The organism is Acinetobacter sp. YH12128 (assembly GCF_013418655.1).
Lineage (GTDB): Bacteria > Pseudomonadota > Gammaproteobacteria > Pseudomonadales > Moraxellaceae > Acinetobacter > Acinetobacter amyesii.
The window spans coordinates 57,672-115,342 of record NZ_VPBO01000008.1 but is presented as its reverse complement, the minus strand read 5'-3'; the positions used below and the strand labels follow the sequence as shown (position 1 = coordinate 115,342).

Sequence of the window (57,671 nt, the reverse complement as noted above, 5' to 3'; positions counted from 1 at the left end):
ACCACTTTGGGATTCATAATTTGATAAACGTGATTTTCCCAACTGGCTTTGGGGTCTGCGGCACGTTTAAACCATTCCACTACATCATATAAAGCCAAATTTCCCACCAAGCGATCCAGATCACTCACCACTGGCAAACTCATCAAATTGACTTGTTTAAACTTTTCCAATGCTGACTGAATATCATCTTCTGCACGCAAGCTAATCACTTGCTGGCTCATGAGATCACGACAATGAAACTGGCTTAGACCACGACGACTAGCTAACTGCTGTGCTTCTAAAATGATTTTTTGTAGGTCGTATTCACTGATATCGAGTAACTGACTTTGCTGTTCTAAGACTTGCTGAATATCCGCAGGTTGAATCGACACTTTTTGTGTCGGTGTTGGATCTGTCGTCCGTGTATTAACTTGTGATTTTTGTGGATACTGCTTACCTAGTAATCGGTTATAAATAATAGCAACCACCATCAAGAGGACCGAATTTAAAAGGACTGGATAAAAAAGAAAGGCGTAGCCTAAATCATGGACAGCCTCGCCGCCCAATACCGCGGTAATCGCTACTGCCCCACTCGGTGGATGCAATGAGTCCGTGGTCATCATTAAGATAATCGCTAATGCAACTGCGATACTAAAAGCTTCGGTTAAATTAGGAATATACATCGCACAAGTCACGCCAATCAAAGCCGCAAGACTATTACCGACCACCATATTCCACGGCTGTGCCAAAGGACTAGCAGGTACAGCAAAGAGCAGCACAGACGATGCGCCCATCGGGGCGATATACCATGCATTTAAGTCACCTAGCGCTAACCAACTAATCAGCGAAGAAATACTCAAGCCAAGCAAAGCACCTACCCCACATAGGATGCGATCTTTTAATGGTAAAACTTTAAAGTTGGGTTTAAGTGTATTAAGCCAAGCTGATTTTGCGTGAAACACGAGATGCCTGATTGATTATTCGAACAGATGGGCGATTATAAAACGAAGTCTCTTATAAGATGTATTTATTTTATACCTTTATCTTATAAAATTTTCTACTGAACAATATCTAATCCAAATTAAAGCCGAAAGAACTGAATAATGCTCACGAGTCAGTCACCTGCTCATCTCTCTTATTTCATTAACGTTTTACAACAAAACCTAGACAGGCTAGCTGTTTAAAATTCCCTATAGTCAAAAGACCTATAAAAATATTTGAAAAAAGGATGTTCTGAATGAATAAAAATATCTTCGCAATGTGTGCCCTCTGTGTGCTTGGCTTGGGTTTATCGGCCTGCTCCAAAGAACCTCAACAAGCCAATCCGCCAGCCAATGATAATACACCTCAAGAAATGGCCCCAACTGAAACTGCAAAAAATGGGGATAATCTTATTCGAGAACCAGCACCACAAGTTGAAGCACCAGCGCCTCAACCTACTTTAGCTGAAATCCCCATGAGTAAAGGCACTTTAGGTTTACAAAGCGTCAAGGTGATTGGAAAAATTTTAACTGTAAAAGTGATAGCTCAACCTAACCCTGCCCCAAATGGAAACACTGAATTTATGAGCACATCCATCAATTTGGAACAAACCAATTATATTGATGATGACACAGCCAAAAAAGTAGGACTGCTGCAAGATGATGCTGGCATTTGGATGGCAGCACCTTTAAATGCAACAAATAAAGCTATCCAAAAAGCCAGTTATGAACCTATTTTACTCACCTTTAAATTCCCTGCGCCGCCTGAAAGCACCAAGACCATTAGCATCAATTTAGGTAATGCAGGTTCTTTTGACGGCATACCGGTTGAACGCTAATGAGAACATTACTGTATAGCGCAAGTTTGAGCTTATTGATTGCAGGATGTGCAGATTCCAAAACTGATCCACCGCCTACTCAGACTGAACAGAACGTCACGGAAATAGACAACTCTCAGACTGTGCCAGAACAGCAGCCGAAGTCATATGAACCAAGTCAACCTCAGGCAGAAGCCAGTAATTTATCGGCTGTCGGTTCAGATTTAAGTGCCAATCATAATGAATTTAATATTCAGGTGAATTTAAGTTCGGATGTGCTGTTTGATTTTGGCAAAGCCAATTTAAAACCCGAAGCTGAACCTGAGTTGCAGCAAGCAGCCCAGACCTTAAAAAGCAAAGGTAAAGGCATTATTGCCATTGTTGGCCATACCGATAATATTGGTTCAGATGCCGCCAACCAAAAACTGTCGTTACAGCGGGCTGAAGCGGTGCGTGATTATTTTAAAGCGCAAGGTATTGATTTAAATTATCAAATCAGCGGAATGGGAGAAAGTCAGCCGCTTAAACCGAATACCCTATCTAATGGTGAGGACAATCCTGAAGGTCGTCAGAAAAATCGACGGGTTGAAATTGTAATTAATAAAACCAAAAGCTTATCTGAGTCATAAAGCCTTGATAAAAAATGAGTCTAAATGGCTCATTTTTTATTTTACGACTAAATTTTTAGTGGTGAATTTTGATTCTTTTTTTGAGAATATCTCTAAACGATAGACGCGCCAAAGTCATATAGCAAACGTTCATTGAGCGGCGATATTTTTTATTCGATTTTCGTATGCTGTACCAAGCCACCTAAGTTGCAAAAGACGTTATAAAAGACCGATTACCCTGTTGGTTATTTGGGATTTTTTTGAAAATGACAGGCTGAATTTTCTTAAAGATATTAATTTTATCTATCAAATTTAATCGATTACGCATCCAATACTTAATACATAGCGTGAGCTGCCCTGCACTTCTGTAACCTCATGCCGATACAAATCCGGTCTAAATAATTTAACTCTTGGTAAATCAATGATGCTTCGCTCACATATAAATTCACCACCTGCTTTCGATTTTTTAATCACGATATTCAACCTAAAATGCTGCCCATATTGTACAGAGTCTTGACGTGGTGGAATCATTGAACCCACAGGAAAACGAAGAAAATAGGCATCACATTTAAGTCCTAAATGGTTTTGTAATAACAACATTTTATCTGAACCCGAATGCTGTCTTCCTTTTTTCAATGCAACCATTTAAAACCCATAAGTCTTTGAATAATTTTATTATTCCTAAATTTTATTGTATTTTTATAGCATGATCATCGTTAACAACAGTATCACTGATGAAGCTTTCTTATTGCTACCATTCTTACCAATAAATACTCAGCTTCATTTAAAACCCGCAGTGCCTTTATTCTATCTGGCATTAAAAGCCCACTTGTTCACGCGAAACCTTTGCCACACACCCCCAAAATCCTTATAATTGAGCACAATTTTTATCTAATTTTAAGTGGATGACCATGAGTCGCGCCATATCGCATATTGATACCTTCCAAGGCTTAATTCTTGCCTTACAAAACTACTGGGCTGAACAAGGCTGTGTAATTCTTCAACCATACGATATGGAAATGGGTGCGGGTACATTCCACACTGCAACTTTCCTACGTGCCTTAGGCCCTGAAACTTGGAATGCTGCTTATGTTCAGCCATCTCGCCGTCCGAAAGATGGCCGTTATGGTGAGAACCCAAACCGCCTACAACACTACTACCAATTCCAAGTGGTGCTGAAACCAAACCCAGACAACATCCAACAGTTGTACTTAGATTCATTAAAAGCCATTGGTATTGATACCCTTGTTCACGACATTCGTTTCGTGGAAGACAACTGGGAATCTCCAACACTTGGCGCATGGGGCTTAGGTTGGGAAGTTTGGTTAAACGGCATGGAAGTGACTCAGTTCACTTACTTCCAACAAGTCGGTGGTGTTGAGTGCTACCCTGTGACAGGTGAAATCACTTACGGTCTAGAACGTCTGGCGATGTACCTCCAAGGTGTAGACTCTGTTTATGATTTGGTTTGGACCAAAGGTCAGTTTGGTACTGTAACTTATGGCGACGTGTTCCACCAAAACGAAGTGGAACAATCAACCTATAACTTTGAATATGCCAACGTTGAAAAAATGTTTGAATTATTCGACTTCTATGAAGCTGAAGCGACTCGTTTAATGGAAGCTGAACTTCCACTACCTGCTTATGAGCAAGTAATTAAAGCATCGCATAGCTTTAACTTGCTTGATGCACGTGGCGCAATTTCAGTAACTGAACGTCAACGTTACATTTTACGTGTCCGTACATTGGCTCGTGCTATTGCACAAAGCTATGTCGCTGCGCGTGCGAAGCTTGGCTTCCCGATGGCAGAACCTGCTTTACGTGACGAAGTCCTTGCTCAACTCAAAGCTCAAGTTGAAGCGGAAGCAAAAGTAGAATCTAAGGAGAGCAAATAATGTCTAAACATACAGTATTGTTCGAATTAGGCTGCGAAGAACTTCCACCAAAAAGCTTAAAAAAATTACGTGATGCACTACATGCAGAAACGGTAAAAGGCTTAAAAGACGCAGGTCTAGCATTCGATTCAATTGAAGCTTATGCAGCACCACGCCGCCTTGCACTTAAAATTGTGAATGTTGATGCAGCGCAAGCCGACACACAAAAACGTTTTGATGGCCCTGCAAAACAAGCAGCATTTGATGCCGAAGGCAAACCGACTAAAGCACTTGAAGGCTTTATGCGCGGTCAAGGCATTACAGTTGATCAAGTATCAACTTTCCAAGCAGGTAAAGTTGAAAAAGTGTGCTACTTAAAAGATGTAAAAGGTCAAAGCCTTGATGTTTTACTTCCACAAATTTTACAAGCCGCTTTAGACAACTTACCAATTGCAAAGCGCATGCGTTCTGCTGCAAGCCGTACTGAGTTTGTACGTCCTGTAAAATGGGTTGTGTTGTTGAAAGACAGTGATGTGATTGAAGCAACGATTCAGGATCACCAAGCAGGTAACGTGACTTATGGTCACCGTTTCCATGCTCCTGAAGCAATTACACTTGCAAATGCCGATGCTTATCTTGATGCCCTGCGTACTGCAAAAGTGATTGCAAACTTTGAAGAGCGCCAAGCGATCATCGACCAACAAGTGAAAGCTTTGGCGGATGAAGTGAATGCCATTGCGATTGTCCCTAGCGACCTTCGTGACGAAGTAACTGCTTTGGTTGAATGGCCTGTTGCTCTTCGTGCAAGCTTCGAAGAACGTTTCCTTGCTGTTCCTCAAGAAGCACTCATCACGACGATGCAGGACAACCAAAAGTACTTCTGCTTAGTGAATAGCGACAATAAACTTCAACCTTACTTCATTACCGTGTCAAACATTGAGTCGAAAGATCCGTCTCAAATTATTGAAGGTAATGAAAAAGTTGTACGTCCGCGTTTGTCAGATGCTGAATTCTTCTTCTTACAAGACCAAAAGCAACCACTTGCATCTCGTAAAGAGAAACTTGCAAATATGGTATTCCAAGCTGAATTGGGTACCCTTTGGAACAAGTCTGAACGTATTGCTAAATTGGCTGTGGCTTTGTCGGCTATCACAGGTGCGAACCCTGCAGATGCTGAAAAAGCTGCACTCCTTGCAAAATGCGACTTAACTTCTGAACTTGTGGGTGAGTTCCCTGAGCTTCAAGGTATTGCGGGTACTTACTACGCACGTATTGAAGGCGAAAATGATGAAGTTGCTGAATCTTTAGGTGAACAATACTTACCTAAATTTGCAGGTGACGTTTTACCAAAAACCAAGACCGGTACAACGCTTGCGCTTGCTGACCGTTTAGATACATTGACAGGTATTTTTGGTATTGGTCAGGCGCCTACAGGTTCTAAAGACCCGTTTGCACTACGCCGTTCAGCCATTGGTATCTTGCGTCTTGTGACTGAAAATGATTTAGATGTTTCGATTGAAGATCTAATCAAACTTGCACTTGCTGCTTATGGCGATGTGATTAAAGATCACGATAAAACTTTGGCGGATGCAGTTGCATTCCTTGAAGGTCGTTACCGTGCGAAATACGAAGACCAAGGCGTGGCTGTAGATGTGATTCAAGCTGTTCAAGCACTTTCTCCAAAATCGCCACTTGATTTTGATAAACGTGTAAATGCGGTAAATCATTTCCGTGACTTACCTGAAGCTGCTGCGCTTGCTGCTGCAAACAAACGTGTTGCAAACATTCTTGCAAAAGAAGCTGCTCCTGAAGGAAATGTCGTTGAAGCAAACTTAGTTGAAGATGCTGAAAAAGCATTGTTCGCTGAACTTGCAAAAATCACACCTGTAGTTGAGCCATTATTTGCTGCGAAGGACTACACTGCTGCCCTTTCTGCACTTGCTGCACTTCGTGCGCCAGTCAATGCGTTCTTTGACGGTGTGATGGTGATGGCAGATGATGCAGACCTGAAAGCAAACCGTTTATGTATGCTTGCACAGTTGCGTGGCTTATTTACAGCAGTTGCGGATATTTCAGTGTTACAGCACTAATATGACAATCTATAGCGATTCTCCAATTGCTCTAGCAATTTTCGAGCTCTTCTCAGAGCTCGAAAATTGGATCCTAGAAAACCATTCTGATTTACCTCATGGTGCAGTCAAAGCATTTATTTTTGGTGGATGTGCTTTTCATATTCACACTAATGCTCGAGGTAGTAATGATATTGATGCACACATAGAAGCTATCAAAGAGTTAAAGAAAGATGAAATTTATTTATTCCTAGAAGGAAATGATATCGAATATTTAGATAACCATAATCTTGAAACCAATTTAGAATTTGACCGCGGATTCAATACTAGCTTAGCTTCTATTGATCCTGACTACGATGAACGTATAATTCCTCTCGTAACAGAACATGTGGTTGAGGTTTACTTAGTTTCTGGTCTAGACCTAGCCGTTTCCAAGTTAGCTCGTCTATCTGATCGCGATATAGAAGATATTAAAGAGCTATTTCTTAGAAATAAATTCACTCTTGAAGAATTTGAAAAATCAGCGAATAATGCTATGGATTACTATGCAACTCCGCAACAGTTAGAATCCAACATCAGATACATGATTTCGATCTTGTCAGAACTCAGAGATTAATTGTATGGATCAAGTAGAATTTGAAAATGCTTTGAAAAAACTATTAAAGCAGCCCCTAACCTCTGCCACATTTGAGGAGGTTCGACCTGTGGCTGAAGCATTACTGTATTCAGAATTTCTACCGTCCGTTACATTACATCTAAATAGACTAGAGAAACGCCGTCTTGTTTTCTTACTAGAAAAATTTAGACGCTATTCTTGTTCCAGCGTATCTAGAAGACAACAACTCAAATCCTTTTCGCAATCAATGAATGTTCAGCATACTTATAGAGTTCATGATGTCAGAACATTAGTTGATCCTTTAGCTAAAAAATATGGATTAAATGAGGATTTAAATCATCTAAAACCCCAATTGCTCAGCTTACAAACACGACATTATTCTCACGTTTAAATAAATCAATCAAAACCCTTTAAATAAAAATTACTCACTTAAGATTTGAAAATACAAAAACCTTTAGAGCAGTAAGCACAAAACAAGCTCAATATAAAAACAAAGAACCTCTCTCCGTCATCGAATACATCATGATTGCTATGCTCCCGCCAATCATAGCTGAATTTTTAATATTTTCAGGAGCTGAGCGCAACTTTTGATTTTATTTTTCTACCTATACAATCATCATTCTGGCATTACTATACATCCAATATAAAAAACAAAATCAGATAGATCTACCGATCCGTAAAATCGAATAGCATGAATATCTTAGACTAGAACCTTAAGCCTATAGCCAATAATTCACCAATTCCCTATACTCAATCCAACAACACTCAACAAGAATGAAACTTATGAAATTGAAAGCATTCCTTTTGACTGGTCTTGCGGGTCTAACACTTTCTGCATGTACATCTGCACCAACGATTCCACAACTTGAAACAGGTGTATTACAAGAGGTTCAAAACATTGATGTCTACCCAGATACCACAGATAACAAAGCAAAACTGACTAAATTTGTAGATAAATGCGTGATTGAATTTACAGGCAATTTAGAAGAAGCAAAATCGGTTGAACAATGGTCATTTAAAGGCTTAACCCTGATTTCAGGTGGTACAGCAACCTTTGCTAAAGACGGCACAAGTTCAGCACACAATTTTGATTTAAATGCTGCGGATGTACAAAAGAACTTCCTTGCATTACGCGGTCATTTTGCAAAAGATGCACTTACACAATGTGAATAAATGATAAAAACCATATCTCCAAATGGGGGTATGGTTTCATTTTTCCTTGAATCTTGAACTATAATCCGTTCAAACCCATTATTTTTTATGATGAAAATCGTAACTAGAACCACACCACAGCAACGCGCAAATCACATATAAGCCACTGTATTTTCATAAAATTACAATACTACGTTAACTTAACTAAGTTTCCACATTTCAAACTTCCGCGTATCTGAGCTGTTATCGCATTGTGTGACTTATCGCACAAAACCACTTTTTGCTTTTTTTTACTCTTAAGATGTCCTCTGCTCCAAAAGCGCAAATGCTGAGTGCAACAGCAGCGTTCAATAAAAGAGGACAAATGCAAAGATGAAACCTTTATTTAAAACAACACTGATCACCGCAGCATTATTCGCAACCACCCCACTATTTGCGAACACCGCAGTAGAAGCCAATGCGAAAGTTGAAACACAGCAACCGTCTGTACTGCAAAATCTAAAACAAGACATTAATCAGTCTGCGCATACAGCCGGTGACAAAATTGAAAAAGGCGTCGATAAGACCAAAACATTCACCCAAGAAAAATGGCAAGACACCAAAGAATTCAGTGCTGACAAAAAGCAAGATGCAAAAAATAAATGGGCTGACCTAAAACAGTCTAAAGATGAAAAGTCAGATGCAGCGAAAGCCAAGATCGATGCCAAGGCTGAGCAAAATAAAGCTAAGCTTGATGAGCGCAAAGCACAGCTCGATGAAAAAGCTGCAAAAGACAAAGCAAAACTTGATGAACGTAAAAGCAATGTCGACAACAAAGTTGATCAAACCAAGAGCTATTTAGGTGAAAAAGCTCAGGAAGGTCGCCAATTTTCCAGTGAAAAATGGCAACAAACCAAAGCGAATTTCCAAAAAGGTCAAGAAGCCAATGTGAGTGGCAGTAGCAATGTGCAGTTGCAAACGCCTGTGGCACAAGCTGAAGTACATAGCTCACACGAGGCCAGCTTAGGCGCTCACAAATAAGTAAACTGGCTTTCATACCCTCTCCTCCAGAGAGTAGGCTCACCCTTCGGTGGGCCTTTTTTTGCCTTCATCAAAATACAACCGTGTACAAAGCTGTCATTTGCTGTATTGATTTTGCTACGGCAAGTTTTTTTCGCTGCAATTTTTCCTATAATGCATTAAAACCATTCATCAGATAGAAAATCTATAAAATTCAGAGGTGAAGCTGTGAAGATTTCATTAAAAGCAACGTTATGCATAAGCTTAATATTCATGACACCCATGCTTTGGGCACAAGAAAAAACAGCAGCGCAAAGTACTGAGCAACAAGCGAAAAAGCCTGTGAGCCCTTATGGCGACAATCCAAATTTATTGCATGTGTGGGCCTATAAAGCCCAAGAAGGCGTGGTCGGTGCTGCTAAAAATATTGGTGAAATGACTGAACGTGGAATTTCTAAAATTAAGCCTTCGGTTGACCAAGCTTGGGACAATACGAAAACAGCTACACAAAATACAGTACAACAGGTTGATCAGGGCGCACAGCAAGCCACCCAAAACGTCAATGAAAAATTGAAGCAAACCCGTGAAAATATCACAGGCAAAACCAGCCAACCTGCGCCCATCAGCCAACAGTCGTTGAGTGAACCGTCTTCAGGCAACACGATTAATACGGCTCCAAGCAACAATGCGGGACAAAATAACAATCAATATCCACAAAGTAGTTATCCATCGAGTTCGACGTCTACGACGTATCCAGTGACTGATTTATAATTTAACACCACATTTAAAAGCTCAACTTTGGTTGGGCTTTTTTAAAACCAAAATTGAATGCTGTTGGTCTTTGACCTATGCCTATAAAAACAATGAATTAATGAGAAAAAAATGCGAATTTTATTTGGTATCTTGCTTGGTATTCTGCTCTGCGTTGGCTCTTTGATTGGCTTACAACGTTTTCCACAATTGTTAAAAAGTTATCCACAGTTGCAGGCCATTTTTCCCCAATTGTACAATTCTCACCAATATAACCATGATGCCGAAGGTAAATTATTACAAACCTTAGAGATGCTAGATGACGAAGAATACAAATCGACTGAAGGCAATGAAGCGACACTGTATCAACTCGATGGTCAATGCAAAATAAACCTCTATGTTTTTGGTGAATCCAATCAATCCCTAACAAGTTTCTATTTTCACAATGATCAGATTTTACGTGCCTATGAGACAAATTTGATCTACCCAAATGGTGGCTTTAATCCTGTACCCAATACCAAAGATCCTTTTAAACTCGAAAAAAGTTATTTACGAATCATGATGCCAAACAGTATCAAGACTGAACTTGAATTTGAGCGGATCAAACATCACTTCAATGCTAAATTTTTGAAAAAATGCTGAAATTTAACTATTAAATTAAGCATTAATGCATTAAGCAGTAGGCTTGAGATATCCCCTACGTACAAACGATGCTGTACAAATTTGAATAAGCATCAACAGGCAAAATGGATAGTCAACCCAGACTGATAAACGATCAATATGCGCAACCTCTCCAAAGACAGAAAAATAGACCTGTCCCACAATAATAGGCACTACAACAAGCCATAGCCCCCAATACCAATAGAGATTCAAAAAATCAATAAGCGCTAAGACGAAATGCGCAATAAAAAATACCGAAACCAGCACAACTTGTAAGGTCGGCATGAATTTATGAACTTCAAAATCAGGATTCTGGAATAAATAATTTTCACTGATATTTAGTACATAACTGCACCATGCCCAAGTGATGCATGCGGTAAAAAGAATCAGCATGCAAAATATTCTTAAACTTTTTTTATTGGCAAGATCGACCTGCATAGACATTCCTATTTATACGGAGCTTTGTTCAAAAATAATATTCCTTAAACTCGATTTTAATTGACCTGTCGAATAACCATCCCCGCTTTAAAGGCCTCTACATTTTCCACCAATTGCTGCACAATGCGTTGTCGCGCATCGACGCTTCCCCATGCACTATGTGGGGTAATGATTAAATTTGGAATACTTGGGTCGAGCAACACATTGCCCTGCTTTGGTGGCTCAACCGTCAAGACATCGGTTGCTGCGCCTGCGATCCTCCCTAATTTTAATGCCTCAGCTAATGCCGATTCATTGACAACACCACCTCGTGCACAATTGATCACAAAGGCCGATGCTTTCATTTGAGCCAAGCTTTCATGATTGAGTAAATCACGAGTTTCCTCGGTTAAAGGACAATGCAAACTCAGAAAATCGACCTGCGCTAGCATCTCAGAAAATACCACTCGCTCAGCCGCCATGGGGCGATTCGGTAGCGCACCAATCATAATTTTCATGCCAAAAGCTTTAGCCAAATGTGCCACGGCTTGCCCCAATTCGCCATAGCCGACAATCCCCAAAGTCTTACCAGCCAACTCAATAATTGGAAAATCCAGTAAGCAGAACTGATCCGCTTTTTGCCAATCTCCCTGTTGGACCGCCCGATCATACTGTCGAAATGATGTCGCCAAGTTCAACATTAACATCAAGGTATGCTGTGCGACCGCAGCGGTGCCATAAGCTTGGCAATTACACACCACGATGTCTTGTTGCTGTGCGTGTACAAGGTCAACATTATTGGTGCCAGTAGCAGAAATCAAGATCAGTTTTAATTGCGGATTGAGCTGCATGTGCTCAGTATTGATGTGTACTTTATTGCTGATAATCACATCAGCCCCTTGTATGCGCTGAGCAACCTCTGCAGCCGTTGTTGCGGGATAGAGTATCAATTCATCAAACTGTGCTTCTAGTCCGCTAAAATCTAAGTCCTGTTTATCTAGAGACTGATAATCTAGAAATACCGCTTTCATGGCTGCTTCCCTTCTGGCCGATTATAAAGATTTGATTGTGAGTGATTAAAACCTGTGATGCACCAAAGTACAATCGAACAGCATATAAAAAACCCGCTATTTCGCGGGTTTATCGAGATGATGTTGCAGTGAATTTCGAATTTTGAGTATGACATAAATGGTCAGTATCGTAAGTAACAACATACTGCTGCTAAAAATCAGTATGCTTGAACTAACCCCCTGTACATAGGCTGAACCCATGGTCAGCACTAAGATGAATAATACAGCAAGCATCTGTGTTGAATGCATACTGATACCCCTCATATTCCTTATGATGTTTTGGGCAGTATGATTGTTTTTTATACTGCCTTTCTCTCATCATAATCTCTTCCTACAAATTAGCAAGCTTTGGATTTTCAACCCAATGTCGAGCTTAAATTTGTTCGGGTTGCACCACGAACTGACAAGATGCATCGGCATTTTCCACAAAGAAGACTTGACCAAATTCATCACTACTCAAACGCAGTTCTTTATAGTTCAGCGTGTAATAGCCCACATATTTCTGCATTAAAATCGGATGCATACCAGTCGCAAGCTCATCTTGAGCTAAGACCAATTTCATTACCTGACGGTCATTCATCACCACCATGTAACGCTCATCTTGGACTTGTACGTATACCAGGCCTGTGCCCTTCGGCTGCAAAGGAATCAAAAACTTGTGATTCAGCGCAATCACACCGGCTGCATAGCTTTCAATTTTTTGGCTAATCACGTTAAACACTAAACCATGATCAAACTGGTCGAGTAACAGGCTACGATTTTCCTGAGGTAAAAAGGTCGTGATTCCCAACTTTTGCAGATCTTGCTCACTGACTTGTTTGTTATTAAACAATACCCGTAATAAGGTCTGTTTTTGTTTGGCATCAAAAAATTGTGGATCAAGCTGAAACGAATTGCTTTTTAAAATTTCACCCAAGGCATCTCGATGGCGAGTCAGTAAATTTTCGATAACTTTTCGATAATAAAATTTGCTGTTTTTCTTAACCCGACGCATTTTTTGATAAAAATACGGCGCATCAAAAGGATGTCTCAAGAAATCATTTAACAGTTCAGAACTCGCCAACACTGCAATGGCATCATGCCCTGTAAACGGCAGATGTAACACATGCACATGCGGAATTAAAGCCTGTAGTTTTTCAAAGTGAGCGCGATCTTCTGGACAATAAGGATCATACACCACGATATATTCACGTGTAGTCGATACGTCTTCAGCAAGCACCCGCATATTGGCATGCAGATTAGGTTGAAAGAACATGCCATAGCGTGTATCGACAATGTCTTCAGGGTCTATGGAGTACTGCGGCACCATACTGACCACACGATGGAATCCAAATAAATTGGCATACTTAATGGCAGCATAGCCGCCCATGGAACCACCATAGGCAATACGCATCTCAAATTGTTCGAGGATCGGCTTGATGGCTTGATACATCGGTTGCATTGACGATGCTGGAAACCACGATTTTTGTTTCGGCATCACACCGATCACATTAAAATCATATTTTTGCAAAGACTTCTCGGCATTGATGCTCAAACCCTTGGCACGGGTAATCAAATCACCGAAGGAGAAAATAAGCTCACGAGAATTGCCAGGCTGAAAAATGACACGAATTTGATCATCTTCAAAAATGATGTGCTTTTCCATTGTGCTTTGCTCCAGTCCTTGTTGCGTCACGCTTTTCCTTCCTTGTTGCATTCAAAGTTTATCTTGTTCCGAATATGCTATTTTATAGAGGCCATACAGATTAAAAAGTGCAGAATATGACACATTCAATACATCCTGCCGCACAACAAGGCTTTAGCTCTGCAGCTGAACTCTATCAACAAGCCCGTCCTGACTACCCGATTGAAATCAGTGCGTGGCTACAACAACATTTAGCTTTAGCCCCTCAAGCCCATCTGGTGGACTTAGGCTCAGGTACAGGCAAATTTCTCGAGTATATTCGCCCACTCAGTGAAAATATCACCGCGATCGAACCTGTGCATGAAATGCTGCAACAATTGCAGAAAAAACATCCGCATATTGCAACTTTAGCCGCCCAAAGTGATCAGATTCCACTGCATGATCATTCTGTGGCAGCGGTATTTTGTGCCCAATCTTTTCATTGGTTTGCCACCCCTGAAACCCTCAATGAAATCAGTCGTATCTTAGTTCCCAATGGGGATCTTGTATTGATTTGGAACCAACGTGATATTCAAGTCAATTGGGTCAAACAACTCGCTGATGTCTTGAGTGAGCTCGAAGGTGACACACCACGTTATCATAGTGGGCAATGGCAAAAAGTGTTTGCACAGCAGCAAACATTTAAATTAATTGCCGAAACCACCTTTCAACAATTGCATCATGGTACAGTGGAACACGTGGTTTCCAAACGATTATTGTCCACCAGTTTTATTGCAGCATTAAGCCCGGATGAACAACAAAAACTGAAACAACAATTTGAAAATATCGTGGCTGAATCAACCCAAAAGACTGCACAGGATTTCATTGATTTCCCCTATATCACGCATGTCTATATCTTTAGAAAAACATATTAGGACACGATTATGCTCTTGCCAATCTCTTTAAAGAAACTCAGTGTCATCTTCCTCATGGGTACGGTGCTAGGACTCACTGCATGTGAAAAATCATCAAAAACGGTGGAACAAAATAGTGAAATCAGTTCCGATGATCAAATCATGAAAGAGCTGAATAGTGATCCTATTAAAAACTTTGCCAAGACCCCAGATGATCTACACGACTTAACGCTACTGACACAATATGACGAGAGCTTTAGTCAAATTAGCGATGAGATGGAAGATGAGCTGATGAAACTGCGTGAGGAAGGAAAACTCACCGATGAATTTGCTACACAGCGTAAGCGTGACAACATCCAGTCGGCGCTGAATATGCTCAAAGAACTCGAAATGAAAACTGAGCAAGGCCGTTATATTCAAGGCTTGATGTATCAGTACTGGGACAATCAATCACAAATTTATCGTGAGAAAAATCAAGCAGCCGATGGCGAGTTAAAAAATCCTAGTGATAGTGTCAAAGGTCTCGGTCAGTTTATTCATGCTCAAGAACAATTGGGACATTGGCAGGAACAATATCCTGAACTACAAAAAACTCGACAGCCTTAATCTTCCAACCCTGTTGCAATCTATTCACCCAAATTCAACTTGGATGAATGAGAGAGCGATACGAGCTTATTACTTAACATCAAGGGTGCAAACCTGCCCTTGATGTGATTGCTCAATCTTGATTTTCGCTATGGTCGTTCAGCATATTGTGGTAAATCACCTGCGATATCATCCCATTCTGCTTTGGATGCGACAAAGATATGACAGGTTGGTTTCTGCGTCAGAGGTGTATCTAAGGTGCCTATACGTAAGCGGTAATAATCAGGCGTTTCAGCCTTTATACTGATGATCGGCGAACCACACTCACTACAAAAACAGCGCTGTGTGGTAGCGGTAGACGCATACTGTTTCAGAAACTGCTCACCGGCTACAATTTTAAAATCTGCTTTAGCAATCGGGGCATTGGTCGCAAATGCTGTACCATTGGCTTTGCGGCACCGAGAACAATGGCATTGCATGATCTCACCGACCGGACCATTGATCTCATAACAAACCGCTCCACACAAGCAGCTTCCGGTATATTGTTCTTGTACGCGCATAGTGGTCTTTCTTAGAAGAATTTCATCTCAAAATATCACAACTCCTCAGCAAGATTGTGACAATTTGAAGCGCTTAGTTCTGCAAAGAAACCAGATAGTTTTGAACCCCTTCACCCGCTGCTCGACCGGTTGCAAGGCAGGCTGTTAGTAAATAGCCTCCAGTAGGCGCATCCCAATCCAACATTTCACCGCAAGCAAATACTGCAGGATTGCTCTTCAATTGTAAGCCATCATTTAGGACTGAACGCTTCACACCACCTGCGCAGCTAATCGCCTCATCTATCGGGCGAAATCCGTCAAGTTGAATATCTAAATGTTTAATTTTCGCTGCTAGTAAGGCCGGCTCATGCCAAAAAGATTTATCCACCAGTTCACGGACCAGCGCAGCTTTCGCCGCATCTAAACCGGCTTTACGCCAAACATTGGTTAAAGACTGCTTTTTCGAAGGCTGTAGTTTCTTTGCCAATTGCTCAACACTTTGATCTGGCAATAAGTCCAAAGTCAGCTGCATGGGCTGAGCAGATTTCACCTGTTGACGCAGTGCTCGAACTTGTTTGTAGATCAATCCACTTTCCAGCCCATAGTGTGAAATGATGATATCGCCTTGGGTCGGCTCGGCTTGATCGACCCATGCATTGACTCGCTTTAAGGGCTGTCCAAACACAGGCTGCATAAACTTCGACCAAGCGCGTTCCACGCCAGCATTACTGGCTTGAAAAGTTTCAATGCTCTCAGGCTGCAGCCATTTTTGCCATGCGCCATCACTGCCTAAACGTGACCAAGACACTGCGCCACATGCCATAATAATCGCATCAAAGCCAAGCACTTGACTTGATTCATCAACAAGGTTTTGAATCGTTAGCTGATTGGACTGTAAGTCCAAAACTTGATGTCGATAATGAAACTGCACCCCGTCTAGACTAAGACGTTTTAACCAGGCTCGCAGCAAAGGCGCAGCTTTCATTTCAATAGGAAAGACCCGACCTGATGAACCAATATAGGTTTCAATGCCCAGCCCCATCATCCACTGTTGAATCCATGCTGCATCCCACTGCTTAACCCATGGGCTCAGCCATTCCACTTGATCATAGCGCTGCACAAATTGTTCAACGGGTTCTGCATGCGAAATATTCAGCCCCGTCTTGCCAGCCATTAAAAATTTACGGGCTGCCGATGGTTTTTGCTCATAAACATGAATGTCATAGTCAAATTGGCTAAGCACTTCCGCCGCCATCAATCCCGCAGGACCTGCCCCAATGATTGCAATACGCTGAGTCATGCCCAATTATTCCGCAGATGCTTCGGTGGGTTGCTTGCCTTGTAGCGGCTGAAAATCATCAAAACGTGTGGTATAGCCAGCGGGTTTAGTCACCAATAATTGTTGGCACAACTCACCACGTTCTAGATATTTAATCTCAAAGTGTGTACGTGCTGAAGTCTCTGCAATGCGTTCTTTGACAAAAGGTAGCTTCCAAACATCGATTAACTGCTGCTGCGCTTCCTCAATATATTCAGGAATATTACTGGCCAAGGTAATCTGACCACCCGGCTGCAAACGCGACAATAAAAATTCAAAAAACGGCATATTTAACCAGCGCTGTGCAGGATTATGCGGTTCAGGGTTTGGATACAAAATAAAGAATTGCTGTACTTGCGCAGGATGTAAGGCATGTACTACCCAAGGCAATGCATCAGCATGAATTGGAGCTAAATTGCTTTGCCCTTCAAGTTGATGCTGCTTTTGCATTGCCACAAATTTTTCACGTGTCCGCTCAACAGCAATCAATTGAAATTCAGGGTGATTGGCTGAAAACAATAATGCATGTTTACCTTTACCAGCCCCAATTTCCACACAAATCGGCGTGGAATCAATCGGCTGAAAATCACGGGGAGCTCGCATACGCTGCGCTTGAAATTGACGAATAGGCATAAACAGATCAAACTAAACAGAACGGCATAAGTCTAACAACTGCGACTGTATTTGCCTAATTGAATCATCCGTTTTTGCTGGAGTTAAGCATGCCCACCACCATGAATTGTCCACGCTGCGGCGCATTGACGACTTGGGAAAATAATGAATATCGCCCGTTTTGCTCAGATCGTTGTAAATTGATTGATCTCGGTGCATGGGCCAATGATGAATATCGTCTGCCGACACAAGATGCACCTCAGGCCGATGGTGGCCGTGAAGAAGACCAATTCTAAGGACTCAAGTGCATAACCCTATTATTTAGGTAAATAAAACAGGAATCCGTTTGGATTCCTGTTTTGTTAATTTAAGTTTCTCAATCTAGTTGCTTAACCCGCTTTACCAGCAACGAAAGGATTATGTTGTTTTTCATAACCAATGGTACTCATTGGACCATGCCCTGAAATAAACTGCGTGTCATCCGGCAAGCTAAAACATTCACGCTGAATGGAGTCGAGTAATTGTTGATGGTTACCGCGTGGAAAATCTGTCCGGCCTATCGAGCCTTTAAATAACACATCCCCCGTCCAAAGCACGGCATATTTTGCGTTATAGAACATGACATGACCTGGTGTATGCCCCGGTGCAAAACGAACTTCAAACTCTTCTGCACCCAGCTTCAAGGTTTCGCCGCCTTCCAACCATTGGGTCACATGGACATTGTCAGGGATCGGGAAACCGTATTTCGCAGAAACCTCCTGAATCATGTCCAACCAAAACGCATCTTCTTTATGCGGGCCAATCACTGGAACATTCCAAGCTTGGGTTAATGCCCCAACCGCACCTGCATGGTCTAAATGGCCATGCGTTAACCACAAGGCTTTGACCGTTAAACCGAGCGCTTCAACTTCGGCTTTTAATTTTTCAGGCTCTCCCCCTGCATCAATCAAGACCGCTTCTTTCGACTCAGAGTCCCAAACAATGGAACAGTTTTGTTGAAATGCCGTAACGGGCACGATTTTAACTTGCAACATAGGGCGAAAACCTCAAGGCGATGAATGGGCTAATGTTTGCTTTAAGGCATCAAGATTAGCTTGAAGTAATAAATTGAGCAATGCGACATGATCATCCCGCGCGTTTAATGCAGGAATATAACCATATTCACCACCGCCTGCAGCTTGGAAAATTTCAGCATTTTGCAGCGCCAACTCTTCTAGCGTTTCCAAACAATCCGCTGAAAATGCAGGGCTCATAACCTGTACCGATTTCACGCCTTGTTTGCCCCATGCGTCCAAAGTGGCATCAGTATAAGGTTTCACCCATTCTTGCTTACCAAAGCGAGATTGGAAACTGATTTCATATTGATCTTCAGTTAAACCAAGCGCTTGCGCGACTAAATGTCCTGTTACACGGCAACGGTCAGCATAGGGATCACCCTTGTCTGCATAAGGCTGTGGAATGCCATGAAAAGACATCAATAACTTATCCGCGACCCCATGCTCCGCTTGATAATCACGCACACTTTGCGCTAAAGCTTGAATAAATAGCGGGTGCTGATAGTAATCACGAATAATACTCAAGCCCGGCAAATTGCGTTGCTGCGGAATCCATTGTGCGATCGCATCATATAGCGGTGCAGTCGATGTTGCTGAATATTGTGGGAATAGTGGAAACAGGACGATGTGGTCTTGTGGCTGCTGTGCCAATTGATCTAAAGCTGCTTGAATGCCTGGATTGCCATAGGTCATGGCAGGAACCACCTTCAGTTCAAATTCTGGATACGCTTGAGTTAAATGTGCTTTTACAGCGTCAACTTGCGCCAACAATATTTCACGCATAGGCGAATCATTGCCCCAAACCATTTCATAGGCATGCGCCACACGCTTTGGTCGAAATGGCAAAATGAACAAACGCAAAATCAATTGCCAAATCGGTTTTGGAATTTCAATCACCCGCTGATCTGACAAAAACTGTTGCAGAAAACGACGCACTGCGGGCACAGTTGGCGCATCAGGCGTGCCTAAGTTCGCCAGAATAATGGTGACTTTAGCTTTTTCGGCAGACAACATTACACTTTTTCCATCAATTTGAATGACGCTAATGTAGCAGCTTTTTATCTATTTTATAAAACAGATTAATATACAGTTTTAAATTGGAAAACCCGATCATTATCCAACAAATTACTTTCCAGTAGTTTTTGACCTTTCGAGGTCACTTGCCACAACATGCGTTGACGGTCATCACGTCCATTTGGAATGATCCAATCATTTTGACGCATTTGACTCTTGATACTATGCAAAGCCCGAATATTCACCTGAGCACGAGCAACCGCATGCGCACGAGGCATTTCAACGCGGGCATCTTCCAAACCTGTTTCGTTTAGAAATTCATTCATGCGTTTAGAGAAGAATTCTTCAGGGGTCGGATTGACAAAAGTTGAACCTAAAATCGAAAGCAACTGTGCCCACGTCATTTTTTTCTGAACTTTCAGCTCTTTAAAATTGCCGTCTTGATAGGCATGCATGCGATATTCAAAAGAGAACACTTCATGCATAGACACTTTCGGTAAGCTCAGGAATGGGTCGACTTCTCGTTTTCCTGATTCTGTTTCGAGTTGAACTAACTGGGCTTTTAAGCGATCAATTTCATCATGCAAAGCTTGGGTATTTTGCGGACGAACCCAACCTGAAACAGGATAGCGCTCTAGCATTTGCGGCATGTTCAATCGCACTGCCATTTCTAAATCACGCAAGGTTCGATAGCTAAAGACTTGATCCACTTCATTTTGCAATAGCTTACGAAAGTCTTTGAATTTTTCACGTAGCTCAGGCTTTTCATCATGCAAAGAAAGATCACGTGAATTTGGATCTTCATGCATAAACACAATGACCGGCTTTTGTTTCGTCACTGCATAAATATATTCAAGGTGCATATAACCCACACCTGAAACAGACTGCTCGCCATACTGACTACCCAGTAAGATCACCACATAATCACAGTCATCAATTTGACGACGCGCAAAAGCCGTACTTAATGGTGTGCGCTGTTCCAACCCCCAAGAGAAAAAACCCATCCCTACAAGCGTCTGAGCCAAAATGATCCGTTCTGGCTGCATTTCACTGCCAGATGTGGAAATGAATACTTGATAACGCTTATCGAGCATTAGAGATCCTCTTCCCGTTGCACGCTATATCCAGCACTCAAAAAAGTGGTTGCTGAAACATACAGCATGACTACCCCAAATAGATTTAAATTGTTTTATCTAAAATCGTTCAATCACAATGATTAAAATTCTAAACTTGCCGCCTGAATATTGCAGATTTTCCAAGTGATTTGATCATCTTGAATTAAGCGTGCTACCACAGGTGTTAAGTTTTCCGCATTATTTCCACTGACATAACATTCGATACGCAGTGAATCTTGGCGGTTATGCTCAAATAATAACTCATTTTTAATCAAAATTTGGGCTGTTTGTCGTGCAACCGCAAATCCTGAGTCAATTAATGTCAGCTTCTGACCAAAAATATACTGAATTGCCGATTTTAGGAAGGGGTAATGCGTACATCCAAGCACTAAATAATCTGCACCTGCATCTACAACTGGCTGTAATATCTCAGTTAATGTCTGCAGGCAAGGCTCAGTCATTTGCGCCCCCGCTTCAACAAAGGGCACCAATTCCAAAGAAGTCACTGACAAAACTTGCACCCCTGCAGGTTCAGCAAATCGCTGCATGACATCTTTGATTAATTTACCCCGAAAAGTCGCAGGCGTTGCGAGGACAGCCACAGTTTTACTTTTGGTCTGTAATACCGCAGGTTTTAAGGCTGGAACCAAGCCAATAATCGGAAAATTTTCACCGTAGTGTTCACGCAAATAATCCAAACTAAATGCCGATGCCGTATTGCATGCCACCACCGCGACTTTACACCCCTGACGGTATAACCACTCAATCGCATGTGCAGTCAGTTCACGGATGTCCTGATCTTGACGCGGGCCATAAGGGACATGTGCCGTATCTGCAAAATAAACAATCCGTTCATTCGGTAAATAACGTGCAATTTCCAACGCAACAGACAAACCACCAATACCTGAGTCAAATACCCCAATAGGCGCATCAGCAGTCGCTTTTGGCATGGGTACATTTAAGGGGTAAATGGGATGAATGGCGGTCATAGGGTCACTTTAATTTAGATTCAGAATGACAAGGTGGAAAGCTTAAACCTCAGGTGCCTAATTGCAAGTGCAAATCACCACTTTGTAACACTAAAATGGACTCCCCTTGCTCATTTTCAAGCAGCTCACCCATCTCGACTAAATGAAAAAATGCAGCACGTTGAATTAAGGCATTTATACCAAAACGAACATGCACATAAGGACGTAGTTCACCCTGATATTCACGCATAAAAATCGGATGTTCCTGATCAACAATAATCAGGTCTTGGGTGGTTGTGGTGAATTGAATATAGTTTTTAGCGTCAATCTCAACGTGATCCACCTGATTGACAAATAAAGGCTCATCTTCCACCTGTATTTCAATTTGTTCCACAGGGGTTTTTAAATAGAATTTCCCATCTTCTTTCCAAAGCACGGTTGAGAACAGATCAATGAGTGCTTGCCGCTTGATCAATTGACCATCGTGCCACCATTCTCCATTGGCTAAAACCTTCAAATCCATTGCACCACAATGCTTTGGATGCCATTGATCTAATGGAGGGATTGACCTTTTGTGACCGGACTGTCCATCTTTTAAGTATTGTGCAATGTTCATTAAATTTCTATCATCCCTATTAATGAATTTTTTCGTCGGGTTTTCGTTCAATTGCTGCTTCATCCGCCTAATAAATACCTTAGTGACGGAAAAATAATATGATTCAGCCAATTGGCTAGAACTCGGTTTAAAACTATACTAGCCCACAATATCAAAGACACGATAGAAAAATTGTGTCTGGGCATTAAGAACACTCATGGCAGCACCATTTAAATGAATTGAATGGATGCCACCTTCCGAAATATGAGGAGTCCTACATGGAACACATCGAACGTGAATCGATGGAGTTTGACGTAGTTATCGTCGGTGCAGGTCCTGCCGGCCTATCTGCTGCGATTAAAATTCGTCAACTTGCAATTGAAAATAACCTAAACGATCTGTCCGTTTGTGTCGTGGAAAAGGGCTCCGAAGTGGGTGCGCATATTCTATCGGGTGCTGTGCTTGAACCCCGCGCGATGAATGAATTGTTCCCAGATTGGAAAGAACAAGGCGCACCGTTAAATGTGCCTGTGACTGAAGATAAAACCTTCTTCTTATTGTCTGATGAAAAATCACAAGAAGCACCGCATTGGATGGTGCCTAAAACCATGCATAACGATGGCAACTATGTTATTTCGTTAGGTAACGTTGTTCGTTGGTTGGGCGCTAAAGCTGAAGAATTAGAAGTGTCTATTTTCCCAGGTTTTGCCGCTTCTGAAATCCTTTACCATGAAGACGGGACTGTGAAAGGTATTCAGACTGGCGACATGGGTATTGGTAAAGATGGCGAACCAACGCACAACTTTACCCCTGGCTATGAACTTCATGCGAAATACACATTATTTGCTGAAGGCTGTCGTGGTCATTTAGGTAAACGTCTGATTGCTCAGTTCAACTTAGATAAAGATGCTGATCCGCAACATTACGGTATTGGTATTAAAGAACTTTGGGAAATCGATCCTGCTAAGCACAAACCAGGTTTGGTGATGCACGGTGCAGGTTGGCCTTTAAGCGAAACAGGTTCTTCAGGTGGTTGGTGGTTATACCACGCTGAAAACAACCAAGTGACGTTGGGTATGATTGTTGACTTGTCATACACAAATCCACACATGTATCCATTTATGGAAATGCAGCGTTGGAAAACACATCCACTGATCAAGCAATATCTTGAAGGTGGTAAACGTATTTCTTATGGCGCACGTGCGGTTGTAAAAGGTGGTTTCAACTCATTACCTAAATTCACTTTCCCTGGTGGTAGCTTAATTGGTGATGACGCAGGTTTCCTAAACTTTGCGAAAATCAAAGGCTCTCATACAGCAATGAAATCAGGTATGCTGTGCGGTGAAGCTGTATTTGAAGCGATTGCTGCGGGTGTGGAAAAAGGTGGTGACCTTGCCATTGCACGTGTGACTGAAGGTGAAGACTTCTTCACTAAAGAGTTAACTGCGTATACTGACAAGTTTAACAACAGTTGGTTGAAAGAAGAGTTATATAACTCTCGTAACTTCGGCCCTGCTATGCATAAGTTTGGTCAATGGATGGGTGGTGCGTTCAACTTTGTTGATCAAAACATCTTTAAAGTGCCATTTACACTACATGACTTACAGCCCGACTTCAGCGCTTTAAAAACTGTCGATGCTGCGAACTTCAAACCGAATTATCCAAAACCAGATGGTAAAATTACATTTGACCGTTTGTCTTCAGTATTCGTATCAAATACGGTACATGAAGAAAATCAGCCTGCGCATTTAAAACTGACAGATGCTTCTATTCCTGTAAATGTGAACTTACCAAAATGGGATGAGCCTGCTCAGCGCTACTGCCCTGCTGGTGTTTATGAAATTATGGAAGAAAACGACGGTTCTAAGCGTTTCCAAATTAACGCGGCAAACTGTGTTCACTGTAAGACGTGTGATATTAAAGATCCATCTCAAAACATTACTTGGGTAACACCTGAGGGTGGTGGTGGTCCTAATTATCCTAATATGTAATCTCTTTTGAGATTGAAATAAACCCGCTTAATGCGGGTTTATTTTTTAATATACAATCACACTCTTTAAATAAATATTATTACAAAAAAAATAATTCCTATAAAAAATTAATTTCATAATTAGTTTATTTTAAATAATTATCAATGTGTCATTTTATATTCATTAGATTTAGATATTTTATAAATAATTAAAAGAAATAATTTCACTAAGCCTAAAAGGCTTTGTTGCATAAATATGTAAGCATCTGATTTAAATAAATTTAATTTTGGATCAAAAAATAATCAAAACCTTTAAAATCATATAGTTATGAAATCTTTGTGCAACAAAGCCCATCTATATTTAAGTATTATTTTTTTAAAACAAGTAATTTAATTTCACCAAAAATTTAAAATGATAGCTTTAAACCCAATATCTTTATTTAATAAACTTATAAGCCTATAAAATATTGAGTTTGCTTGAGACAACAAACCCGCTTAGGCGGGTTAATTTTAAATTATTATAAAAAAATCAACTACCTTCTTATTTCAAACGCTTGAAAGTTATTAGGATGCTTCTGTTTTCTATATTGTTCAGATTTTACAATAAATATAACATCAAACAATCCCTCATAAGAATATATATACCTATAATTACTTAATCTTGAGTCAAAATCAATTTTCTTAAAATTTAAAGAATTATTATTTTCAAAAAAATTGTCATTAAAATTTGGGATAAATTTAGTATAAAATACATTTTTACTATGTAATTTAATAACACTCCATTCAGAATCACCAACATTTTTAATTAAATTAACTTGCAAGTCTGGAAAGTTCGGGATATTAAAATATACTCCTTGCTCCTTCTTAAAGTTATTATTTTTGTGGGCTAAAATTTCTAACTTACCAAGCATTAAATCTGATTTATTAAAATCTCCATTTTTTACACAAAAAATAATTCTTTCAATTAATAATTGGTAATTAATATTATTTTTTGAAATAAATTCATTATTCATATTCAATCCATTTATCGACTTATCATTAACACTATTATTTGCATAACAGCCGAAAAAACTAGTACTTACCCATACGATTACTAGTAAAAAAATACGCATTCCATATCCCTTACAAGTATGATTTGAAATTAATTTTCGTAATAGCCATTCTCAAACAAAGGATCAAGTTGACCATTTTCCAACTTCCACGATGATACACTGAAATCATGCTCACCATCAGCATCAAATAAATCGACACCTTTACCATCCTCGGGATATTCAGGATAAATGTAAGCATTATCTCCATATTTTTTATAAAATTGACTACACCACATATATGGATTTACCACCCTAAAAGGGGGAATTTTTCCATCAATTTCAATGTATCCTTTTCCATTTGGCAAGTCATCAATGACATCATCTAAAATATCTTCTGCTTCTTCAGCACAGGTATCATTCAAAATTACATTATAAGGTTTTCCTTTAAGCACTGCCGCTTCAACTTTTGCTACTTTTTGTTTAATTTTATGAAATTTTTTTTCCGTGATATTTATTTTAAATATTTGAACAACTTCATAAATTAAATAAGAAGTTGTACTTGGCCTTTTATTTACGTATCCATTTGCATAAATTTTTTCATTTCCGTCTATCTCTTCTTCACCTTTTTTATATTCTATATCTCCCAACTCTTCTGTTGGGCCAAAACTAAAAAAGGCCTCCACAACATTATTTTTGGTTATGTAAAAGAAAGCATGGCCATAATCACTACCCTCCCCTTGCAAAATTTGAACTTTTTCAACTTTATTTTTTAAAATACCTACTTTGCGTTCAACAAAAGCTATTTCTGCTAAATTTGCTTCAAATCCAACCAACAAAGAATAATTATCAATTTTAATTTCAGTTTCAGGCTTTCCTTCTTGTGTATCAACCATTTGACTCATTTAATTATTATCCTTTAAAAAATCTTCAGCATCTTGACCAACCAAAATTCTTAATTTTTCCTTCTGCTGAGTAAAAATACGTTTTGTCATTGCGTTAATGTCACTTATTCCAGCCAAGTATTCTCCATTTGGTTTTACAATCACATATTTTTCATTTGGCATTATTTTTTGAGTATGATCTATGACCTTAATTTGTTGACTGAAGCTTTTCAGTTCATTTGGCAAGGTTGTGATTGGAACATTTACTTGTTGAGGCCCCACAAACTGATGCTGCCCTGCCTTAACTTCAAACTTACCGCTAGTTGTCGGTAATACACCCGCACTACTAATTTCAATCTGACTACCACCAGCAACTAAAACAATTTTTTTGCTCGCTTTGATTTCAACTTTATCTTCCGTAGAAATAATTTGAATACCCTTTCGTGCAATCAGATCCGCCCCATCTCCTTGCGCTTGGATTTCAACTTTGCCTTTACCAGCATAAGCTCTTAAGCCTTCTTGTGCTGCAAATAGACTGATCTTGTTTTGTGCATGGGCAATCAAGGATTTTTGGCTACTGAGGTTGATGCTATCGCCTGCACTTTGGCTGATCTGCCCATCCGCTGAAAGATGAATATCTTCCTGACTACTCACAGCAATGGAGTTTGGTGCAGATAAAATCATTAAGGCTTGTTTAAAGGCATCAGCTTTTTCTTTACTGCCTTTTTCGATTTGGCCAAGGAAGTTTTTCAGATTATCTAAGACTTCAAGCGGGTCAGTTTGCTGGTTTTTCGCCACTTCACTTAAGGCTTTACTGCTGTTTAAGTTGGCTTCGATTTGTTCTTTCGCCGCTTGTGCGTCGAGGTGCATTGCTGCTGCTTGTTGTTGTGGGTGTGTACTAACAAGTAGCCCCTGTCCTGCACGCACTGCACCCCATTGGTCGGTTCTCAGTTCAAAGCCTTCGCCTCTTCCCTCACTTTCTGCGGTTTCTTTGGGATGACTGAGGTTCCCTAGGTTGAGCTGAGTGGCGCCATGGGTACTTTGTAATTGTGTTGAGATTTGTCCAGTCGTGTCATCAAAGCGAAGTTGTCCAAAGCCTTCACCTTGGACTTCCTTACTTTTTATTCCAGCCAGTTTTTTGGTCTCAGGTAGTTTGCCTTTACTATCAAATTGGGTTGGACTGCGCTTTGCTTCATGTATGCGCCCCACCACAAATGGTCGGTCGATATTGCCGTCAAAGAAATCGATGACCACGATTTCATTAATACGTGGTAAGAAACGTGCACCATAGCCTTCACCGGCCCATGGGGTAAGCACATCTACCCATGCAGAATCCGTATCATTGTCATTACTGCCTGCACCGCCATCATGGCTGTGGTCATCACCACGGGTAAATAAGAAGCGGACTTTGATACGCCCCCATTCATCGACATGTATTTCTTCACCGCTTGGCCCAACGACTTTGGCGCGTTGCGGATGGGTGCTTGGACGGTGTTCGAGTGGGTTATATTCAGGAACGGTCGCAATATTGCGGCGTTGCAATGTGAGCTGATTGGCCTGACGCTCGGCCTGTTCATGGATGGGTTTAATATTCCACTGGCTTTGTTCAATCAGTTGATTGACCTGTTCAGTGAGATCTTTGGGTAAGTTATTTTGGTTATAGAATTTCTTTTCTGTGATTAAAAATTGTTTGTCTGCACCACTGTGTTGATCAATTTCAGGGTGTTCATTCAGTTCAAACCAATAACCGACTTGTGTATCACGCACAGTCGATTGTGCATTGAATTTTTTCGATTGTAGCTCATGATAGCGCGTTAGGTTTTGATTCAATTTTTCAATTTGACTGTTGGATGAAGCGGTAGCTTGGTCTTCACCTTTTAAATCTTGCATCCATGCAGGGCTGATATGCCATGCTTGTTCGAGACTTAAGCTAGCATTGTCTTGGCTTTGGCTATGCTGATGTTTGCTTTGAACTGAACCTGCGCCTTCTTCTTGGCTGAGTCCATCGGCTTGCCAGCGCTGTACGTGTACCGCAGTCGGCTGAATGCTACGTTCACCAATCAAGCTGGTGATGCTGTCTTGTTTTTCAGTGGCGCTAGAACGATGAAAGCGGATACTACGACGGCTGAGTGCTTGATATTGGCTATTGTCATCAATCAGGCGGAGTTTTTGTTTTTCAATTGGCGCTGAGGAATGTGGTGCTTTCAGCTGCGCTTCATCGATGAGCCAATTGATGCCTTCACTGCGCCAAAGACGCGTTAAAAAGTCATAATCGCTTTCATTCGACTGCATGATGAAAGGTCGTACATCATAGTTCTGACTTAAACCGCTTAGATCTAGCGTTAGACTGGCAGCAAAGAGCGGACTTTTGCTTTGCCATTCTTTAAAGAGAGTTTCACTGACATCGCGAACAGATTTGTTCATAAACACACGGCTGTTCCTGCGTTTATGCCACAGCGATGTTGCATCTTCTAAAGTGAGTTTATACAGCGTGAGTGAACCGTCACTCTGGCCTTGGGTGGCTTCGGTAATAATACCCGTGGTGCGGAAGAGTTCGCCCTGATCGGTCACTTGATCAACGGCGACTTGTACGCCAATAAATTGTTTTAGTGGAATAAGTGCATTAGTAGATAGGCAAATCAAAGTCGCTTGCAGGCCTTGGTTTAAGACATGCTCCCCATCAATACGTTGAATAAAAAGCTCTTCATTCAACGCAGGATTGGAAAATTGCAAATGAATGGCACGTTTTTGGGCGGATAAGCCTAATTTTTCAAGTATAAGAGCAATCGAATTTAACATTTTAAAAGTCTGTTTTTTAAACTTTGTATAATTATGCTGCGAATGATATAGGCTAGCCATCAGACTTGACCAGCCTATTTTATTAATAAAAATGTAACATCTTAATAATTATTATTTTTTACAATCTCTTAAATTAACCTTTCTGAACCAAATAATGGAATTCTTTATTTCCATTTTCATCAAGACGTTCTTCTTGAAGCAAAAGCTCATGACCTAAATGCATACAAAATTTCGGAATATCCCAAGAGGTCGAATTATCTGTTGCAAAAACCTCAACAATATCACCCGATTTTGATTTACGAATGGCTTGATGCAACATCATCACAGGCTCAGGGCAACGTAAGCCACGGGTGTTTAATTGAATTGATGGGGGCACAGAAGGCTCAGACATTAGAAAACTCAGCATTAAAATCTAACGCTATTTTAGCATAATCCTAACGACCGAATGTTAGCTTGAAAAATGCAGATGATAACGTCTTAAAATGACTTGATCGCTCATCATCTAGATCAACATTAACAATAGACAACTGTATTTTCTACGGTATGATAAAATCATCATTTATTAGATATTAAGAGTCTTTAGGAAAGATCATGCAAGAGGAATCCGGCCCGTCGTGGGGCATGCGCGGCTTACGTAAATGGCTGGGCACTGCACCAGAAACCCGTGACGAACTGTTGAAATTGGTACAAGATTCACGTCGCTTCTTAGAACCCGATACAGTTGCCATGCTCGAAGGGGTACTCGACTTACCTGCAACTAAAATCCGCGAGGTCATGACCCCCCGTACTGCGATGATCAGCTTGCAAGAAGATGATGAGCTATTAGATATTTTGCATGTACTTGTTGAATCTGCACACTCACGTTTCCCAGTCTTTTCCTCAGACCAGCCAGACAATGTTGTCGGTATTTTGTTGGCCAAAGATTTGTTGCCATTTTTGACAGAACCGACCACCAAAGTCGATATTCGTGCATTAATGCGTCAACCCTTATTTGTACCCGAGAGCGCGCGTTCTGACCAAGTTTTACGTATGTTGAAAAATACCCAAACCCATATCGCTGTAGTGATTGATGAATATGGCACAACTTCAGGCTTAGTCACTTTAGAGGACATTCTTGAAGAAATTGTGGGTGAAATTGAAGATGAACACGACAAAGTCGATGAAGAAGCTCAATTTATCATTCCAGATGAAGACCCACTAAGTGCAAATACATGGTTGGTTCAAGCACTTACACCAATTGAACACTTTAACAATCTTTTAGATGCTGATTTTTCAGATGATGAAGTAGAAACTGTGGGCGGCTTACTGCTACAAGAAATGGGCTTGGTCAGTGATTTACAAGGTCAAGTGATTGAACTTGAAAACTGGGAGTTTACCATTTTGGAGGCAGATGCACGTACCATTCATCTGATCCGAGCTGTCCGTAAATGAGAACCTACTTTGATAAGCTGCTAAACCACTCACAACAAAAAAAACAGCTACCTTTCATCTATCCTTTGCTGATTGCATTATTTTCAGGTGCCATCTTCAGCTTGTCGCTGGCACCTTATCATTATTGGTGGTTGGCAATTTTATCTCCAGCCCTGTTGTATGCCTGCCTAAGTCAACGTGCACCTAAACAATCGTTTTTCATTGGTCTAGCTTATGGCTTCGGCTTATGGTTTGTCGGGGCTTTTTGGCTGTATACCTCGATCCATGTCTATGGTGATACCAATTCAGCACTCAGTGTTTTGATGATTGCCATTATGGCGATTGTGATGGGGCTGTTTACCGCAGTTCAGAGTTGGCTCTACCGCCGCTTCTTTCCAGAAACCCCACTGACCTTTGCGCCACTGTGGGTGTTTTTCGAGTGGAGTAAAACTTGGGTCTTTACCGGTTTTCCATGGCTTTTTGCAGGTTATGCATTTACTGAACGATTCCTCGATGGCTATGCGCCATTATTCGGGATCTTTGGGGTATCTTTTGCGGTCATTGTATTGGCCTGTGCCTTGGTTGAAATCCTGCGTAAACGCATCTTTTGGATTGTTCCCTCTGTCCTTGTTTTGCTCGGCGCATGGGGTGCAGCACAACTGCAATTTGTTCAGCCTAAAAATGAAAAACCGCTGAGTGTTTCCTTAATTCAAGGCAATATTCCACAAGATTTAAAATGGTTAACAGAATACCAAGCTCAAACCTTAATGAAATATGCATCATTAAGTCGGACAGAATGGGGCCGTGATGTCATTGTTTGGCCAGAATCCTCCATTCCAATGTTCCAAACCGATATTGAGCCGTTTTTGGATGCGATGAAAGTCCAAGCCAATAAAACAGGTACGGCTTGGGTGACAGGTATTCCCTATTGGGATTTGGCAGAATCACAGCAAAACCAACACCCTATGTATTACAACACCATCATGGCAACTGGTGATGAGTCTTTTGGCCTATACAAGAAGCAACGTCTAGTTCCCTTTGGTGAATACATTCCGCTTTCAGGGATGCTAAGTTGGGTACTGCCTGCCCTACAAAATGACCCGTCGATGAGTGGCTTTTCACGTGGTGCAAACAACCAAAAACCTTTGAATGTTAAAGGTCATGATTTAGGTGCGGCGATTTGCTATGAAGTGGCTTATCCCAACTTAACCCGTCGTAATGCCAGTCAAAGTGACTACTTAGTGACTATTTCCAATGATGCATGGTTTACTGGAACAGCGAGCCCGCATCAGCACCTACAAATGGTTCAAATGCGTGCCAAAGAAAATGGCCGTTGGTTTATTCGTGCAACCAATACGGGGATTACCGCCTTTATTGATCATAATGGTCACATTGTGAAACAGGCACCGATGGATAAAGATGCAGTACTGCGTGGTGATTTACCTGCCATGCAAGGCGAAACGCTTTACACTCGCTTAAGTGATTGGCCTGTGTTGATTTTCTCATTCTTGCTATTGGTTCTCGGTTGGATTTATCGCCCGCGTAAAGTTGATATTTCTTTTAAATCACGCCGTTAATTCTGCTACAAAAGATCAAAAAACCGAGCTTTGGCTCGGTTTTTTATTGATAAACGTTCAACGTGCCAGCTCATCTTACTTTTTCAAAGCAACTTAGTGCCGAGGGGAATCTCTGCATCAGGCACACAAAGAGCAACATGCCCCTCTGCATTATGAAAACCTGTGACCAAACACTCTGACTGGATCGGCCCAATTTGTTTTTTTGGAAAATTCACGACGGCAACGACCAATTTTCCCACTAGATTTTCCGGCTGATACAGCTGTGTAATTTGTGCACTGGACTTTTTAATGCCCAGTTCCTCTCCAAAATCCACATGGAGAATGTACGCGGGTTTACGTGCTTGCTCAAAGACTTCAGCCTGCACAATTTTCCCTACACGTAATTCAACTTTCATAAAATCTTGCCAATCGATCTGTTGCATTTTTCCCTCTTTCTTTTCTTTGTTGTACTTCATCTGGCTATCTATGCATTATAAAAATTTCATTCAGGCTGACGATATGTGAAACAGACATTCGATGCGTCTAAACGGACAAAGTAAGGTCATCTTAGAACACGTATCACATTAATGTACGCTTTGATGTAGGCTAACTATTCATTAGCATGAGACATAAAAAAACTGGAGCAAGCTCCAGTTTGGAAGGTTAATTTTGGGGTTATAACTGCGTAACTAAATAGGAAAGCATGGCAGCTAAAGATACCATTGGAATATATCGATAAAGACGAACAACCATATGTTCGATGGCAGATGCATGTTCTTGTTTTAAATTTGCCACAGTCGCTTTTAATGCAGACCAAAAACTTAAAGCCAGTAATGAACTCATTAAGCTCATGGCAAAGAAGCCCACCATAATTTGGCTACTGCCCTCAGTGCTTTGCCATAAATACACAATGCCTTGACTGATCGGCAGAATACTTAAAATCAAAAGAACAGATTTCAGCATAGACCAATGAAATTGGTTAATTTCATCCGTTAATAATAATGCTTTCATGCTATCCTCCATGGCTAAAAAAGTACCATAAAAGATATTATGCGCGGTTTTATTTAAATGAAAAGCCTATATTTATTCATATTTTGCGATTATTGTAATCAATAAAATTGGGAATAATTCTTATTATAAATATCACATATTTTGCATTATGTAATTTAAATTAAATTCAATAACTTAATATTAATTTTATAATTAAGATTTATTATCACTTCACTCAATATTGAAACACCCTATTAAGTGAAGTGATTAATTCCATTAAAACTGAATTTATAATTATTCTCAGTTAGTGTTTATAGTAAATATCAGCATCATTTTCTTCACCACCAGACTGACCGTCCGCACCAAATGAATAAAGATCATAAGGACGGCCTTCAGAACCGGGAATCACATATTGAATGTCATTGTCCCAACTGTCTTTTGGATAGCCACCTTTGATGTAGCCACCTGGCAACCAGTTTTTAGCAGACTCAGGTTTAGTGACCAAAGCATTTAATCCGCCGTCTTGCATTGAAGGGAATTTACCATTGTCCATTTTGTATTGATCTAATGAGCCAGCGACACTTTTTAAAGTAATCGCCGTAGTATCGACTTTGGCTTTTTCACCACGGCCCATCACGTTCGGTACAATCAGCGCTGCCAAAACACCTAAAATGACAATGACCACCATCACTTCAATTAAAGTAAAACCTTGTTGCTTCATATTTTTTGTCTTCACTTGCATGTTACAAATCTCTGTTCACATCATTGTTCGAATGTCTTAAATCATATTATTCATATTCACGATTGGCAGCATCACAGCAATCACGATCACCAGTACAATGCTCGCCATAAATACCAACATCAGCGGTTCAAGCAACGCCAATAAAGTTGAAATTAAAGTCGTCACTTCTCGGTCTTGCATCGTCGACGCACGTTCGAGCATCCGATCTAATTCGCCTGAACTTTCACCACTTTTGATCATTTGTACCATCATCGGTGGGAAATAACCACTTCGCTCAAGCTGTGTTGCTAAATTACCACCTTCTGTTACTTTCTCTGCCGCAAGGTTGACCGAATCTCGAATCACCCAATTATTACTGACCGCTGCGCCAATTTTTAAAGCATCGACCAAAGGCACGCCAGACTTGGTTAAAATCGACAAGGTACTGGCAAAACGAGCGGCATTAATGCCTTTAGACAGTTTGGAAAATAACGGTAATTTCAAGGTCAATCGGTCAAAGGCATAATGTCCCGCCGCTGTTCTGAGGAATCGAACCAAGAGAAAAATCGAAACTACGCTACCGACCAATAAAAATGGCCAGGCCATTCGAATAAAATCACTGGCTTTCATTAAAGCGACCGTTATCCACGGCAAGGCATCTTTGCTTTGGTCAAAGGTTTTGACAATATCTGGGACCACATAGGTCATGAGTCCCATCACAATACCGAAAGACATTAACATCAGGATGATGGGATAAATCATCGCACCCTGCACTTTTTTTTGCATGGCGAAGCGGTTTTCGGTGTAATCAGCAAGTTGGTCGAGAATGAGATCGAGATGACCTGAACGCTCACCTGCTGCAATCGTGGCAATATACAGTTCAGGAAAGCGTCCCGCTTGTTGTAGTGCGTTGGCTAAAGAATGTCCTTCCAAAACTTTAGAACGCACCGACATCAACAGGTTTTGCACATGGGCTTTTTCGTTTTGTTTTCCCACAGCACGAATCGCTTCTTCTAATGGTATTGCAGCGGCAACCAAAACTGAAAGTTGGCGAGTCAATAAAGCCAAGTCATAGGCATTCAGCCCTTTTTGAAACCAGCGCTGCTGCGCGTGTTTGTCTTTTTGCTCTATCGGATCGACAGCAACTGGAATGAGTGACTGATCTCTGAGCTGTTGACGAATTTGACGCGCAGAATCACCCTCAAGTACACCCTTCTGCTGCTTCCCTGAAGCGTCTATGGCAGTAAACTGATATGCAGGCATTGTAATGCTCTAATTTTCCAAAATTTCTATCAGCGCAGTTGCGTCTGACCATCAAAATCATTCATATTCTTAGATATAAAATATGAGCTCACTCTAACACAACTCCTTTACGATCACGACGAAATTTAATCAGGAACTTATCCACGTTTTATGGCAAATTCAGCGAGCATTGCAACACCTATTTACCGCGTTCGAGTCGCCGTTCCGGTATATTTATACGACTGCTTCGATTACAGCTTAAGCCAAGAGCAATACCAACAAGCTGAAGTAGGTGCACGCGTTGCTGTATCTTTTGGTCGGCAAAATTTGACCGGCATCATCGTGGAAAAAATTGCACCCGATGCACCACTCAATTCAAGCTTTAAACTCAAGGCCATTACCGAACTACTTGATGATCGCGCCATTTTAGATGAGAAAGTTTTAAATTTATTGACATGGTCTGCACAGTATTACCAATTTCCGATTGGCGAAGTGATGCAAAGTGCCCTTCCAACGCTGTTACGCCAAGGGAAACCCTATAATTTATTGGCACGTACATGGAATCTCCTCGACCTCCATGCCGATGACAAAATTAAGCGCTCGGAACGACAGCAAGAAGCCTATAAAATTTTAAAATTACACCCAACTGGAACTGGGGAAAATTTACTCAATTTAGCAGGTGTGGAAACCGCGACACTCAAAGCATTAGAGAAAAAAGGCATCTGCCAATGTGTCTTGGCGGAACAGGACTTTAGCCCAATGCCCATAAGCATGGCGCAAATGCCGCTCACTGCAAATCCTGAGCAAAAGAAAGCCATTGATCGGGTGTTAAAAGCACGGAATCAATATCAGGCATTTTTACTTGATGGTCTGACCGGCAGTGGTAAAACCGAAGTCTATTTACAAATCATGCAAGAGGTTTTAAAGCAAGGCAAACAAGTCTTGGTTTTAGTGCCTGAAATTGGACTCACCCCACAGACCATCAGCCGTTTCCAATCACGTTTTCATTGCAATATTGCCCTGCTACATTCGGGTTTGAACGATTCAAAACGTATGCAAGCTTGGCAAGCGGCGCAAACAGGTAAGGCATCTATTATCTTAGGCACGCGTTCTGCGATTTATACGCCACTGCCTAATTTGGGTTTGATTGTGATTGATGAAGAGCATGATCTGTCCTTTAAACAACAAGAAGGCTTTCGCTATCACGCTCGGGATGTCGCACTTTACCGTGGGCATCTGGAACAATGCCCTGTCATTTTAGGTTCTGCCACGCCTAGTATCGAGTGCTATGCACTGGCGAAACAAGGCAAAATGACCGTACTGGAATTGAACCAACGTGCGGGCACTGCGGTCATGCCGAAAATGCACATCCTTGATCTGAAAGTGGCACAGAAACAGCATGGAATCAGCCAATTATTAATTGGTGAAATCCGTAAGCGCCTTGAAAAAAAAGAACAAGTGTTAGTGTTCTTAAACCGTCGTGGATATGCCCCGGTTTTAATTTGTGAAAGCTGTGCATGGCAGGCCAAATGTCCGCACTGTGATGCCAATTTCACGGTACACCGCACACCCTATCAACACCTACATTGTCACCACTGCGGCACCATTCACCGTATGCCAGAGCATTGTCCACAGTGTAATCACCAAGAACTGAAATCCGTGGGTATGGGTACAGCGAAGGTTGAAGAAAGCCTAAATGAGCTATTTCCGCAGCATGACGTTATACGGGTCGATCGTGATTCCACCAGTCGAGTCGGCAGTTGGCAAAAAATCTATGACAAGATTCAAAAAAGCGAACCTGCCATTTTACTCGGTACACAAATGCTGGCCAAAGGACATCATTTCCCTTACGTCACCTTGGTGGCGATTTTAGATATCGATTCAGGTCTACTGAGTGTGGACTTCCGTGCCATCGAGCGTACTGCACAGCTCATTGTACAAGTCACTGGGCGTGCCGGCCGTGGTGAACGTAAAGGCGATGTGTTTTTACAAACCCTAAGACCCGACCATCCGCTTTTGAATATCTTGGTCAATGAGGACTATCGAAAATTTACCAAAGAAACCATGAAAGAACGGGAAATGGCACAAATGCCACCGTTTCGCTATGCCGCATTGGTGCGCTGTGAGTCCAAAAACCAAGAACTCAATACTGAATTTTTACAGCAACATGCCCAATTGCTGCGTCAGGACTCTGCTGGAATTATTGACATTTGGGGGCCGATTCCTGCCCCGATAGAGCGCAAAGCCGGACGTTATCAATCCCACATGGTTTTACTGTCTACAGATCGTGCGCGCTTACATTATTATCTGCGTTATTGGTGGCAAAACATCTTGCATAACAAGCCATCAAATATGAAATTGAGCCTCGATATAGACCCACAGGAACTCAGTTAAACGCGTACAATTCAGTCTGAAAAACAGTCATACTGAATTGCAACTTTCGACCAAAAATACAACTCTAGGACGAGTAAATGTCACTACTGTTACAGATCACAATTTTCCTTGGCGCATCCTTATTGCTTGTCCCTTTGCTCAAGCGCTTTGGTATTGCAACGGTTTTGGGATATCTGTTCACTGGTATTTTGCTCGGCCCCGATGTCTTTAACATTGCCAGTGATCCCGAAGCGATCCAAGAGCTCGCTGAGTTTGGCGTGATCTTACTGATGTTCCTGATCGGCCTCGAACTGCGTCCACAGCGGCTATGGAGTATGCGTAGTTCTATTTTCGGCATGGGCAGTTTACAAGTCGGTCTGACCGGTCTGCTTTTAGCGCTAGGCAGTTTTTTTGCCTTACAACAAGGCATTGCAGCCAGTATCGTTATCGGTTTCGCTCTGGCACTCTCCTCTACTGCCTTTGTCTTGCAGATGCTGAGTGAAAAACAGCAATTAAACACCACCTATGGGCAACAATCCTTTTCGATTTTGCTGTTTCAAGATATGGCCGCAATTCCCCTGATTGCAGTCATCCCCCTGCTCGCAGGAACAGAATCATCACATCACGGAATCGCCTATTTCGCTGCAATCATTGCAACTTTTTCAGGCTTATTTTTATTTAGTCGATACTTAATGCGGCCTTTTTTCCGTTTCGTCGCGAAAAGTGGCGCGCATGAACTGATCACTGCTGTTGGCTTATTTATTGTGCTGGGTGTCGTGGTGTTGATGGATGTACTGGGCATCAGTACCACACTCGGAGCATTTCTGACTGGCATGCTATTGGCAGACTCGGAATTCCGCCATGAACTCGAAGCCAGTATTGCTCCGTTTAAAGGGCTTTTACTTGGTTTGTTCTTTATGACCGTGGGCATGACCACAGAACTGTCATTATTCGTTGAAATGCCATGGTTCATTATCGGTGGTGCATTGGCACTGATGCTCATCAAAATGGCGTCACTTACGGCGATTGCGCGTTATCTTAAAAATTCATGGCGCAACAGTATTTTACTGGCGACCTGTTTGGCTCAAGGCGGTGAATTTGCCTTTGTGGTCTTTAGTGTGGCGAAAAGTGAAAATGTCGTACAGCAAGCCATTTTGGAGCCATTAACCCTCATCGTCACTTTGTCGATGGTGTTGACCCCTATGTTGTACTGGTTAATACAATCACAAATTTTGCCACGTTTTAATCCAAAAACCATCCCCGAATATGACGACATTCCGGATGAACATAATCCTGTGATTATTGCGGGCTTTGGACGTTTTGGACAAATCATTGCTCGTGTGGCGCATTTACAGCATTTGTCTTTTACCGCCATTGATAGCAACTTAGACAAAGTCGATTTCGTACGTAATTATGGTGGTCATCTATATTATGGCGATGCCACACAACCAGATATTTTACGCGCTGCGGGCATTGAACATGCCAAAGTGTTCGTCCTTGCCATAGATGATATTGAAGACTCGATGAACGTGGCGCGTCATATTCGCCTGAATTACCCTCAGTTAAAATTATTGGTCCGTGCGCGTGACCGTCATCAGGTGCATCTGCTGCGTGATTTGGGGATTGAGCATATTTGGCGTGAAACCTATTTATCGTCTTTAGGAATGGCCTATCACATGCTGTGCGACTTAGGCATCAGCGATGAAGATGCCTATAAAAGTATCGAATTGTTCCGTGATTATGATGAAAAACTGCTGACTCAACAGCAGCAAATCTATACCGATGAACAAAAAATTTATGAAACGCATCGTAACGCTTTAGCTGAACTGGAACATTTGTTTGAAAGCGATGCGCAAGCCCTTGAAAAACCTACAGGTGTTGATTTACAACGCAGCTTACAACGTCATCGTATTGATGTCACAAGAGATGATAATGAATGACTTGTGTTTTACAATATCGTCACCATTAAAGCAGGGTTATGGAGAATTTTATGTCAGATTTACGCCAACGCTTTTTTATTGAAGATAGCCCTGTTCGTGGAGAAGTGGTTCATCTTGAAGAAGCCCTACAAACGATTCTTGCACAGCGTGACTATGCACCTGCTGTACAAATTCTCTTGGGTGAAATGCTCAGCGCGACTGCCTTGTTGGCCAGTACCTTAAAAATTAAAGGTCGTATTAGCTTACAAATTCAGGCTGCAGGCACATTTAAATGGGCAATGGCGGAATGTAATCATCTCGGTGAAGTTCGCGCACTTGCAGATTATGAAGAAGACCCGCACTTTCAAGCCGCTGAAGACAGCAGCACGGTACTCAAAGCCTTGGTTAACCCTGTGCTTTTCATTAATATCGAGCCTGAATTTGGTGAGCGTTATCAAGGGATTGTACCTTTAGACAAACCGACTTTAGCGGGTTGCTTGATGCAATATTATGATTTATCTGCACAAATCCCAACACGTATCGTCTTAGCAAGCAGCAACAGTCGTTCAGGTGGTTTACTGATTCAGTTATTACCTCGGAATAGCGAAGAAGAACAACGCCGAGTTGATGAAGATCTATGGCCACGTTTAACCATGCTGACCGAGACATTAAAAGCAGAAGAGTTAACGTCTTTATCTGCAAATGAAATTTTATATCGTTTATATAACGAAGAAGAAGTTCGTCTACCTGAAACTGAAGCCTTAAAATTTGGCTGCACATGTTCAAAAGAACGCTGTGCGACAGCACTTGAACAAATTGGTGTTGCTGCAGTTCGTGAAACCTTAGAGTTTCAAAACCCAATTGAAATGGATTGCCAATTCTGTAATACAAAATATACCTTTACGGCAGAAGAAGCTTTATCCCTTTTTGGTCAACACCTCAGCTAAATCATCGTGATGATTGAAAGCCTAAATCTAAGCATCCTTCGGGGTGCTTTTTTATTGTCCCGATAAAATTTAGACCTACTACTTTCTTGCGCTTAGTCGAATGGGTTCGAACTATAAAGCATCAACATGATCAGCTGTATTTGCGATCAATTTTTTTTCGAGTAGAATCGCGCCAGAAATATCGCGCCAGAAATAAAGTCAAAAAAACCAACAAAGCTTTATTTTTAATTGAAAAATAATGTAAAAAAAACTGGATAAATTATGAAACTCAAAACACTCGCTATTGCTTTAGCCATGTTCTACTTTGGCCCAATGACAGCACATGCAGCAGACCTCGTCGGGACATGGAAAACCATAGATGATAAAACAGGCTATGCTCGTGCTGAAGTCCAAATCACTAAATTAAAAGACGGCAGCTATAGCGGTAAAATCACCAAAGTGCATGCCATCCCCAACCGCCCTGTCACCACGATTTGTGAAAAATGCGAAGGTAAATTCAAAAATGCACCCTTAATTGGTTTACCGATATTCTCTGGCTTTAAACATAATGCAAAAGAGAATGCCTATACCGATGGCAAGGTGATCGACCCACTTTCAGGCAATACTTATCAAGGTAAAGGGCAATTGAATGCGCGCGGCAATGTGCTGACACTTCGAGGTTATGTTGGAACCACGCTCCTCGGCCGGACGGTATCTTGGATCCGCGTCAACTAAAGCGGCCTTTTGGCTTTCATTGGCATGATGAACTCAACTCCAGACGAGTTCATCATGCCAATAACAATCTACTTTGAGATGAATTCCGACTATTTTACTAGTGCGTAGACGTTCAGCATAAACCTCATTTAGCGCCAACACGTTCATGTTTTGGCTCAAAATATAAATACCAATCCTTAAAAAATCACTAGAATATTCATATTATTTCAGGCTACATTAAACCCATAATATTTTTATGCCTTTAAGTTTTAGGCATCCGCTTTTTGTGTAATGTGGGTAATTGTATGGCTATTAAATTCCTCCCTTCTATCCTGTTCGGCATGTTCTCCATCTGCAGTTTATCCTCTGCTTTTGCAGCGATTGACCCCTTAGTGGGGACATGGAAAACCATTGATGATAGAACAGGTTATTCACTTGCCGATGTGGTGATTCGCAAAGATAAGCATGACCTGTATTCGGCCACCATTATCCAAAGCCGAAGCGTACCCGGAACAGCAAATGTTTCGACATGCACGCAATGCACTGGTGCTCAGAAAAATAAACCCATGGTCGGTTTAACCACTTTAAGCGGCTTAAGCGCTGATCCAGAAAAGCCCAATGAATTTGTGGGTGGAGTGATGCTCGATCCCAAATCAGGCAAGCACTACAATGCACGCGCTCGTTTGATGAATAATGGCAAGCATTTGATCATCAATGGTCGTACTGAAGGCTCTGCAATTGGACGTAATGTCACTTGGGTCAAAAACTAAGCACGAGGCCTTTAAATCATTAAAGGCCTTTTTTAACTTAAAAATTAGAGTAAAAACTCCATATTAAAGCAGTGTTTTAAAAAAATCTGCCAAATACATCACAAACCATCACATTGATTTTGTAGGGCTTTATATATAAATTAGGCAACTTACTCTAAAAACACAATTCTGAATTTTCAGGGGATGAAATGAAAAAAATATATCAACAATTATTTGCCGGAATAGTACTTAGCACTTTGTCAGGATTGTCAATCGCTGCGGAAACCGATCCGCTAGTGGGTAAGTGGAAAACTGTCGATGACCGCACCGGATATTCACGTGCAGACGTTGAAATTCGCAAAAAAGCCGATGGAAGCTATGAAGGCATCATTGTCACCACACGCAATGTCCCTGGCACTGAAAAAATGGGCGTCTGCTCGAACTGCCCAGGTGAATTGAAAAATAAACCTTTTATCGGCTTGCCATTTATTTGGGACTTTAAACAAGATCCAAAAAATCCACGTGAATTCCAAAACGGTAAAGTTCTGGACCCGATTGGTGGAAAAATCTATAAAGGCAAAGCAAGACTTAGTGCTTCAGGAAAACATTTAACTATACGTGGGTATGTTGGTGTATCTGTGATTGGTCGTAGTGTCACTTGGATAAAATATTAATTTTAAATGTGTTTTTAAAAGCCTCCTCGTGAGGCTTTTTTATTGTCATGTTTTGAAACAATATGCTGCAGTTTGCCCCTATGACAGTTTGATGAACCCTTCTATATTGATTAAAACATGATCAATATTTATACAGAGAGTATGCAAGACAATCACTATCAAACTTTAGGGATCGCCCGAGATGCTTCGGCAGATCAAATCAAAAAAGCCTATCGAAAATTGGCGCGTAAATATCACCCTGACGTCAGTAAAGAGGCTGATGCTGAAGCGCGTATGCAAGCGATTAATGTTGCATACGACACCTTGAGTGATGCCGAAAAGAAAAAACAATACGATTTTGAACTCGATCATCCTCAAGGATTTGCTGGGTTTAATGCTGGCAACCAAGGTGGTTTTGACCAATCTCAGTTTTATCGCCAATCGACGAGTGATGGTCAGCATGCGGACTTTAGTGGATTTGAAGACTTGTTTGGTCGTTTTGGGCAAGGCTTTGGTGGCGGTGACTATCAGTATCAACGTGCAAACCGCCAAACCAAGAGCTTCCGTGGTGAAGACCAACACGCCAGTTTAGAAGTGGATTTAGAAATCGCATTTCATGGTGCAACGCAGAATATCACCTTGCAGATTCCGAGCTTAAATGCCCATGGTGAGCCTGAAGTTCAACGTAAAACCCTACAAGTCAAAATTCCTGCAGGCATGAAATCAGGTCAACAAATTCGACTCTCGGGCCAAGGGCAAGCTGGCTATAACGGTGGAGCTGCTGGTAATTTATACATTGAAATTTTGTATAAACAAACTGAGCAAATCCGTGTAGAAGGCGTTGATATTTTCCAACAACTGAATATCAGTCCATGGGAAGCCGCATTGGGTCAAAAAATTGCATTTACCAGTCCTGATGGCAAAACATTAGAGCTACAGATTCCTAAAAATGCGCGTACTGGACAGCAGCTACGATTAAAGGACAAAGGGATACCAAACAAAACACCCGGACAGCTTTACCTGGTTTTAAATATAGTGATACCAGCTGCACAAACAGAACAAGAGCAACAAGCTTATGCGGCTTTTGCTCAAGCTTTTCCGTCATTTAATCCACGACAGTCTTAAGGAGAGCACCATGACAACAATTCATTATCGTGAAATTGTCTGTGACGGATGTAAACAGACTGAAATCGTAGACGAAAAAAGTAGTTTTGATCTACAACACTTTGCCTCTGCCTGTGGGCAAAGTCCAGAATGGGTTCTGCAACTACTCGAATACGATATTCTGCCTAGCCGTTCAGAAGACAGGATTCATCAATTTTTTGGCGATGATATATCTCGCGCACGGCGTGCCTATCGGCTTCAACGAGATTTCGATGCCAGTTTTACTGCGGTCGCCATGATGCTCGACCTGATTGATGAAGTCCAACAACTACGTCGCCAAGTGAAACACCAACAGCTTCATTCGCACTAAATGTATTCGTGAACGCTCTGTCCTGCAGGGCGTTTTTCTTTTTTCTTGTAGAGGAAATGATCGACAACCATGAAAACACGAGATTGCAATAAAAAAGTCAAAAACATGTTTCCTGAGTACCGTGATTTGGTCACTCAGTTACGTGATGAAAATCCGCATTTTGCGCGGATCTTTGAAGAACATGATGAGTTGGATCGCGAAATCATTCAATTGGAATTAGATCCTGTTAATCACTACAACACGGATATTGAGACCATTAAGCGTAAGAAATTAAAGCTAAAAGATGAAATTTATCGCTTGCTGAAAAGTAACGAAAATGATGATATCTCTTGAGATATCGATTCATGTATAGGGGGATTTTTCATGATGCATGTCGTTCGCAGTACAACCCACAAGGCTACGCAATTGAATTACTAAGACCATAAGGATCGGTCAAATCGCGTTGTACTGCAGATTTTTAAAACAAAATTTAAAAACAATAAAATCATGACAAAGGATTCATCATGCAAATGCATCATGTCCTATTGGGTGGCATTACTCAGTTTCAGTAGTCTATTACATGCCAGTGATAAACGAGTATTTGAAAAACCATGGATGACCAAACAGGATATTCACGCGGTGATGTGACCATCGTCAAAAATGCCGACGGGACGTATAGTGGAACACTTACTGCAATACGCCCAATGCCGTACAAGCCCTTGGTCGAAGTGTGCTTAAAACGCAAAGGCAAACTCAAATATGCACCCTTGGTGAGTCTCGAAGTTATCAAAGGATTTAAAGCAGACCCATCCATCAGAGAAGCTAACGCGAACTATTTGAGTTTCGTCAGCTTCTCAATTTCTTTCATAGTTTTAACCGTACCTTTGACTGTGCCCTTCACCGTTTGTTTAATTGGTTCATAATCCATAAACCAAAACAAATTCATGTGTTGATCGCCATGTTGCTGTGCCAGCATATCAATCACACTTTTTTCGCCACGCCCCACCAAATGCCGTCGATAAAAATAATACAGCAGTAAAATCGTGGTAATCAACATGATACCAAGCATGATCCAAAAACCGGTTGGCGATTTGAGTCCCGGAATAAACTCAAAGTTCATACCGTATATACCAGTTAATAAGGTTAATGGTGCGAAAATCGCCGTAATAATCGCTAAAATACGCATATTTTCATTGGTTTGGTTGGCAACGGCTGAAAAATGCAGATCAATGGCGGCCTGCACGGCACTGCGTAATCGTGTGGTGTGTTTTTGAATGCGTTCGATATGGCTAGTTAAATCATCTACCCGAACCAGCATGATATCCTGCTTTTCACTGCGCTTTTTGCCTTTCAAATTCGGGTAATTATCCACAACTTCATCACGCAGTTCTTGCAAGGCTTCAATTTGCTCTTCACACAAGTTTTCCACTTGCTGAAAGGCCATATTTTCCTGCAACAGTTGATGCCACTTGGTAAACCGTCGATGCCCTTGTAATAACTCTTGCTGCCAAAACTCGACACGGCGCGTCAAAGGAACACGTAAATCCAAGTATCCATCCACCATATTATTCAGTAAGCGCAATGCCAAATCTAAGGGCGTCATGGCTAATTTTCGTGGTTTATTTTGTTCATCAATCGGACGAGAAATTAAGGTTTCAATCCGCTGGATATAACTTTCAATGGCTTTGTTGCCCTTTTCACGAACCGTAATCAGCACTTGGGGCGTGAGCAAAAAACTGATCGGGGTAGTCGCCAAACCAAAGACCCGCTCATGCTTTTCAAGCGCGTCGGCGCCTGCAACAATTTGGTCATCGGGTGTGACCATTTTTCTAAAAATTAATAAATCGTAATCATCGAGTGTGTCAAAGGCACACGGATGCTCTAGATTTAAAATATCCCACAGATGATATTCATTGACCCGTAGATCACACGCCTGAATAATCTCACGCTGCCATTGCTCAGGGCGGTTGACGACATCTTCACGGGTACAATCAATCCAAATAAACTCAGGCTCAAGTTCAGGATGATGCTCACATTGCACTTGGTCTTGCACATAGATATGCGCGGCTGTTGGATGCTGAAAAAAATAATAGGTTTGCATATCTCATTTATTATTGTGTTTACTTTTTGCATGATGCCATAAAAAAAGCCTTGAGCAAGTCAAAGTTCATACTCTGACTGCACTCAAGGCTTTTTAGAATCCATTCACAGAGCCGAAACCCTGTGAATCAACAAACCATTAAGCTTGTTCGATGTCTTTCATGGTTAATTTGATACGACCGCGGTTGTCGACATCAGCAACTTGTACTTTGATCTCTTGACCTTCAGATAATACGTCTGAAACGTTCGCAATGCGTTCGTTAGAAATTTGAGAGATGTGAAGTAAGCCATCAGTACCTGGAAGGATGTTTACAAACGCACCAAATTCAACGATACGAATCACTTTACCAGTGTAGATTGTACCTGGTTCGATTTCAGCAGTAAGCGCTTGGATTTTCGCAACAGCAGCAGAAGCAGCCGCTTTAGTTTCACCAAATACGCGAACTGTACCGTTATCTTCGATATCGATTGCTGCTTTAGTTTCTTCAGTGATCGCACGAATCGTTGCGCCGCCTTTACCAATCACATCACGGATCTTATCAGGGTTGATGTTGATCACTTGGAATGTAGGCGCGTGCATAGAGATTTCAGGACGAGCGCGTGAAATCACTTGGTTCATTGCATTTAAGATGTGCATACGACCTGCATACGCTTGGTTCAATGCAACTTCCATGATCTCTTCAGTAATACCTTCGATCTTGATGTCCATTTGAAGTGCAGTAATACCGTTTGCAGAACCTGCTACTTTAAAGTCCATGTCGCCAAGGTGGTCTTCGTCACCCAAGATGTCAGAAAGAACTGCGAAACGCTCGCCTTCTTTGACTAGACCCATTGCGATACCCGCAACTGGCGCTTTAAGTGGAACACCTGCGTCCATAAGTGATAGAGAAGCACCACATACAGAAGCCATTGAAGATGAACCGTTAGATTCAGTGATGTCCGATACGATACGGATCACGTACGGGAAGCGGTCAGCTGCTGGAAGTACAGCTTGTACACCACGACGCGCTAAACGACCGTGACCGATTTCACGACGTTTAGGACCAGATTCACGACCAGTTTCACCTACAGAGTATGCAGGGAAGTTGTAGTGCAACATGAAGTTGTCAGTTTTCGTACCCGCTAATGTATCTACCATTAACGCATCACGTGTATTACCCAAAGTTGTTGTTACCAACGCCTGAGTTTCACCACGTGTGAATAATGCAGAACCGTGAGCACGGTCTAACACGCCAACTTGTACGTCAAGCGCACGAACTGTTTTAGTATCACGGCCATCAATACGTGGTTTACCTGACAAGATGTTGTCACGTACTGTACGGTATTTCAGGTCTTCGAATAATTCAGCTAAGTCGTCAGCGATACCGTCAACGTCTTCTTCTGGAACGAATTGAGCAACAGCTTCAGCTTGAAGCGCATCAAGTGCTGCATAACGATCGTGTTTAACAGCGATTGTGTATGCTTCAGAGATTTTCGCTTCAAACGCTTCTTTTAATTTTGCACGAAGGTCTTCGTTTTTCGCAGGTGCAGTCCAAGTAGACTCTGTTGCACCAGCAGCCGCAGCAAATTCTTTAATCGCTTGGATCGCGATTTGCATTTCGTCATGACCGAACAATACAGCGCCAAGCATTTGGTCTTCAGAAAGTTCTTTCGCTTCTGATTCAACCATCAATACTGCAGATTCTGTACCTGCAACCACAAGGTCAAGGTCAGATTCTTTAAGCTGTTCGTGGTTCGGGTTAAGGATGTATTCACCGTTGATTAAACCAACGCGCGCACCACCGATTGGACCACGGAAAGGCGTACCCGCAATTGCAAGTGCAGCAGATGTACCTAACATTGCAGCAATGTCAGCATCCATCGTTTTGTCAGAAGAAATCACAGTCGCAGTCACTTGGATTTCGTTGTAGTAACCTTCTGGGAACAACGGACGGATTGGACGGTCGATTAAGCGTGAAATAAGAGTTTCAGCTTCAGACGCGCGGCCTTCACGTTTACCGTAACCGCCCGGGATACGACCTGCAGCATATTGTTTTTCTTGGTAGTTAACAGTCAATGGGAAGAAGTCTTGACCTGCTTTAGCTGTTGGTTGAGCAACAACGGCAACAAGAACTTGTACACCACCCATAGTGATGATTACAGTGTTCGCTTGACGCGCAACACGACCTGTTTCTAGGACAACTTGATGCTGACCGTATTGGAATTCTTTACGAATAATATTAAACATCGACATGTTTTATTTTTTCCTGATTTTATTCTAGTGGAGACCCCTAAGGTTTGGCATTCACTCAACGCCCCAAACGCTGCAACATAAATGACAAAGCTTAGAAGCCGACCTCACTAGATATTAAAAACATTAATTAAAAATACTAATTTGAGACACAAAGAAGGAGCGAATCAACGCCCCTTCCCCATTATCCAACCAAGGTTGGATAGACTTTAGTTTTCAGTAATACAGCACTAAGCATGCAATAGTCCGAAAATAAAAGTTTAAATCGAATTAACGACGTAAACCTAAAGCAGCAATCAATGCGCTGTAACGAGTAGCGTCTTTACCTTTAAGGTAGTCAAGAAGCTTACGACGTTGGTTAACCATACGGATAAGACCGCGACGGCTATGGTGGTCGTGTTTGTGCTCTTTGAAGTGACCTTGTAAATCATTGATTTGAGCAGTTAAAAGAGCTACTTGAACTTCTGGTGAACCAGTGTCGTTTTCAGCGCGAGCGAATTTTGCAACGATCTCTGCGCGATCTGCGTTTGTTAAAGCCATTCGATTTCTCCGAGATGCTTATAAAGTTAACTTTTGATACGAATCAACTGATAAATCAGCTGACTGCCGTGCATCACTACAGCAAGTGCATTATATTAAGGGAAAATCGTCCCAATTGCAAAAAGAGATGGCCGACTTCGTCAGGTTTTCATGACGATAATAGCGCCTTTTTTTTCACATCGATTCCATTATAAATTTTTTATATGTTTCGATACTTTATGCGACACAAAACCGCATATTTCTAACATGTTGAATGCGATGTCATTGAATGAATTTTAAACTGATTTTTTGATATATTTTGCCACTCGATGTTTAGCATGCAAAACTCAAAGTGGAATGATTAAAAAAAAGCCCGAGCTAGGCTCGGGCTTTTTTGCGCTGTAGTTTCTTCTTTTTTAGTTATTGTTTTATTATTTATTGTTTTATGTGGCGCTTTTCCGCGTCCTTATGTCAAACATTCCATGTTTTAACTTGCACTTCCTTATGTGGTAGATTTTGCCACAACGGCTATTAGATAAAAGTCGTATTTTTCGTATCTATATGTAAGCTTTTTCGTACATCAGTTAAGCTCTATTTCTTTTCTGTTACAGCGTATAGGCATTTCTTATTTTCCAGACATAAAAAAGCCCTGTAGTCTCTCCCAAAACTACAAGGCTTAGCGGCTGTAAGTTTCCTATTTCCTTACTTCACTGTAAGTTCGCTGTCTTTTGACGTTATTCTTATACTTTTGCGATTTTACTCAACCATCCGTGTTGAGTTCTTTTTCTGTGAAGTCATCTTCTCAAAAAGCTCTAAAAAGCTCTATGCGCAAATCTCCTGAATCGATGTAAGCCATTTCTTACAAAATACGGTACATTTTGCCTAGGCTTTACAAAGGTAGGTGATTGTTAATTTTTTCTAACAGACCACTAACTCGCGCTGTTCTTTTTATAAGCGCTTTTGCCAATGCATCTTTTGCAACAAGCAAACTCACCACTTTTTTGGCACGAGTGATGGCGGTATAAATCAGCTCTTTACTCATCATTTCGGTAGCATGATTTTCCAAAACTACCGCCGTATGGGTAAATTCAGAACCTTGAGACTTATGTATGGTCAAGGCATAGGCGGTTTCTATACTTTTAGGTAACCGTGTTGCCACCACCCATTTATCCAAACTTGGAAAATAAACCTCAAACTGCGACTTTTCCGTCATCGGTCGTTTTAAGCAAATCCCGATATCACCATTTGATAGTCCAAGTTGATAATCGTTATAGGTCATCATGACTGGACGACCGACATACCAATCCCCTTGTTTCAACACACCCAAGGTATTTAAGACCCGAAGTTCAATCTGCTGATTGAGTTCGTGTAAGCCTAATTTTCCATGTCGAATGGCCGATAGAATCCGATAATCATCAAAATAGCGAATCAATTGGGCTGACCAATCTGCATATTCAGCGGGTTGCTCTGGCCATTGTTTTAACCACGCCACATAGGGCTGAAAACCATACATCAGTTGATCATAATATTTTGCCCAATGTGCCGCACTGTTCGTAGCGTCGGGGAGATATTGCAACTGAATCACATCGCTCATATTCGGTGTCAGTTGAATCGGCTGAAGTTCGGATGCAGATACCACCTGATGTTCGAATTTCGCCAGAACTTCAGTGGTTGTTTGCTGTTGTTCTTGTTGTTGAATAAAACGAGCAAACTCACCAATGGCTGCACCCTGTACAAAACGGCGGCTGGTCTGTAAATGGGTACGGTTGGCTTGTAAGGCATCGACATCCTGAAGGTTGGCCAAAACAGCGCCAACATCGACCGAAGCCAACTGTTCTGCATCCCCTAAGAGAATCAGCTTGCTGTGTTGAGGGATTGCCGCGAATAGCATCTGCGCCAAACTTAAATCCAACATGGAGGCTTCATCGACCACAATGACGTCATAGGGTAAGCGTTGGCGCTCATTAAACCGCGGGATAGCGCGCGTCCCTAAACCCAATAGACGATGCAAAGTTACGGGTTTCAAATGTTTGTGAATAATCGAATAATGCTGCAATGCAGGATCTTTAAACGCTGCTTGTAAGGCTTCTTCCATTCGCTGCGCCGCTTTTCCTGTCGGCGCTGCCATCGCAATTCTTAAATTTGGATTTTGCTCATTCAACACGGCAATAATCCGAGCCAAGGTATAAGTTTTACCTGTCCCAGGCCCACCGGTAATGATATTAAAATTGTGCTGACACACCATGTGCAGTGCTTGGATCTGATGGGGATCGGTCAGTAAATCCTTTTCAATATTAAGCGTCTGCGTTTGATTAAGATCTTGCTCTGTTTGCTGTTTTAAACGTGCAACTTGCTTGGCTAAAGCATTTTCTAGTGCCCAATAGCGATAGAGATACAGTCGCTGTGAATCAAATACAAAAGGCGCAACCGGCGTTTTTTCAGCTTGCTCAAGCTGAACCATCTGAGCCAAACATTGAATCTGTACATTTTCGGCCAAAATACAACTGTCGCCTTTTTCCACGGCTTGCATCAATTGTTGAATTAACTGATTTGCAGCAGGATGACTGACCTGATTGGGTAAATAATGTTGGATTAAATAGTCAATCCAATCCGGCAAAACCGCATCTAAATCAGCAGTTTCTTGGGGATTTTGGGTAACTAAAACCTGCATTTCTACAGTGTTTTCTTGTCCCGCGTGCAAAGGCTGTGCTGACAAGGCTTTTTGATCATTTTCCACACAGTTATCCTCAAACTTATCCACAATGCAACTTATTGTTTCAGCGTGAATATTTTTATCTTTTTCGTGCTTTTTCACGTTTTAGCCACAACCTTTTCGCTCAATATTGCATCGAGGTTTTGAATGAATGTATCCGCCGGCTTCCAGTGATATACTCCACGATCGGACTGTCCATCCATACCGCGAAGATACAGATAACTCGCCCCACCCAAATGCTGCGTCATGTCATAGTCTTTCATCACGGCTTTCAAATAACGATGTAGGGCCACCAAATATAAAGCCGCCTGCAACCAGTAACTAGAATGACTCATACTTTCTCGAATATAGGCATGATTATAATGTGCGGTCTGATCGCCTAAGAAATTACTTTTATAATCGGCAATGTGATAACGCTGACCATCAAAATACACCAAGTCAATCGACCCCGTCAGATAGCGTGCCGTAAACACATCATTCAAATCTTGTATTTGTAAATCTGGCTCATTTAGGCTTTCAAATAGCATGCGTATTTTACGTATCGCCAATGCACGATCTGCCATACTTAAATGAAAGTCCATTTCTGAACGATATTCACCATCGTTTAACTGATGCAGGCTAAAACCATCATGCAATGGTGTATGAATAATTTGACTGTACCATTCCCGCATTTCTTCAATCAGTTCAGCTTCATCTTGCTCAGGGTTTGCCGTTTGACCAAACTGTTTCATCAAGTTTTGCAACATTTGCGGCGAATCAAACTCAACATCACTATGAAAACGTGATGCGATGGCTTTGGCCAACTTCTCTTCTGGGGTGCTAAATCGAACTTTTTCCATCAATTTATGCAAGAAACTTCCGGGCTTGGTTCCCTTTGGAAAATGCCGTTTAATCCAGCTTATTTTCTCTGCCGTTTCTGCTTCAACGATTTCAAGCTGTTCAACTTCATCGGCAGCACTGTCTTCCTGTTCGTTCATTGCCGCTGCCAGTTGGTCACGTTGTATGTGCGCCTTATGCGCCGTGCGCGTGAGCGCGGTAAAACTGGTGGTTTCTCGTGGATAAAAATGGCTGTTGGGAATCTCTTCCGCCTCTAACACAACAGCTTCAACCTGAGTCTGAGTCAACATCGGTGGTGCTGCACGCAAGACATCGGCATCCACACTATCTGCGTGTTGGAACAGATCTGGTACGCTTCCACGCCAAAAAGTCAGTCCTGAACGCGCTTCTGCCAATTGTTTCTTTTCTACTTCATGATGACGTAGCACGGCATAGACACGATAACTGGCACGGGTCAACGCCACGTACCACAAGCGATGATGCTCTGCTTCATTGCGCGCATCATTTTGTTGAATATCATCTTCGGGTAAGTCCGAAGACTTCACGGCAATCACACGTTCTAACCCAAGGCTTTTTTGCTGATTGTCTTTAAGGGAAAAATTCAAATTGCCTTTTTCACTTAAGCCCGCATTTGCTCCCAATAAAAACACACAACCAAACTCTAAGCCTTTGGATGCATGAATCGTCATCAGTTGCACCCCCAATTGCCCGGTCAATTTTCGCTCTTGGGTGCTTTCATTATTGATGCCTAAATTGATTTGGCGAATAAACCATTGATAGAGCTTATGCGCACCGGTGTAGTGTTCACTTTGCTGACTTAATAATTCTGCGATATGGCGTAAATTCACCACTGTGCGTTCATTATCTCGACTTTGTCCAGCCACCAACCGCGTCCACACCTGAAAGACCGTCATACAGCTATTCCACGCGCTGCGGAATCCTTGCTCATTCCAAATTTGTCGGACCTGTTCGAGTTTTTCGATGATGTCGCTCAGTCCATCTGCCTGCTGTTCGAGTGCGACCAGTTGTTTCAGATCAAAACCCAATAAACGGCTCAGCAGCGCACGTTTCACCTTGGCTTCTTGATAAGGATTTAAAATCGCGGTCAGCAAAGCGGCTACATCTTGTGCGACGGAACTTTTATAGACACTGTCCCGAGATGCTTTATAACAAGGAACGCCGAGCTGCAATAAACATTGTTGCACTTGCTCTAAGTCGAAATGGTTTTGCCCCAAGACCGCAATATCGTTTGCTGTCAGTGCTCGCTGGGTATTGTTGTCTTGAAAATATAAATGTCCTTGCTGCGCTTGGTTGAGTAATGACTGAATCTGCCAAGCCACTTGCTCAGCTTCATTCAGCGTTTCATCCAAAGCCAACCAACGCAGAGGTTGTGGATTGACTTGATCATGATCAATCAACGGCGGATGCTCACGCTCACCTGCTTGAATCGGGGTGTATTCAACTTGCTCACCAAAGTCCGTTTGCCGATGAAACAAGGCATCCACCACTTCAACCAAGTTTTTGACTGAACGATGGTTTTTGTTCAAGGTATAACAACGTCCACCCTTGGTTTGAATATCATGACGCGCTTTACGATAGGTCAGCATGTCACCGCCACGGAATCCATAAATCGCCTGTTTCGGGTCGCCGACCATAATCATACAGCCCTGATGTAAGCGCTCCTTGACCCGCCAAATACTGGACAGCATGTCATCTTGATCTTGGTTGGTGTCTTGAAATTCATCGACTAAAATCAGCGGATATCGTGCTAAAACATGGGCAGCAAAACTATCTTTCCCCGCTGCTGAACTTTGCTGTAAGGCTTCCGATAAGGTCCGAATTTGTTGTGAAAAGGTGGTTTCCCCAGCGTGGGACAACACTTGAGGTAAACGCTTTTTGACTTCCTGTGCCAAATAAAAGTTTAGAAATTGTTCTGCTTGATTGATATGTTCATAAGCATTGAGCACCGCTCGGAGTTGTTGAACAAAAGCATGTTGATAAAATTCTTTTGAGACATCTGGCTGCTCTTCAACGACTTTGTCTTTAAAGACACGTGGCTTAAATTCAGTTTTATTCGGATCATAAAATAATGAACGAATGGCTTTCATCGTCGGTTGTAACACGTCGGACTGAGTCAATACCCCTTGGCTACCCGAATCTTCAAAGTGCTGTAAAAACTCGGGAATGCGTGTGTTAAAGGTGACAAAGAATGCACCTTTATTAAAACGTCGAGCGTCCACCAGGTTTTTATAATGACTTGCGGCATCAAAACACGCTGCAAGCTCTACACGAGCGGCAGGCAGCATTTGTGCAAGCTGATGACACATCGCTTCAAAATGCGCCAAGGCATTTTCGGGTAATTCAGGGACGCGTAAATCCACCGATGGGAAATTTAGACTTTCCTTTACCACGCCCAGATAATATTCAGGACCTTTCAACTGATGATTCAACATCAAATATTCAATCAAATGTGCAGGCTGCTGCTGGATCCAATCTCTTAATAAATCATGAATGATCCGTTCAATATGCAGGTCTTCATCATCACTGATTTGCACCTGTTCGATACGACCACTTTCAAAGGCAAATTCACGTAATAACTTTTGACTAAAGCTGTCTAAAGTTCCGACAAAGAGTTCTTCATATTGTTGTAAGACCACGTTCAGACGATTGTAAGCATAATCTAAATGATGCCCATGATCTTTTAGCACTTGCTGATACAAAGGGTCACTCAAACTTTGCTGAAGTTCGGCCAACTCATTTTGAGGTGCCGCGAGCAGGCCATAAATAAAGTCACGGGTTTCTTCAATCCGCAGTCGTACCCGCGCTTTGAGTTCCGCTGTGGCTTTACGTGTAAAGGTGGTGGCAATGACCTGATTTGGCATATAGCGATCGAGAAAAATCCGCACCATCAGACTGGAAAGCGTATAGGTTTTCCCAGTACCCGCAGAGGCTTCAATCCAGTGCAGTCCGGTAAAGCTCATGTCTGCAATCGGGTTGGTGGACATTTTCATCGCTTGCTGTGGCATATTCATTTTTTCACCTCAGGCTTGATGACATTAAGTTTTTTTAGGCCGTCATCTGCCTCGGTATCCATCACATGATATAAACGTTCTGCATAATAACGACAGGACAATGCCAGAAGCTCATCTGCCGCTTGTTGCTGTAAAATAAAAGTCCAATCACGATGGTGGCTATTGGCTTCATTCGACTCCAGCTCCACTCCACCAAAACTATGATTTTTCAGCCATTCCTCTTGAAGCTTTGCAAAATTATCTGGCATGAGTTGGCCTGTTTCATTTTCCACCCAAGTGCATTTTTCTTGGCGAATTAAAGCAGCAGGCAGCACCACAGGACGTTTTTGTGCATGTTTCCACATCGCCATCCATTCACTGAGCTGTAGCTTGGCTTGTGCAGAGCTTAATCCACAACAGACTATGCTTTTATCATTACAAATCACTTCACGACGATACGTCGCGCCCTCATCGCCTAAGTCTAAATAGCTCAACCACAATAGATATTCGAGCCAGGTTTGCGTCTGACGTTTAGGCTTTGCCCCAGACGCCATACAGCTTAACCAATGCATACTCTGAGGGTCTTCAGGCACAGTGATACTCAGTATCAAATGTGGTTCAAGCTGTAGATTTTGTAAGGTGGTCGCGGTTACACGGCGTCCATCTAAACGCTCTAATAACTGTGCCTGCTCTTGCAAACTGAGCTTCCAAGTCGCTATTTGGCTATGTCCCACAGGCAGTACATCTTGGAACAAGGCCATATCGGGTTCAGCTGAGGTCGTAGAGTTCTGATCCTCTGTTTGATCGACACGAGAGGCAGGCTGCACATAATGCTTTTGCAATAAGTCACGGACATGATATTGCTGTAAACGGTCCAGCAACAAAGGCTCTTGCTGCGGCAATTGGTCACCAGTATAGACACTGGCCACGCCAAGCGTTTTCAAATATGCACGGGCAGGAAACACCACATCTTTAATCCATTCCTGACCATCCAAAACCCGTACTTCTTGTTCATCATGCACAGGATAATCACGGTTAATCCACGATTGGCGTTGACCAGACTGATCTAAAATATGTTCCGCCACAGCAAACCATTGATCTTTATATCGTAAGTTTTTCGACTGCTGAAAACCCATCGGGTCAAAAGGCTGCAAAGGATAAATATGGTATAGCGGCTCGAGCTGCTGTGGAATGCGTAAGCCATCCAAATCCAGCATGGCATCATGGGGTTGGTTCAATTGCTGCGGCTGAATCATCCGTGCGAGGAACTGGCTAAATTCATATATCACAGAGGATGGCTCCCGACTTTCACCATCATTGACATCAAAGCCATTATAGAAAATCCACAAGGACTGTCGGGCAAATAACAAGGCATCTAAAAATGCACCTTTATCATCTTCCAAACGTGAGCGATCACCCAATACTGGTTTAAACACATCCATCAAATCAAAAGGCACTTGCTGATCACGACGTGGAAACTTGCCGCTATCCATGTTCATCAACACCACCAATGAAAATGGGACTTGGCGGATTTTCCCCATGTCCGCAAAGGTTACTGATCCTGTCGGTTCGATCTGATCGGCAGAGCTATCAATGCCTTGTTGTATTTCTTTAAGCAATAAAGAAAGCGGTAAATTAAAGCTGTTTGGGAGCGACTCAACTTTATCACTTTGGGCATTGTGCAGACGTTGCGTCATTGCACGCATCACACTGCGAATGGTTTCAAATACTCGACCACTGGCTTCCACAAAAGGCTTTAAATCTGCATCTAATTGTTGCAACCACACTTTGACAGTCTGTGCGTTGAGGTTTGGATTGAGCCAATCTCGACGCGCACTGATATCTCGGTAGATCTGAATTAAAGTTTGAACCAACTCAAAATCACTACTCGACACCCCTGCAAAACTTAAGGTGTCCTCAAATACGGCATGTTGTGGTATCGCAATTCCTAACGCCAAACGATCTAATGCAAATTTAAAGGTATAACGATAATCTCGGTCTTGCTCGGACAAATAAGCCAACATGTGCTGTTCGTCTAAACCACGACGGAAACCAGCTTGAATCAGCAGTTCCATCATACGTTCCATTTGCACATGGTCGAGCTGATACAGTTCTTGCACCGCATTCAAATTCAGCCAATCATGAAAATCTTCTGCGGTAAAACGACCTTGACTAATTTCAATGCGTCCAACAAAGGCTTGCCATGCATTTTGAATATCTTGACTGACCACCCCTGCAATTTTGACTGGGATATAAGGTAAATCCACAGCACTGCGACCCATGCCTCGAGTCGTCGAAAAGACCGTCCGAATATGCGGTTCCAGTTCTTTTAAGTTTGGCACCAAGACCAAGATATCACTCGGATGGCGTGGCTCTTGTTCCGTGCCATCGGCCAACCAATGCACCAACTGTTCACGTAAAACCTCTAACTGACGCAGGCTAGAATGACAGACATGAAATTGAATCGATTCATCTGCCCCCGCGAGTGCATATTGATGCTGCTCGGGTTCTTCTAAGGTCATGATGTCATATTGAATTTGAGCGAGCAGTGTTGTCGGCTCGGTG

At 41.9% G+C, this 57,671-nt stretch carries 53 protein-coding genes (2 of these 53 cut by a window edge); 25 read left to right on the top strand and 28 right to left on the bottom strand.

Annotated features, from left to right (window positions below; genetic code table 11):
• Positions 1 to 941, bottom strand: partial view of an HPP family protein gene (locus tag FTU64_RS06110; RefSeq protein WP_168377935.1) — the 5' portion only. The gene continues 166 nt to the left of window position 1, outside the view; only the first 941 of its 1,107 coding nucleotides appear in the window; the start codon lies at positions 939 to 941; its stop codon lies beyond the left edge, outside the window.
• Between the two features lie 275 nt (positions 942 to 1,216).
• Here FTU64_RS06110 and FTU64_RS06105 point away from each other — a divergent pair, with 275 nt between their 5' ends.
• Together FTU64_RS06105 and FTU64_RS06100 are read left to right on the top strand one after the other, a co-directional pair.
• Complete coding sequence (locus FTU64_RS06105; RefSeq protein WP_180054318.1) at positions 1,217 to 1,798, top strand: hypothetical protein; 582 nt, start codon at positions 1,217 to 1,219, stop codon at positions 1,796 to 1,798.
• Positions 1,798 to 2,406: an OmpA family protein gene (locus tag FTU64_RS06100; protein WP_180054316.1), complete on the top strand. Its 609-nt coding sequence runs from the start codon at positions 1,798 to 1,800 to the stop codon at positions 2,404 to 2,406. Before FTU64_RS06105 ends, FTU64_RS06100 begins: the two co-directional genes overlap by 1 nt.
• A gap of 291 nt (positions 2,407 to 2,697) precedes the next feature.
• Here FTU64_RS06100 and FTU64_RS06095 read toward each other — a convergent pair whose 3' ends face one another.
• Positions 2,698 to 3,030 (bottom strand): 2OG-Fe(II) oxygenase, encoded by a 333-nt coding sequence (locus FTU64_RS06095; RefSeq protein WP_180054314.1) that lies wholly within the window; start codon positions 3,028 to 3,030, stop codon positions 2,698 to 2,700.
• A 266-nt stretch (positions 3,031 to 3,296) separates the two neighbouring features.
• Here FTU64_RS06095 and glyQ point away from each other — a divergent pair, with 266 nt between their 5' ends.
• The 8 genes from glyQ (at position 3,297) to FTU64_RS06055 (ending at position 10,487) form a co-directional block, all read left to right on the top strand.
• Positions 3,297 to 4,280: a glycine--tRNA ligase subunit alpha gene (gene glyQ, locus FTU64_RS06090; RefSeq protein WP_067666981.1), complete on the top strand. Its 984-nt coding sequence runs from the start codon at positions 3,297 to 3,299 to the stop codon at positions 4,278 to 4,280.
• Positions 4,280 to 6,349, top strand: coding sequence for a glycine--tRNA ligase subunit beta (glyS, locus tag FTU64_RS06085; RefSeq protein WP_180059396.1), 2,070 nt, complete (start codon positions 4,280 to 4,282; stop codon positions 6,347 to 6,349). The genes glyQ and glyS overlap by 1 nt, the downstream gene beginning before the upstream one ends.
• A 1-nt stretch (position 6,350) precedes the next feature.
• Positions 6,351 to 6,944 (top strand): DUF6036 family nucleotidyltransferase, encoded by a 594-nt coding sequence (locus FTU64_RS06080; protein WP_180041344.1) that lies wholly within the window; start codon positions 6,351 to 6,353, stop codon positions 6,942 to 6,944.
• Between the two features lie 4 nt (positions 6,945 to 6,948).
• Positions 6,949 to 7,335: a hypothetical protein gene (locus tag FTU64_RS06075; protein WP_180041342.1), complete on the top strand. Its 387-nt coding sequence runs from the start codon at positions 6,949 to 6,951 to the stop codon at positions 7,333 to 7,335.
• 392 nt (positions 7,336 to 7,727) lie between these two features.
• The gene (locus tag FTU64_RS06070; RefSeq protein ID WP_078189759.1) at positions 7,728 to 8,117 is read left to right on the top strand and encodes a hypothetical protein; all 390 of its coding nucleotides are present in this window, start codon (positions 7,728 to 7,730) and stop codon (positions 8,115 to 8,117) included.
• 351 nt (positions 8,118 to 8,468) lie between these two features.
• Positions 8,469 to 9,116 carry a hypothetical protein gene (locus FTU64_RS06065; protein WP_180059395.1) on the top strand — a complete coding sequence of 216 codons (648 nt, stop codon included), beginning with the start codon at positions 8,469 to 8,471 and terminating at the stop codon, positions 9,114 to 9,116.
• Positions 9,117 to 9,368: 252 nt separating this feature from the next.
• A complete protein-coding gene (locus tag FTU64_RS06060; RefSeq protein ID WP_180054308.1) occupies positions 9,369 to 9,866 on the top strand; it encodes a hypothetical protein in 498 nt (165 codons plus the stop codon).
• Between the two features lie 111 nt (positions 9,867 to 9,977).
• On the top strand, positions 9,978 to 10,487 hold the full coding sequence (locus FTU64_RS06055; RefSeq protein ID WP_180054306.1) for a hypothetical protein: 510 nt from the start codon (positions 9,978 to 9,980) through the stop codon (positions 10,485 to 10,487).
• 30 nt (positions 10,488 to 10,517) lie between these two features.
• Here the strand turns inward: FTU64_RS06055 and FTU64_RS06050 are convergent, their stop codons facing one another.
• The 4 genes from FTU64_RS06050 to FTU64_RS06035 all read right to left on the bottom strand — a co-directional run bounded on the left by FTU64_RS06050 (position 10,518) and on the right by FTU64_RS06035 (position 13,637).
• A complete protein-coding gene (locus FTU64_RS06050) occupies positions 10,518 to 10,943 on the bottom strand; it encodes a hypothetical protein (protein WP_180054304.1) in 426 nt (141 codons plus the stop codon).
• 56 nt (positions 10,944 to 10,999) lie between these two features.
• On the bottom strand, positions 11,000 to 11,953 hold the full coding sequence (locus FTU64_RS06045; protein WP_180059394.1) for a 2-hydroxyacid dehydrogenase: 954 nt from the start codon (positions 11,951 to 11,953) through the stop codon (positions 11,000 to 11,002).
• Positions 11,954 to 12,049: 96 nt separating this feature from the next.
• A complete protein-coding gene (locus FTU64_RS06040; RefSeq protein WP_180007108.1) occupies positions 12,050 to 12,241 on the bottom strand; it encodes a hypothetical protein in 192 nt (63 codons plus the stop codon).
• A gap of 124 nt (positions 12,242 to 12,365) precedes the next feature.
• Positions 12,366 to 13,637: an alpha/beta fold hydrolase gene (locus FTU64_RS06035; protein ID WP_180054360.1), complete on the bottom strand. Its 1,272-nt coding sequence runs from the start codon at positions 13,635 to 13,637 to the stop codon at positions 12,366 to 12,368.
• Between the two features lie 116 nt (positions 13,638 to 13,753).
• Between FTU64_RS06035 and FTU64_RS06030 the strand changes: the two genes are divergently transcribed.
• Both FTU64_RS06030 and FTU64_RS06025 read left to right on the top strand, forming a co-directional pair.
• A complete protein-coding gene (locus tag FTU64_RS06030) occupies positions 13,754 to 14,530 on the top strand; it encodes a class I SAM-dependent methyltransferase (protein WP_180054300.1) in 777 nt (258 codons plus the stop codon).
• 9 nt (positions 14,531 to 14,539) lie between these two features.
• A complete protein-coding gene (locus tag FTU64_RS06025) occupies positions 14,540 to 15,115 on the top strand; it encodes a hypothetical protein (protein WP_168377944.1) in 576 nt (191 codons plus the stop codon).
• Between the two features lie 128 nt (positions 15,116 to 15,243).
• Here FTU64_RS06025 and FTU64_RS06020 read toward each other — a convergent pair whose 3' ends face one another.
• The 3 genes from FTU64_RS06020 to FTU64_RS06010 form a co-directional block, all read right to left on the bottom strand.
• Entirely contained in the window at positions 15,244 to 15,654 is a 411-nt protein-coding gene (locus FTU64_RS06020) for a GFA family protein (protein ID WP_180048801.1), read from the bottom strand.
• Positions 15,655 to 15,727: 73 nt separating this feature from the next.
• Entirely contained in the window at positions 15,728 to 16,933 is a 1,206-nt protein-coding gene (locus FTU64_RS06015; protein ID WP_180054298.1) for a TIGR03862 family flavoprotein, read from the bottom strand.
• A 6-nt stretch (positions 16,934 to 16,939) separates the two neighbouring features.
• Complete coding sequence (locus tag FTU64_RS06010) at positions 16,940 to 17,590, bottom strand: SAM-dependent methyltransferase (RefSeq protein ID WP_180002966.1); 651 nt, start codon at positions 17,588 to 17,590, stop codon at positions 16,940 to 16,942.
• Positions 17,591 to 17,673: 83 nt separating this feature from the next.
• Here FTU64_RS06010 and FTU64_RS06005 point away from each other — a divergent pair, with 83 nt between their 5' ends.
• The gene (locus tag FTU64_RS06005; RefSeq protein WP_078189771.1) at positions 17,674 to 17,859 is read left to right on the top strand and encodes a DNA gyrase inhibitor YacG; all 186 of its coding nucleotides are present in this window, start codon (positions 17,674 to 17,676) and stop codon (positions 17,857 to 17,859) included.
• Positions 17,860 to 17,952: 93 nt separating this feature from the next.
• Here the strand turns inward: FTU64_RS06005 and FTU64_RS06000 are convergent, their stop codons facing one another.
• From FTU64_RS06000 to FTU64_RS05980, 5 genes are all read right to left on the bottom strand, one after another.
• Positions 17,953 to 18,597 (bottom strand): MBL fold metallo-hydrolase, encoded by a 645-nt coding sequence (locus tag FTU64_RS06000; protein ID WP_180054296.1) that lies wholly within the window; start codon positions 18,595 to 18,597, stop codon positions 17,953 to 17,955.
• A 12-nt stretch (positions 18,598 to 18,609) separates the two neighbouring features.
• Positions 18,610 to 19,632, bottom strand: a complete 1,023-nt coding sequence (hemH, locus tag FTU64_RS05995; RefSeq protein WP_168377948.1) for a ferrochelatase — start codon at positions 19,630 to 19,632, stop codon at positions 18,610 to 18,612.
• A 65-nt stretch (positions 19,633 to 19,697) separates the two neighbouring features.
• The gene (locus FTU64_RS05990) at positions 19,698 to 20,726 is read right to left on the bottom strand and encodes a DUF4062 domain-containing protein (RefSeq protein WP_180054294.1); all 1,029 of its coding nucleotides are present in this window, start codon (positions 20,724 to 20,726) and stop codon (positions 19,698 to 19,700) included.
• A 122-nt stretch (positions 20,727 to 20,848) separates the two neighbouring features.
• Positions 20,849 to 21,736, bottom strand: a complete 888-nt coding sequence (gene murI / locus FTU64_RS05985; protein WP_168377950.1) for a glutamate racemase — start codon at positions 21,734 to 21,736, stop codon at positions 20,849 to 20,851.
• A gap of 49 nt (positions 21,737 to 21,785) precedes the next feature.
• Positions 21,786 to 22,394 (bottom strand): DUF1285 domain-containing protein, encoded by a 609-nt coding sequence (locus FTU64_RS05980; RefSeq protein WP_168377951.1) that lies wholly within the window; start codon positions 22,392 to 22,394, stop codon positions 21,786 to 21,788.
• Positions 22,395 to 22,588: 194 nt separating this feature from the next.
• Between FTU64_RS05980 and FTU64_RS05975 the strand changes: the two genes are divergently transcribed.
• The gene (locus FTU64_RS05975) at positions 22,589 to 24,301 is read left to right on the top strand and encodes an electron transfer flavoprotein-ubiquinone oxidoreductase (RefSeq protein ID WP_180026642.1); all 1,713 of its coding nucleotides are present in this window, start codon (positions 22,589 to 22,591) and stop codon (positions 24,299 to 24,301) included.
• Between the two features lie 511 nt (positions 24,302 to 24,812).
• Here FTU64_RS05975 and FTU64_RS05970 read toward each other — a convergent pair.
• From FTU64_RS05970 to tusA, 4 genes are all read right to left on the bottom strand, one after another.
• Complete coding sequence (locus tag FTU64_RS05970) at positions 24,813 to 25,292, bottom strand: hypothetical protein (protein ID WP_180059393.1); 480 nt, start codon at positions 25,290 to 25,292, stop codon at positions 24,813 to 24,815.
• 128 nt (positions 25,293 to 25,420) lie between these two features.
• The gene (locus FTU64_RS05965) at positions 25,421 to 26,212 is read right to left on the bottom strand and encodes a hypothetical protein (RefSeq protein WP_180002896.1); all 792 of its coding nucleotides are present in this window, start codon (positions 26,210 to 26,212) and stop codon (positions 25,421 to 25,423) included.
• Positions 26,213 to 28,990 (bottom strand): type VI secretion system Vgr family protein, encoded by a 2,778-nt coding sequence (locus FTU64_RS05960; RefSeq protein ID WP_180054290.1) that lies wholly within the window; start codon positions 28,988 to 28,990, stop codon positions 26,213 to 26,215. It lies immediately after the preceding gene.
• Positions 28,991 to 29,123: 133 nt separating this feature from the next.
• Positions 29,124 to 29,381, bottom strand: a complete 258-nt coding sequence (tusA, locus tag FTU64_RS05955) for a sulfurtransferase TusA (protein WP_078189780.1) — start codon at positions 29,379 to 29,381, stop codon at positions 29,124 to 29,126.
• 200 nt (positions 29,382 to 29,581) lie between these two features.
• Between tusA and FTU64_RS05950 the strand changes: the two genes are divergently transcribed.
• Together FTU64_RS05950 and lnt are read left to right on the top strand one after the other, a co-directional pair.
• Entirely contained in the window at positions 29,582 to 30,421 is an 840-nt protein-coding gene (locus tag FTU64_RS05950; protein ID WP_078189781.1) for an HlyC/CorC family transporter, read from the top strand.
• On the top strand, positions 30,418 to 31,977 hold the full coding sequence (lnt, locus tag FTU64_RS05945) for an apolipoprotein N-acyltransferase (RefSeq protein ID WP_180054288.1): 1,560 nt from the start codon (positions 30,418 to 30,420) through the stop codon (positions 31,975 to 31,977). Before FTU64_RS05950 ends, lnt begins: the two co-directional genes overlap by 4 nt.
• An 83-nt stretch (positions 31,978 to 32,060) precedes the next feature.
• On the opposite strand, the gene FTU64_RS05940 is transcribed toward lnt, so the two are convergent.
• The 4 genes from FTU64_RS05940 to gspF form a co-directional block, all read right to left on the bottom strand.
• Positions 32,061 to 32,399: a tRNA-binding protein gene (locus FTU64_RS05940; protein WP_180054358.1), complete on the bottom strand. Its 339-nt coding sequence runs from the start codon at positions 32,397 to 32,399 to the stop codon at positions 32,061 to 32,063.
• 232 nt (positions 32,400 to 32,631) lie between these two features.
• Complete coding sequence (locus FTU64_RS05935; protein ID WP_180054286.1) at positions 32,632 to 32,967, bottom strand: hypothetical protein; 336 nt, start codon at positions 32,965 to 32,967, stop codon at positions 32,632 to 32,634.
• Between the two features lie 283 nt (positions 32,968 to 33,250).
• Positions 33,251 to 33,667 (bottom strand): type II secretion system major pseudopilin GspG, encoded by a 417-nt coding sequence (gene gspG / locus FTU64_RS05930; RefSeq protein WP_373683025.1) that lies wholly within the window; start codon positions 33,665 to 33,667, stop codon positions 33,251 to 33,253.
• 57 nt (positions 33,668 to 33,724) lie between these two features.
• Entirely contained in the window at positions 33,725 to 34,930 is a 1,206-nt protein-coding gene (gene gspF / locus FTU64_RS05925) for a type II secretion system inner membrane protein GspF (RefSeq protein ID WP_078189785.1), read from the bottom strand.
• Between the two features lie 150 nt (positions 34,931 to 35,080).
• Between gspF and FTU64_RS05920 the strand changes: the two genes are divergently transcribed.
• The 9 genes from FTU64_RS05920 to FTU64_RS05880 all read left to right on the top strand — a co-directional run bounded on the left by FTU64_RS05920 (position 35,081) and on the right by FTU64_RS05880 (position 44,050).
• Positions 35,081 to 37,303, top strand: coding sequence for a primosomal protein N' (locus tag FTU64_RS05920; protein WP_180059392.1), 2,223 nt, complete (start codon positions 35,081 to 35,083; stop codon positions 37,301 to 37,303).
• Between the two features lie 77 nt (positions 37,304 to 37,380).
• Positions 37,381 to 39,222, top strand: coding sequence for a monovalent cation:proton antiporter-2 (CPA2) family protein (locus tag FTU64_RS05915; protein WP_180026795.1), 1,842 nt, complete (start codon positions 37,381 to 37,383; stop codon positions 39,220 to 39,222).
• Positions 39,223 to 39,272: 50 nt separating this feature from the next.
• Positions 39,273 to 40,148, top strand: a complete 876-nt coding sequence (gene hslO / locus FTU64_RS05910; protein WP_168377962.1) for an Hsp33 family molecular chaperone HslO — start codon at positions 39,273 to 39,275, stop codon at positions 40,146 to 40,148.
• A 261-nt stretch (positions 40,149 to 40,409) separates the two neighbouring features.
• Positions 40,410 to 40,862 (top strand): DUF2147 domain-containing protein, encoded by a 453-nt coding sequence (locus FTU64_RS05905; RefSeq protein WP_306670015.1) that lies wholly within the window; start codon positions 40,410 to 40,412, stop codon positions 40,860 to 40,862.
• A gap of 284 nt (positions 40,863 to 41,146) precedes the next feature.
• Positions 41,147 to 41,611 (top strand): DUF2147 domain-containing protein, encoded by a 465-nt coding sequence (locus tag FTU64_RS05900; protein WP_180059391.1) that lies wholly within the window; start codon positions 41,147 to 41,149, stop codon positions 41,609 to 41,611.
• Between the two features lie 188 nt (positions 41,612 to 41,799).
• The gene (locus tag FTU64_RS05895) at positions 41,800 to 42,264 is read left to right on the top strand and encodes a DUF2147 domain-containing protein (protein WP_168377965.1); all 465 of its coding nucleotides are present in this window, start codon (positions 41,800 to 41,802) and stop codon (positions 42,262 to 42,264) included.
• Between the two features lie 141 nt (positions 42,265 to 42,405).
• A complete protein-coding gene (locus FTU64_RS05890) occupies positions 42,406 to 43,368 on the top strand; it encodes a DnaJ C-terminal domain-containing protein (RefSeq protein ID WP_180059409.1) in 963 nt (320 codons plus the stop codon).
• 10 nt (positions 43,369 to 43,378) lie between these two features.
• Positions 43,379 to 43,717 (top strand): chaperone modulator CbpM, encoded by a 339-nt coding sequence (locus FTU64_RS05885; protein ID WP_078189792.1) that lies wholly within the window; start codon positions 43,379 to 43,381, stop codon positions 43,715 to 43,717.
• Between the two features lie 69 nt (positions 43,718 to 43,786).
• Positions 43,787 to 44,050 carry a YdcH family protein gene (locus FTU64_RS05880; protein ID WP_180002890.1) on the top strand — a complete coding sequence of 88 codons (264 nt, stop codon included), beginning with the start codon at positions 43,787 to 43,789 and terminating at the stop codon, positions 44,048 to 44,050.
• Between the two features lie 478 nt (positions 44,051 to 44,528).
• Here FTU64_RS05880 and FTU64_RS05875 read toward each other — a convergent pair whose 3' ends face one another.
• The 6 genes from FTU64_RS05875 to FTU64_RS05850 form a co-directional block, all read right to left on the bottom strand.
• Entirely contained in the window at positions 44,529 to 45,797 is a 1,269-nt protein-coding gene (locus FTU64_RS05875; RefSeq protein WP_180059390.1) for a magnesium transporter CorA family protein, read from the bottom strand.
• 138 nt (positions 45,798 to 45,935) lie between these two features.
• Positions 45,936 to 48,023 carry a polyribonucleotide nucleotidyltransferase gene (gene pnp, locus FTU64_RS05870; protein WP_171262611.1) on the bottom strand — a complete coding sequence of 696 codons (2,088 nt, stop codon included), beginning with the start codon at positions 48,021 to 48,023 and terminating at the stop codon, positions 45,936 to 45,938.
• Positions 48,024 to 48,296: 273 nt separating this feature from the next.
• The gene (gene rpsO / locus FTU64_RS05865; RefSeq protein WP_005007057.1) at positions 48,297 to 48,566 is read right to left on the bottom strand and encodes a 30S ribosomal protein S15; all 270 of its coding nucleotides are present in this window, start codon (positions 48,564 to 48,566) and stop codon (positions 48,297 to 48,299) included.
• Between the two features lie 868 nt (positions 48,567 to 49,434).
• Positions 49,435 to 51,216 (bottom strand): exodeoxyribonuclease V subunit alpha, encoded by a 1,782-nt coding sequence (gene recD / locus FTU64_RS05860; RefSeq protein WP_180059408.1) that lies wholly within the window; start codon positions 51,214 to 51,216, stop codon positions 49,435 to 49,437.
• Between the two features lie 140 nt (positions 51,217 to 51,356).
• Positions 51,357 to 55,127, bottom strand: coding sequence for a UvrD-helicase domain-containing protein (locus FTU64_RS05855; RefSeq protein WP_180059389.1), 3,771 nt, complete (start codon positions 55,125 to 55,127; stop codon positions 51,357 to 51,359).
• Positions 55,124 to 57,671 carry the 3' portion of an exodeoxyribonuclease V subunit gamma gene (locus FTU64_RS05850; RefSeq protein ID WP_180059388.1) on the bottom strand. The gene runs 1,238 nt beyond the window's last position, so only the last 2,548 of its 3,786 coding nucleotides appear in the window; the start codon falls outside the window, past its right edge — the gene reads right to left on this strand; its stop codon occupies positions 55,124 to 55,126. The genes FTU64_RS05855 and FTU64_RS05850 overlap by 4 nt, the downstream gene beginning before the upstream one ends.

What these genes read in the sequence shown, in the direction of transcription:
- FTU64_RS06105 (WP_180054318.1), top strand. Translation starts at nt 1,217, where the DNA reads ATGAATAAAAATATCTTCGCAATGTGTGCCCTCTGTGTGCTTGGCTTG.
- FTU64_RS06100 (WP_180054316.1), top strand. Translation starts at nt 1,798, where the DNA reads ATGAGAACATTACTGTATAGCGCAAGTTTGAGCTTATTGATTGCAGGA.
- FTU64_RS06095 (WP_180054314.1), bottom strand. Translation starts at nt 3,030, where the DNA reads ATGGTTGCATTGAAAAAAGGAAGACAGCATTCGGGTTCAGATAAAATG.
- glyQ (WP_067666981.1), top strand. Translation starts at nt 3,297, where the DNA reads ATGAGTCGCGCCATATCGCATATTGATACCTTCCAAGGCTTAATTCTT.
- glyS (WP_180059396.1), top strand. Translation starts at nt 4,280, where the DNA reads ATGTCTAAACATACAGTATTGTTCGAATTAGGCTGCGAAGAACTTCCA.
- FTU64_RS06080 (WP_180041344.1), top strand. Translation starts at nt 6,351, where the DNA reads ATGACAATCTATAGCGATTCTCCAATTGCTCTAGCAATTTTCGAGCTC.
- FTU64_RS06075 (WP_180041342.1), top strand. Translation starts at nt 6,949, where the DNA reads ATGGATCAAGTAGAATTTGAAAATGCTTTGAAAAAACTATTAAAGCAG.
- FTU64_RS06070 (WP_078189759.1), top strand. Translation starts at nt 7,728, where the DNA reads ATGAAATTGAAAGCATTCCTTTTGACTGGTCTTGCGGGTCTAACACTT.
- FTU64_RS06065 (WP_180059395.1), top strand. Translation starts at nt 8,469, where the DNA reads ATGAAACCTTTATTTAAAACAACACTGATCACCGCAGCATTATTCGCA.
- FTU64_RS06060 (WP_180054308.1), top strand. Translation starts at nt 9,369, where the DNA reads ATGACACCCATGCTTTGGGCACAAGAAAAAACAGCAGCGCAAAGTACT.
- FTU64_RS06055 (WP_180054306.1), top strand. Translation starts at nt 9,978, where the DNA reads ATGCGAATTTTATTTGGTATCTTGCTTGGTATTCTGCTCTGCGTTGGC.
- FTU64_RS06050 (WP_180054304.1), bottom strand. Translation starts at nt 10,943, where the DNA reads ATGCAGGTCGATCTTGCCAATAAAAAAAGTTTAAGAATATTTTGCATG.
- FTU64_RS06045 (WP_180059394.1), bottom strand. Translation starts at nt 11,953, where the DNA reads ATGAAAGCGGTATTTCTAGATTATCAGTCTCTAGATAAACAGGACTTA.
- FTU64_RS06040 (WP_180007108.1), bottom strand. Translation starts at nt 12,241, where the DNA reads ATGCATTCAACACAGATGCTTGCTGTATTATTCATCTTAGTGCTGACC.
- FTU64_RS06035 (WP_180054360.1), bottom strand. Translation starts at nt 13,637, where the DNA reads ATGGAAAAGCACATCATTTTTGAAGATGATCAAATTCGTGTCATTTTT.
- FTU64_RS06030 (WP_180054300.1), top strand. Translation starts at nt 13,754, where the DNA reads ATGACACATTCAATACATCCTGCCGCACAACAAGGCTTTAGCTCTGCA.
- FTU64_RS06025 (WP_168377944.1), top strand. Translation starts at nt 14,540, where the DNA reads ATGCTCTTGCCAATCTCTTTAAAGAAACTCAGTGTCATCTTCCTCATG.
- FTU64_RS06020 (WP_180048801.1), bottom strand. Translation starts at nt 15,654, where the DNA reads ATGCGCGTACAAGAACAATATACCGGAAGCTGCTTGTGTGGAGCGGTT.
- FTU64_RS06015 (WP_180054298.1), bottom strand. Translation starts at nt 16,933, where the DNA reads ATGACTCAGCGTATTGCAATCATTGGGGCAGGTCCTGCGGGATTGATG.
- FTU64_RS06005 (WP_078189771.1), top strand. Translation starts at nt 17,674, where the DNA reads ATGCCCACCACCATGAATTGTCCACGCTGCGGCGCATTGACGACTTGG.
- FTU64_RS06000 (WP_180054296.1), bottom strand. Translation starts at nt 18,597, where the DNA reads ATGTTGCAAGTTAAAATCGTGCCCGTTACGGCATTTCAACAAAACTGT.
- hemH (WP_168377948.1), bottom strand. Translation starts at nt 19,632, where the DNA reads ATGTTGTCTGCCGAAAAAGCTAAAGTCACCATTATTCTGGCGAACTTA.
- FTU64_RS05990 (WP_180054294.1), bottom strand. Translation starts at nt 20,726, where the DNA reads ATGCTCGATAAGCGTTATCAAGTATTCATTTCCACATCTGGCAGTGAA.
- murI (WP_168377950.1), bottom strand. Translation starts at nt 21,736, where the DNA reads ATGACCGCCATTCATCCCATTTACCCCTTAAATGTACCCATGCCAAAA.
- FTU64_RS05980 (WP_168377951.1), bottom strand. Translation starts at nt 22,394, where the DNA reads ATGAAGCAGCAATTGAACGAAAACCCGACGAAAAAATTCATTAATAGG.
- FTU64_RS05975 (WP_180026642.1), top strand. Translation starts at nt 22,589, where the DNA reads ATGGAACACATCGAACGTGAATCGATGGAGTTTGACGTAGTTATCGTC.
- FTU64_RS05970 (WP_180059393.1), bottom strand. Translation starts at nt 25,292, where the DNA reads ATGAATAATGAATTTATTTCAAAAAATAATATTAATTACCAATTATTA.
- FTU64_RS05965 (WP_180002896.1), bottom strand. Translation starts at nt 26,212, where the DNA reads ATGAGTCAAATGGTTGATACACAAGAAGGAAAGCCTGAAACTGAAATT.
- FTU64_RS05960 (WP_180054290.1), bottom strand. Translation starts at nt 28,990, where the DNA reads ATGTTAAATTCGATTGCTCTTATACTTGAAAAATTAGGCTTATCCGCC.
- tusA (WP_078189780.1), bottom strand. Translation starts at nt 29,381, where the DNA reads ATGTCTGAGCCTTCTGTGCCCCCATCAATTCAATTAAACACCCGTGGC.
- FTU64_RS05950 (WP_078189781.1), top strand. Translation starts at nt 29,582, where the DNA reads ATGCAAGAGGAATCCGGCCCGTCGTGGGGCATGCGCGGCTTACGTAAA.
- lnt (WP_180054288.1), top strand. Translation starts at nt 30,418, where the DNA reads ATGAGAACCTACTTTGATAAGCTGCTAAACCACTCACAACAAAAAAAA.
- FTU64_RS05940 (WP_180054358.1), bottom strand. Translation starts at nt 32,399, where the DNA reads ATGCAACAGATCGATTGGCAAGATTTTATGAAAGTTGAATTACGTGTA.
- FTU64_RS05935 (WP_180054286.1), bottom strand. Translation starts at nt 32,967, where the DNA reads ATGAAAGCATTATTATTAACGGATGAAATTAACCAATTTCATTGGTCT.
- gspG (WP_373683025.1), bottom strand. Translation starts at nt 33,667, where the DNA reads ATGAAGCAACAAGGTTTTACTTTAATTGAAGTGATGGTGGTCATTGTC.
- gspF (WP_078189785.1), bottom strand. Translation starts at nt 34,930, where the DNA reads ATGCCTGCATATCAGTTTACTGCCATAGACGCTTCAGGGAAGCAGCAG.
- FTU64_RS05920 (WP_180059392.1), top strand. Translation starts at nt 35,081, where the DNA reads ATGGCAAATTCAGCGAGCATTGCAACACCTATTTACCGCGTTCGAGTC.
- FTU64_RS05915 (WP_180026795.1), top strand. Translation starts at nt 37,381, where the DNA reads ATGTCACTACTGTTACAGATCACAATTTTCCTTGGCGCATCCTTATTG.
- hslO (WP_168377962.1), top strand. Translation starts at nt 39,273, where the DNA reads ATGTCAGATTTACGCCAACGCTTTTTTATTGAAGATAGCCCTGTTCGT.
- FTU64_RS05905 (WP_306670015.1), top strand. Translation starts at nt 40,410, where the DNA reads ATGAAACTCAAAACACTCGCTATTGCTTTAGCCATGTTCTACTTTGGC.
- FTU64_RS05900 (WP_180059391.1), top strand. Translation starts at nt 41,147, where the DNA reads ATGGCTATTAAATTCCTCCCTTCTATCCTGTTCGGCATGTTCTCCATC.
- FTU64_RS05895 (WP_168377965.1), top strand. Translation starts at nt 41,800, where the DNA reads ATGAAAAAAATATATCAACAATTATTTGCCGGAATAGTACTTAGCACT.
- FTU64_RS05890 (WP_180059409.1), top strand. Translation starts at nt 42,406, where the DNA reads ATGCAAGACAATCACTATCAAACTTTAGGGATCGCCCGAGATGCTTCG.
- FTU64_RS05885 (WP_078189792.1), top strand. Translation starts at nt 43,379, where the DNA reads ATGACAACAATTCATTATCGTGAAATTGTCTGTGACGGATGTAAACAG.
- FTU64_RS05880 (WP_180002890.1), top strand. Translation starts at nt 43,787, where the DNA reads ATGAAAACACGAGATTGCAATAAAAAAGTCAAAAACATGTTTCCTGAG.
- FTU64_RS05875 (WP_180059390.1), bottom strand. Translation starts at nt 45,797, where the DNA reads ATGCAAACCTATTATTTTTTTCAGCATCCAACAGCCGCGCATATCTAT.
- pnp (WP_171262611.1), bottom strand. Translation starts at nt 48,023, where the DNA reads ATGTTTAATATTATTCGTAAAGAATTCCAATACGGTCAGCATCAAGTT.
- rpsO (WP_005007057.1), bottom strand. Translation starts at nt 48,566, where the DNA reads ATGGCTTTAACAAACGCAGATCGCGCAGAGATCGTTGCAAAATTCGCT.
- recD (WP_180059408.1), bottom strand. Translation starts at nt 51,216, where the DNA reads ATGCAGGTTTTAGTTACCCAAAATCCCCAAGAAACTGCTGATTTAGAT.
- FTU64_RS05855 (WP_180059389.1), bottom strand. Translation starts at nt 55,127, where the DNA reads ATGAATATGCCACAGCAAGCGATGAAAATGTCCACCAACCCGATTGCA.